This window comes from Bacillus sp. FSL W7-1360 (assembly GCF_038592975.1).
Taxonomy (GTDB): Bacteria; Bacillota; Bacilli; order Bacillales; family Bacillaceae_D; genus Shouchella; species Shouchella lonarensis.
In genome coordinates this window covers 2,760,409-2,818,079 of the sequence record NZ_CP151950.1, presented here as the reverse complement: position 1 = coordinate 2,818,079, position 57,671 = coordinate 2,760,409, and the positions used below count along the sequence as shown (strand labels likewise).

Sequence of the window (57,671 nt, the reverse complement as noted above, 5' to 3'; positions counted from 1 at the left end):
TCGATGTGGACTCTTGGGGGAGATTAGCCTGTTATCCCCAGGGTAGCTTTTATCCGTTGAGCGACGGCCCTTCCATACGGCACCGCCGGATCACTAAGCCCGACTTTCGTCCCTGCTCGACTTGTAGGTCTCGCAGTCAAGCTCCCTTATGCCTTTGCACTCTACGAATGATTTCCAACCATTCTGAGGGAACCTTTGGGCGCCTCCGTTACTGTTTAGGAGGCGACCGCCCCAGTCAAACTGCCCACCTGACAATGTCCCTGACCCGGATCACGGGTCGAGGTTAGAATGTCAGTACCGTCAGGGTAGTATCCCACCGATGCCTCCACCGAAGCTGGCGCTCCGGCTTCCTAGGCTCCTACCTATCCTGTACAAACGATACCAACACTCACTATCAAGCTACAGTAAAGCTCCATGGGGTCTTTCCGTCCTGTCGCGGGTAACCTGCATCTTCACAGGTACTATAATTTCACCGGGTCTCTCGTTGAGACAGTATCCAAGTCGTTACACCATTCGTGCGGGTCGGAACTTACCCGACAAGGAATTTCGCTACCTTAGGACCGTTATAGTTACGGCCGCCGTTTACTGGGGCTTCAATTCAGAGCTTCTCCCGTAAGGGATAACCCCTCCTCTTAACCTTCCAGCACCGGGCAGGTGTCAGCCCCTATACTTCGCCTTGCGGCTTCGCAGAGACCTGTGTTTTTGCTAAACAGTCGCTTGGATCTTTTCACTGCGGCTCTCTCGGGCTATTCACCCTATTAGAGCACCCCTTCTCCCGAAGTTACGGGGTCATTTTGCCGAGTTCCTTAACGAGAGTTATCCCGCGCGTCTTAGAATTCTCTTCTCGCCTACCTGTGTCGGTTTGCGGTACGGGCACCTGTCTTCTCACTAGAGGCTTTTCTTGGCAGCGGAGGATCAGGGATTTCGGACCCTAGGGTCCTTCACGGTCACAGCTCAGCCTTTATGAAACGCGGATTTGCCTACGTTTCAGCCTCACTGCTTCGACGCGCTCAGCCAGCGGCGCGCTCTCCCTACCTTTCTGCGTCCCCCCATCGTTCAAACGAATACGAGGTGGTACAGGAATTTCTACCTGTTGTCCATCGCCTACGCCTTTCGGCCTCGGCTTAGGTCCCGACTTACCCTGAGCGGACGAGCCTTCCTCAGGAAACCTTGGGCTTTCGACGGAGGGGATTCTCACCCCTCTTTTCGCTACTCATACCGGCATTCTCACTTCCAAGCACTCCAATAGTCCTCTCGGTCTACCTTCACTGTCCTTGGAACGCTCCCCTACCCAATCCCTTACGGGATTGCCATAGCTTCGGTGATACGTTTAGCCCCGGTACATTTTCGGCGCAGCGTCACTCGACCAGTGAGCTATTACGCACTCTTTCAATGATGGCTGCTTCTAAGCCAACATCCTGGTTGTCTAAGCAACGCCACATCCTTTTCCACTTAACGTATACTTTGGGACCTTAGCTGATGGTCTGGGCTGTTTCCCTCTTGACTACGGATCTTAGCACTCGCAGTCTGACTCCCGAGCATAAGTATTTGGCATTCGGAGTTTGACTGAATTCGGTAATCCTGTGGGGACCCCTCGTCCAATCAGTGCTCTACCTCCAATACTCTTCACTCGAGGCTAGCCCTAAAGCTATTTCGGGGAGAACCAGCTATTTCCGAGTTCGATTGGCATTTCACCCCTACCCACACCTCATCCCCGCAATTTTCAACTTGCGTGGGTTCGGGCCTCCAGTCGGTGTTACCCGACCTTCACCCTGGACATGGGTAGATCACACGGTTTCGGGTCTACGGCGGCGTACTATAGCGCCCTATTCAGACTCGCTTTCGCTGCGGCTCCGCTTTTTCATGCTTAACCTTGCACGACACCGTAACTCGCCGGTTCATTCTACAAAAGGCACGCCATCACCCATTAACGGGCTCTGACTAGTTGTAGGCACACGGTTTCAGGATCTCTTTCACTCCCCTTCCGGGGTGCTTTTCACCTTTCCCTCACGGTACTGGTTCACTATCGGTCACTAGGGAGTATTTAGCCTTGGGAGATGGTCCTCCCGGATTCCGACGGGGTTTCTCGTGTCCCGCCGTACTCAGGATCCACGCAGGAGGAAACGAAGTTTCAGCTACAGGGCTGTTACCTTGTACCGCGCATCTTTCCAGATGCTTCACTTACGCCGTTTCTTTGTAACTCCATGTTGCGTGTCCTACAACCCCAAGAGGCTAGCCTCTTGGTTTGGGCTCTTTCCGTTTCGCTCGCCGCTACTTAGGAAATCGATTTTTCTTTCTCTTCCTCTGGGTACTTAGATGTTTCAGTTCCCCAGGTCTGCCTCCTCACATCCTATGTGTTCAGATGTGGGTACCATCCCATTACGGATGGTGGGTTTCCCCATTCGGAGATCTCCGGATCATTGCTTACTTACAGCTCCCCGAAGCATTTCGCTGTTCGTCGCGTCCTTCTTCGGCTCCTAGTGCCTAGGCATTCACCGTGCGCCCTTTCTACCTTATCCTCTGACGAAAGACTCAACGGCGGATTTTCATCCACTGTCTACTTTGTCAGTCTTGCTAAAGCAAAAAGTTTGCTTTCTTTCATCCTAGACGTCATTTCTTCGTGCGAAGCACGTGTCCATGACTCATTTGAGTTGTTTCATGATTTAGTTTTCAAAGAACCATTTAACGCGCAATTCCGAAGGATCGCGCAATAACTTGAAGATGGTGGAGCCTAGCGGGATCGAACCGCTGACCTCCTGCGTGCAAAGCAGGCGCTCTCCCAGCTGAGCTAAGGCCCCTCTTGTTTGTGTAGAATGGTGGGCCTGAGTGGACTCGAACCACCGACCTCACGCTTATCAGGCGTGCGCTCTAACCAGCTGAGCTACAGGCCCATTCATACAAATTAAAAATATTACACATATATTTGAATGACGTTGCTCACTCAAAACTAAACAATAGCGCAAGCGTTACGATGTCTTACGACAATCGTATCGACTAGAGTATGACTCCATAGAAAGGAGGTGATCCAGCCGCACCTTCCGATACGGCTACCTTGTTACGACTTCACCCCAATCATCTGTCCCACCTTAGGCGGCTGGGTCCAAAAGGTTCCCTCACCGACTTCGGGTGTTACAAACTCTCGTGGTGTGACGGGCGGTGTGTACAAGACCCGGGAACGTATTCACCGCGGCATGCTGATCCGCGATTACTAGCAATTCCGGCTTCATGTAGGCGAGTTGCAGCCTACAATCCGAACTGAGAATGGCTTTATGGGATTGGCTCCACCTCGCGGTTTCGCTTCCCTTTGTACCATCCATTGTAGCACGTGTGTAGCCCAGGTCATAAGGGGCATGATGATTTGACGTCGTCCCCACCTTCCTCCGGTTTGTCACCGGCAGTCACCTTAGAGTGCCCAACTGAATGCTGGCAACTAAGATCAAGGGTTGCGCTCGTTGCGGGACTTAACCCAACATCTCACGACACGAGCTGACGACAACCATGCACCACCTGTCACTTTGTCCCCGAAGGGAAAGCCCTATCTCTAGGGTGGTCAAAGGATGTCAAGACCTGGTAAGGTTCTTCGCGTTGCTTCGAATTAAACCACATGCTCCACTGCTTGTGCGGGTCCCCGTCAATTCCTTTGAGTTTCAACCTTGCGGTCGTACTCCCCAGGCGGAGTGCTTAATGTGTTTACTTCGGCACTAAGGGCATCGAAACCCCTAACACCTAGCACTCATCGTTTACGGCGTGGACTACCAGGGTATCTAATCCTGTTTGCTCCCCACGCTTTCGCGCCTCAGCGTCAGTTACAGACCAGAGAGTCGCCTTCGCCACTGGTGTTCCTCCACATATCTACGCATTTCACCGCTACACGTGGAATTCCACTCTCCTCTTCTGTACTCAAGCTTCCCAGTTTCCAATGGCCGCTTGCGGTTGAGCCGCAAGATTTCACATCAGACTTAAGAAGCCGCCTGCGCGCGCTTTACGCCCAATAATTCCGGACAACGCTTGCCACCTACGTATTACCGCGGCTGCTGGCACGTAGTTAGCCGTGGCTTTCTGGTGAGGTACCGTCACGGTACCGCCTTATTCAAACGGTACTTGTTCTTCCCTCACAACAGAGCTTTACGACCCGAAGGCCTTCCTCACTCACGCGGCGTTGCTCCGTCAGACTTTCGTCCATTGCGGAAGATTCCCTACTGCTGCCTCCCGTAGGAGTCTGGGCCGTGTCTCAGTCCCAGTGTGGCCGATCACCCTCTCAGGTCGGCTACGCATCGTCGCCTTGGTGAGCTGTTACCTCACCAACTAGCTAATGCGCCGCGGGCCCATCCCTTAGTGATAGCAGAAGCCATCTTTTAATATCGACCTAGGTAGGTCCATATATTATCCGGTATTAGCTTCGGTTTCCCGAAGTTATCCCAGGCTAGGGGGCAGGTTGCCCACGTGTTACTCACCCGTCCGCCGCTCACTTCCGGGAGCAAGCTCCCTTCTGTGCGCTCGACTTGCATGTATTAGGCACGCCGCCAGCGTTCGTCCTGAGCCAGGATCAAACTCTCCATTAAAGTGTTTGATTTGCTCATTTTGCACAAATTTCTTTGTGGCTTACATGTTGAGATCTATTGATCTCTTTTTACGCTTGGCTATTGTTTAGTTTTCAATGAGCTTTTGTCGCTGTTTGTTGGCGACTCTTAGTACTATACAGGACAGCTGAATTTTCGTCAAGTACTTTTTGAAACTTTTTTTGGTGGGCCTGAGTGGACTCGAACCACCGACCTCACGCTTATCAGGCGTGCGCTCTAACCAGCTGAGCTACAGGCCCTTATTTAAGATACAAAAGACATAAAAAAAGAGCAAGCCACCGTACTAAGTACCATTGGAGCGGGTGATGGGAATCGAACCCACGACATCAGCTTGGAAGGCTGAGGTTTTACCACTAAACTACACCCGCATCTCTTTTTAAATCGGGAAGACAGGATTTGAACCTGCGACCCCTTGGTCCCAAACCAAGTGCTCTACCAAGCTGAGCTACTTCCCGTCTTTAAAATGGCGCGCCCGAGAGGAGTCGAACCCCTAACCTTCTGATCCGTAGTCAGACACTCTATCCAATTGAGCTACGGGCGCATACATTTAGACGTTTGTTTTAGTCACTTAGTAAGTGACGACACCTAGTAATATAACATATCTAAATGCATCGAGCAATACTTTTTCATTAAAAATGTTCCTTATGTTGCTCTCACAATACAAACGGCCTTATTTTCTATATAATTATTGGTGACCAAACATACAACATTCCTATTGGAGATGATGTCATGCAAACCTCTTTGTATAAAACAACGATCGAAGAACAAGTAAACCATTATCTAAATCAATTTCCACATGAACACTCACATCTTGAGCCCTTCATTCCCTACGTAGAGATAGGGCATAAAGACATAGTCTCGCGCAAAACTTACCCTGGTCACATTACTGCCAGTGGTATTGTATTTACCAATGAAAGATTGCTCATGGTCTTCCACCCGACACTGCAAAAATGGCTCCAACCCGGTGGGCACGTTGACCGAGGCGAAAGCCCCCTACACGCTGCACAAAGAGAAGTAGAAGAAGAAACAGGTATCCAGACAGCTTTACATTGTTGGCACAGGGAAAATCTTTGCCCTATAGATATTAATATTCACACAATCCCCTCTAATAAGGAGAAAGCAGAACCAACACACCTGCATTACGACTTCCGTTATTTGCTGACCAGTACAAATGAACCGGTCTCACCTATCGAGAGAGGCATAAAAGCTGGCTGGCGAAACCTCCACTCTATCAAGGAAGAAAACTTGAGAAACGTCATTCAAAAGCTGGTCACACTATCATTGCTCAAAAAATAAACGCTATATCAAAGGGCACCTCTCCCTCACATCAGAAAAGGTGCCCTTCACAAAATCAAGTTTTCACACGTTCATCTCCGCAAAACGCTTCAGTCGCTCACCAACCTCATCACGCACACGGCGGAAAACTTGCCACTTTTCTTCATCTGTTCCTTCCGCCGTTGCCGGGTCATCAAATCCCCAATGAACATGTTTGACATGCGGCGGTATCACGGGACAATTATCTGCTGCGTGTCCGCACAACGTCACGACAAGCGTTGCTTTCCCCAACAAGTTTGGATCAATTTGATCTGACGTTTGTTCAGAAATATCCACGCCAACTTCTTTCATTGCTCGTACAGCATTCGGGTTTAACCCATGTGCCTCAAGGCCTGCGCTATACACTTCCCAATCTTCACCTAAATGTTTTTTCGCCCACCCTTCTGCCATCTGGCTCCGACACGAATTCCCAGTACATAGGAAGTAAATCATTTTTTTTGCCATCATACCACTCTCCCTTTTTTCGATTATTAATGAATCACTAACAGCCACATATAAAGCCCAAGCAATGTAAAGAACAACACTGGAATCGTAATGACAATACCTGTCTTAAAGTACGTCCACCAAGAAATCTTCACCCCTTTTTGCGACAGTACATGTAACCATAACAATGTCGCTAAAGAGCCAATTGGTGTGATCTTTGGACCAAGGTCCGAGCCAATGACATTAGCATAAATAAGCGCCTCGCGTGTAAGGCCTGCTGTATCGGTCCCCGCAATTGCGATCGCATCAATCATGACAGTTGGCATGTTATTCATAATAGAAGATAGGAATGCCGCAATAAAACCCATACCCATTGTCGCTGCAAGTACTCCTTGATCAGCAACCACTTGAATGACATCGGACAATACATCTGTCAAACCAACGTTTCGCAATCCATAGACAACGACATACATTCCCACGGAGAAAAAGACAATATTCCATGGCGCCCCAGCAAGAACCGTTTTCGTTTTCACCGCCGGGCTCCATCGCGCCGCAATGACAAAGATAATGGCAATCACGCCCGCTACAATGGAGACAGGTATATGCAAAAACTCACTAACTAAATATCCAACGAGTAACGCCGCTAACACGTACCAAGAAAACCGGAACATCCGCACATCTTTAATCGCTTCCCCCGGTGTTTTTAGTTGTGTACCATCATAACGCTTCGGGATCCGTTTTCTAAAATATAAATAGAGAACAAGAATACTTGATACAAGGGCAAAGAAATTAGGAATAATCATCCGCGAAGCATACTCAACAAAGCCAATTCCAAAAAAGTCCGCAGAAACAATGTTAACTAAGTTACTTACAACAAGCGGTAAAGAAGTGGTATCAGCAATAAATCCACTCGCAATGATAAACGGGAACACCATTTTCTCATCAAACTTAAGCGCCCGCACCATCGCGAGCACAATCGGTGTCAAAATTAACGCCGCCCCGTCGTTCGCAAAAAAAGCAGCGACCAGCGATCCAAGTACACAAACATAAATAAACATTAACACTGTATTGCCTTTCGCAATCCGCGTCATATGGAGCGCCGACCATTCAAAGAAGCCAATCTCATCTAAAATGAGTGAAATGACAATGACCGCGATAAACGTTAATGTCGCATTCCACACAATTCCAGTTACTTCAATGATATCAGTGAAATTGACCACACCGAGCAAGAGCGCAATGAGCGCACCCCCACAAGCAGACCAACCAATATTTAAATTTCGCGGTTGCCAAATAACAAACACAAGTGTGATTAAAAAAATCGCCGCCGCTAATATGACCTCTCCCAACTATCTTCTCCCCCTTCACTTATCTTGCTCCAAACAATCAGCAATCAGCCGATCGTTCATTTTCCAGCACTGCGCATAACGTTACATCATCAATTGCAATTTGTTCTAGCACCGCCATGGCCAACTCGTATTGTGGCGCCTGCTTATTTAATGTATAAAAACGCCACTGCCCCTTACGACTCTCAGTTAACAAGTGCATCTGTTTCAGCTTCGCGATATGTTGGCTCACAGCCGGTTGGCTCATTTCAAACATCTCGACAAGCTGACAAACACAATACGCCTTTTTAGTCATCACTTTTAACATTAGTAAACGGGTGCGATCACTCAACACCTTTAAGCAAGCCGACAACTCATCTATTGTTGCATGTGATGATACAGTCATTACGCTCACCCCTTTCAATACTCATTATATAACCAATTTATTATATAAGTAAATAGTTATATATGAATTAACTTATTTATTTTCTTCAAAGAAGCACACCTCCAGCATCCCCTTGAAAAAAACCCCTATTATTTCGCATTTAATGACACATACTCCTCAACAAATCTTCGGGCCAACAGTTGTGCCGAATCATAATAAGGAAGAACACTCCGCTCCCGACAAAAAAATAAATCCGTACACCCACCAACGATCTCCGTCACTCCTATACACAAAAGCATTTCCTCTATTTCTTCCCATAAACAAACAACATCTTCACAAACCCCTTTTTGCTTCACTTGCCAAATTAAATTGTCCACATGTGTTTGGAGCTCCTCGTCTATAACAACCACTTTTTCTTTTGCCTTTAGCGCCGCTTCGTATAAACCGCTATCGACCGTGCTGCGCGTCGCTAATAACCCCACCGTTCCTGGTTGCTCAGGCATTGCAGCGACGGTTTCGGTAATCATATTTAAAAATGGCTTCGGTGTCATCTCAGTAATTTGCGTATAAAAAAGGTGCGCCGTATTACATGGCATCGCCATCACAGCACAATCCGCCTTTACCAAACAACTTACACCGACTTCCAATGACTGGATCATACCGTGATGATCAAGCGGTTTTTGTGGATGAAATGGTGTAGGTAAAGAATAAATCACAATATGAGGGAACTCCTCGTCCAACACCGCCCCGTATTGGCGCGTACATTCATCTAAGACAAGCTCAAGAAAAGGGGTGGTTGAACGCGGTCCCATCCCTGCCAAAATACCAAGTTTCGTTACTTTCTTATTGTCCATCTATGTTCAACTCCGTTCTTATAATTTACAAAGAGATTACAAACTCGGCTCAAATGCATTTAAATTTAGAGCAACAAATGTGTCACTATGTATAAAGGTGCGTCCGTCTCAATACAAGACCCGTTAAAGGATGTGCAAGATATTTTGAATGGGAAACACTAACAAGAAAAGGCATGCAGCGAGCCAATCGCTGCATGCTTTTTTCTTTCCCCATTAGCCCCGTGCCCGCTTCAAAAACGTCCGGTACCCGACCATACTTACAAGCAATCCAAGCCCAGCAGTCGCAATAAGCACAAGTACCGCAACACCGATCGTACCTAAATCCGGTGATGATACTGTTGTTGTCATCATACTTTGGTGTGTCCAATATTGCGGTGTAAACTTACCAATCACTCGGATCACATTTGGCAACAGTTCATACGGCATCCACAAGCCGCCCGCCAACGCGCCGCCCATCGCCACAATCTGAGTAATTAAAATGCCGGTATTTTCCGTCTTTGAAAACATGGCCACTGCCGCTCCCCAGATGGCAATCACAAGCGCCCACAATAATACCATCAACATATACAACAGCCAATTATGAATGGCCATACCGTATGCGAAGATACCAAGCGCTGCTAATATGACCAATTGCGCAGCGACAATCGCAAAGAACGGCAAACTCTTACCAATCACATAATTTGTAAGCGAGAGCGGCGCACTTGCCAACCGGGCGACAATGCCTTTGTCTCGATCTTTCACAAAGCTAGTCACAATCGAAATGATGATAAACACTGAGAAAAATACACTAAGCGCCATCACCATATGCCCAGCGAGCGCTTCTTTTGGTTCATCCCCCAAAAAGATATTCATAAACAAAACAATCATCACAATCGGTAAAACGAGTGTAAAAAAGAAGAGCGCTTTATCCTGCAACTGTTTTTTCATCTCCACGCGCGCAAGTGCCCACATTACTCGTCACCCCCTTCACTATCTCGTAAATCGGTGCCTGTCAATGAGAAGAAAATGTCTTCCAATCGCGCTTCTACTAGCCCGAGCTGCGCCGGACTAATCTTTTCTTTTTGACAGCGTATTGTGAGCTGCTTCAATTCCTCAAGCGGCTCCTCTGCATGCACGAGCCAACCACCATCTTTTTCTTCCACCCGCTCTGCTAATTCAAACCAATCGCGTACAACACCTTCACCCTTTATAAACACCGCCGACTGCGCGTAACGTCGCAACAACGCATCAATTGAACCTTGTTCGACGATTTTGCCCCGATCAATAAACGCAACATCATCACACAACGACTCAACTTCCTCCATGTGGTGACTTGTATAAATAATCGTTGTTCCCTGCCGTTTGAGTTGCTCGACCAGCAGAAAAATATGCCTGCGCGATTGCGGATCAACACCAACGGTCGGTTCGTCCATAATGACAAACTCCGGTTCGTGTAAAAGCGCGCAACCAATGTTCAAGCGTCGTTTCATGCCCCCGGAAAACGTATTTACTTTGTCAGTGGCGCGCTCCTTTAAACCAATCGCCGCTAGCACCGCTTCAATCCTTCCTGCAAGATGAGCACCCGTAAGCCCATAAATCTTCCCAAAGAAGCGCAAATTATCGAATGCCGTTAACGTTTCCTCTAAGCTAATTTCTTGCGGAACATAACCAAGACTCCCAGGAACGATAAACTTTCCTTCATACTCTCTGATCACACCCGCTAAAATTTTCATTAATGTTGACTTCCCAGAACCATTCGGTCCAATCAGTCCATAACACACACCTGCTGGCACATGCAACTCAACTTTATTTAATGCTTGTTTTGAGCCGTAATGTTTGCTGACATCTTCCACTCGAATCACTCGTCATCCTCTCCTTCATGAAAAATTTCTCCGTATAGCACAGCTTCTAGTGTCGCAATGTATTCCCTATACGCCTCTCTCCCTTCCTCAGTGACAGAAACATACGTTTTCGGTTTTCGTCCTAAAAACGTCTTCTTCGTTATAATGTACTGCGCCTCTTCTAACTTTTGAATATGTGCACCTAGGTTACCGTCGGTCAACTTTAACTTCTTTTTCAACATCGTAAAGTCGCAATGCTCATACGTCATCACCATACTCATAATACCGAGTCGCGCTTTCGCATGGATCAAATCATTAATACTATCAAGACCATCCTTACGCATGACTTTTCCCTTTATGTCTCAGAAATAATCCAACGACAATAAAACTCCCGCCACCGATCACACCGAAAATAAGCGGCATTGCCTCAAAAAGTAATGTTGCAATAACCACCGCAAGTACAAGTAACCACATACCCATAAAGAAGATTTCACGCCCGAGCACAACAGCGAGCAACAAGTACATCATTGCCACAAGCAACACTGCGTATAAGGACAGAAGTGAGAAAGACAGCGTCAACGCGCCAAAAGCTCCTAAGAAAGCAAAAACTGCCACAATCGAAAACCACGCCGTCCACACGAATCGCATCTGTATGACAAGTAAGCGCGGAAACAACGGCCGCCGCTGCCGTTCCCATGGTGCAATAAATGATACAACCCAACCAATAATGCTTAGACCGGTCCATATCATGCCGCTGACCGGTTGGGATATAGGGAATAACGCTGGTAAAGTAAAAGCGATCAGCCAAATAACCCCCCACAGCAAGAAATACGGACTAATGTGATACCCGTACTGCCTTTTTTCAGCCGTTACTGTCCGAATATGCGCTAATTGTTCCAGCGCTTCTGCATGAGACAATACCGATTGTTCTTTGTTCATCTTCATCACTCCTCAAGTAGAGAACTCTATATCACAGAGTATATGACGTACGAATACGAAATGTCAACTTTTTTTGTTTATTTCATAAAAAACTTCGGCATGCAGAGATTGCCAAAGACAAAAGATAGACTTCATATCACCAAGAAAAAGACAACCACAAACATACCTAGCGCAAGCAGGACGACAGTCATTGAAACCACGAGCAATGCAACACTTCTTTTGATCGCACCAACAATTCCAAGTATGGCACCAATTAAAAACAGCAAAACCAACAAAGAAATCACACCCATTGTACCCCTCCTCACTCTTTCTTCATCAAAATGATTTGCTGAATACGACCATCATATACCACAAATTGTAGTACAACTCCGAGATCACGATCAACGTAGCCCACTGTCGGACCAATCTCTTCATTTATATCGAAAATATGCGCCCCGTACTGATTAATTAAATCATTTACACGATCACCGATTTTAATTCCTCTTGCTGTCTTGGCATCCGGGTGTTCAGTGACAATTGTGGTAATCTCATCATCCATCACGCCGATAAACCAGCGATCATAAGAAAATGACTCGTCGTGCTCCGCAGAAAGTAAAACTACAATAGACGGGAAGTCTTCTATCAGTCCGAGAGATTGTTGCAGCAGTCCTTTTTCGACTGATGCAATTTCCTGACCAATCCCCCAACCATTGATTGCCTCTAAAGACAAATCGGTACTCTTGACGTAGTGATACTCACGGATAGACATATACCAGAAAACGATGCTCCCAATTAATAGAGGAAAAACCACAGAAGCGGTGATTCTTATGTACCGATATTTCAACATTAAAATGATGAGCCCTGCCATACCTAAAGCAAAAACCGCTACTAGTAACGCAAGAATGGATAACACCCTCCTCTCCCACAAAAAAAGCACCCATTTTGTCATGAGTACCCTAATCTATCTTACTATAGTGCGGTTGAGAGGACTCGAACCTCCACGGGATTTAACTCCCACTAGGCCCTCAACCTAGCGCGTCTGCCATTCCGCCACAACCGCATATTGCATTTTTAATTGGTGCGGGTGAAGGGACTTGAACCCCCACGTCATAAAGACACTAGATCCTAAGTCTAGCGCGTCTGCCAATTCCGCCACACCCGCTTCGTGTGGATATTCTTTTAAATCATGGCGGTCCGGACGGGACTCGAACCCGCGACCTCCTGCGTGACAGGCAGGCATTCTAACCAACTGAACTACCGGACCATAAAAAAGAGTGGAGGATGACGGGATCGAACCGCCGACCCCCTGCTTGTAAGGCAGGTGCTCTCCCAGCTGAGCTAATCCTCCAATTTATATGTTAGTGGTAAGAAATGTGCTCTTACCAATAAATTTTTTAAAGATGACCCGTACGGGATTCGAACCCGTGTTACCGCCGTGAAAGGGCGGTGTCTTAACCGCTTGACCAACGGGCCATAAAATGGCGGAGAAGGAGGGATTTGAACCCTCGCGCCGCTCACGCGACCTACTCCCTTAGCAGGGGAGCCCCTTCAGCCACTTGGGTACTTCTCCATATGGCTCCACAGGTAGGACTCGAACCTACGACCGATCGGTTAACAGCCGATAGCTCTACCACTGAGCTACTGTGGAATATGTAGAAACGACGAACGTCTCTTTTAGCGACTCTTATAATATAGCATAGCAAAACCGAGAGTGCAACACTTTTTTTGAAGAAAATGTTGCACCTCCACTTAAAAAGTTAGTCCATTCTAACTTACAATAAATACAACTGCCCACGACATTTCCCACACACATACTTCTCCGTGTCGAAACGTCGCTTACGCTGGTATATATGACCGCATCGGCAACATTGGTATCGATGGACTGGCTGTTCAGGCTCAGTAGACAGACAAAACCGCGGGGCACCTACTTCTCGTGATAATAAGCGAAAATCTTTATCGCGGTGTTGATACCCTTTTCCTTGCAAATGCAAATGATAATGACAGAGTTCATGCTTAATAATCCCTTCCAACGTCTCTAAGCCAAACTTCTCATACTGTTTTATGTTAAACTCGATTGCATGACTTTTTAACAAGTAGCGTCCACCTGTTGTACGTAAGCGCCGGTTAAAACGGGCCTCATGTAAAAATGGGCGGCCAAACACTGTTAATGAAATGCGCTCCACCAACCGTTGCAACTCCTGATCCGTCATATTTATTCACCTCTACAAAAACAACCGCACAAAGACAAACTGCCCGACATATACTACTGCAAAACAGCAAAGGAGCGCCTCAGATGCCTAATTGGTTAAAGAAACAACTGCGAAAAGCGTTTGCTGAGAAAAATCGTCATCAATTAATTGTTCTCAATCAGTGCTGGTTTTATTATCACACAACGAATGAAGAACCACACCCCGGCGCCTGCCACTACGACTAAACATATGCCCCATCAGGCGCCTTCATTGTCAAACTCACACGCCCTTTTTGCTTGTCAACACCTTCGACCCAGACAGTCACAATGTCACCAATGGACACGACATCTAATGGATGCTTCACGAACCGATTAGTCAGCTTTGAAATATGAACAAGCCCATCTTGCTTTACACCGATATCAACAAAAGCACCGAAATCTACAACATTTCGCACCGTTCCTTGCAAGGACATCCCTTCCTCTAGATCCTCTAACGAGAGCACGTCTTGCTTCAATTGGGGTGCACTTACTTCATCACGTGGATCTCGTCCTGGACGAATGAGTGAATCAACGATATCTTGCAACGTTAACAAACCGACACCGATTTTCTCGGCTAATTCTTTTAACGACAAACTTTCTAAACGCTCTTTTAACACCGTTGTACCAATGTCCTTGGCTGTTGAACCCGTCAACGCTAACAGTGACTCAGCGTGATTGTAACTTTCGGGATGGATGGCTGTCGCATCGAGCGCATGACGTCCAGATGGAATCCGCAAAAATCCGATACATTGCTCGTATGTCTTTGCACCTAAACGAGGGACTTTTTTTAACGCTGTACGAGAAGAAAAGGAACCTCTCTCTTCACGCATACGCACAATGTTTGTCGCTTGCGTTTTATTTAAACCTGCCACATATTGCAACAACGCCACAGAAGCAGTGTTGACATTCACACCTACACGGTTGACGACTGTCTCAACGACAAATCGGAGCGAGTCATTTAACTGCTTTTGTGACACATCATGCTGATACTGACCCACACCAACCGACTTTGGGTCAATTTTCACTAACTCTGCTAGCGGATCTTGCAGACGTCGCGCGATTGAAATGGCGCTGCGTTGCTCAACTGATAAAGACGGAAATTCATCCTGCGCCAGCGGAGACGCTGAATAAACACTTGCGCCCGCTTCATTCACAATGACATAGTAAATGGCCTCATCGAGTTGTTTTAATGCGTCTGCAACAAACTGCTCCGTCTCTCTCGAAGCCGTTCCATTTCCAATCGCAATCATTTTGACGCCGTACTGCCTCACTAAACGCGTAAGCATCGCCACTGCTTCTGTTGTCTTATGGTGTGGCGCTGTTGGATAAAATACACCTACTTCCAATGACTTCCCCGTCTCATCCACGACCGCCCATTTACAACCGGTTCGAAAAGCAGGATCAATTCCAAGAACGATACGCCCTTTCATCGGCGGCTGCAATAACAATTGCTGCAAGTTTTTCGCAAACACATGGATCGCTTGTTCTTCCGCCTTTTCCGTTAACATTGTCCGAATCTCTCGTTCCAATGATGGTTCTAGTAAACGTACATAACCATCGTCAATCGCCGCTTCGACCAGTGGAATAACTGGAGAAGTACGCGCACCTATGTACATGCGCTTCATTTCTGCTAGTAACCGGTCTTTAGGAAAACGCACCCGAACGTTTAACACACCGTCCTTTTCACCCCGATTCAATGCCAATATTCGGTGCGGCACGATGTTACTTACTGCTTCATGATAATCATAATACATTGCATAAGTACCTTTTTCATCCGGCTCGCCATTTGACTTTTTCACTGCTTCGATCGTTGCTTGTCTCTGCCCGAGATCACGCAACCGGGCACGTACTTGGGGAGATTCTGCGGCTTGCTCAGCAATAATATCACGCACACCAGCCCATACCTTTTCAAGACTGTCCAATCCTTTTTCGATAGCTATGTATTCATTCGCTGCTGCTGAAAGATTATCTACACGCGGAAAGGTTAAAATTTGCGTCGCTAACGGCTCGAGTCCTTGCTCTTTCGCAATGGTCGCTCGCGTACGCCGCTTCTTCTTATAAGGGAGATATAAGTCTTCCACTTGTTGCAGTTTCTCTGCCTTCAAAATGCTTTGCTTTAAATCAGTCGTCAGTTTTCCTTGCTCGTCCACTAAGCGTAGTACTTCTTCTTTACGTTGCTGCAACTGAACCGCATATGCGTAACGGTCTTCAATCTCTTTTATTTGCCGATCGTCGAGTCCTCCTGTTTGTTCCTTACGATAACGGGCGATAAATGGCACCGTATTGCCTTCTTCTAACAGCGCCACAACTTTCCTCACTTGCCGTTCAGAAATACCGATCTCACTCGCTAGTTGATCAAATAATGTTTCCATCACGATTATCAACCTCCTTCATTTATAATTATACGCAGAAAAGACACTGAAAGAAACCAAAAGAAATAGCAGGTTGAAACTGAATACTCATATACTTAAAAAGGCCTAAAACCATCACTGGCTCCAGACCTCTCATCATTTATGTTATGTTATATCTTATAATGCCGTGCGACGAACGCGAGAAATTAACTTCACTGCAAAGCCAAGCAATACAGCCATTGTACCGGCCACAGCATACATACCTGTATCTGTTGCTGTATTAGGTAATTTCTTACCTTCTTTTGCCTTCACTTCTGTTTTTGGCTTTGTATTTTTCTTGACCTCTTTTTTTCCATCTGAAGTCTTCTTGACTTCTTGCTTATTAGCTTCTTGTTTGTTAGCTTCTTTTTTTGAAACCTTCGCCACTGCTGGTGTTGTAGATTTCTCACCAGAAGCGTTATTTATGCTCTTAGTTTTTGTGACAATTTGTTCTTCACCATTTTCCAAATCACACTCACCGAAGTACATGTCATATTCTTCTTCAGAAAGACTGTCAAACCACTCTTCAAAGAGTACGTCAATCATCTCATCTTCAAGGTCAGGACCAGTGAAAACAACTTCACACTCTCCATCCGCATGAACAACATCAAAAATAAAATCTTCACCAAAAATAAGCTCGCTTAATTCTTTAACCTTTTCTGGTTCTGGATTCACTTCTTCTTTAGACTGATCTTCTTTGCTGTCTTCTTTTTGAGACTCATTCTTTACCTCTTCAGAAGTCTTTTCTTCAGTCTTTGTTTCTTCTTCAGCCTTTACTTTTCCTTCAGCCTTTGCTTCATCATCTTTCTTCACATCTTTATCGGCTTCGACGCCTTTGTTGGCCTCGTTGTTTTCTTTAACAACTTCGCCTTCTTTTGTTTCATCTTTCTCGCCTTTTGATGTTACCTTATCCTTCTTTTCCAACACATCTTCTTTTGTCAGCACGTCAACTACTTTCTCAACTGATTTTCCTTCATCAATTGCATCTGTTGTCGCACCAAACGCTGTTCCTGCTGCAGGTACAGAAACAGCCACTGTTGCCGCGAGCGTCAAAGCTGTCATGCGTTTTACAAAATTAGTGCGACGGCGCTTGTTTCGCTGCATCTTTTCTTTGTAATCGAATTGACCCTTCATTCGTCTTCCACCATCCTTGGACATTTTATGGGATCTTCCAATCCCGGTATTGATCATAGCATGTCCTGATAGGAAGCACAACAAAAAAGGCTCCTATTCTCTAAAAATGAGCCTATAGACCTATTTTTTTGCATACTTATCCCTTAATATGTAAAATTATCTTTTTAAGAGAGAAAATGGCGCGTCAACCACTATTATCCAATTAACAAACATGATGAATTAAAAATCGACTAAACCTAAACTGATTGTCAAAGCTTTATCAACAGACGCCATCATCTCATCGTCTAAGTTCGTAATTTTGTCTGTTAATCGTTGTTTATCGATCGTACGGACTTGCTCAAGCAAAATGACCGAATCTCGGTCAAAACCATATTTACGTGCATTAATTTCAACATGTGTCGGTAATTTTGCTTTTTGTATTTTCGCCGTAATCGCAGCGACAATCACTGTTGGACTAAAGCGATTCCCGATATTATTTTGGATAATCAATACAGGTCGAATGCCACCTTGTTCTGAACCGACAACAGGTGACAAGTCGGCAAAATAAACATCTCCTCTTTTAACTATCAAAACTACACCCCACTAACGAGACGTGTCAGCGTGTGGTCCGCTTCCTCCTCAGCCAGAAAGGCTTCTGATGCAATATTCAAGTTGATCTTCGCCATTTCCATATAACCTTGTTGCATCGACTCGCGTATGTCATATTTAGCTTCTAGTCGCGCTTGGCGTCTCGCGTGAGCAGCTAGCTTTTTGGCATCATCCCAGTTTTGTTGTTCCAACACAGCGTCCACCTCATCTTCGTCATCAGTTACAGAGCACACATGTATCCCTAATGAATCAATCGTCTCACATCATTTTACAACATTTCACGTTGTTTTTCACACATGTTACACCGTTTATCATATCATTCTTGCCCCGTTTTGAAAAGCCCTTTTTCATATTTAATTTGAATCTCGACGTCAAATGTACATTCACATAGACTCTTACTTGTTCGTCATTTTTTCCTTAAATAAAAATTTTATGCATGACCTTTAAGAAAGAACGTCTCCGCCTTTTAAATATATGCGTGGAATACGCGCACCCAACAAGCACGGGACTTCATAATTAATTGTCCCTAAACGCTTTGCCACCTCATCCATAGAAATATATGCTTCTTTACTACCACCAATTAACGTCACTTCTGTCCCTACCGACATACGGTAAGGGAGTGAAACCATACATTGGTCCATACAAATACGCCCTAGAAATGGCGCTTCTTTACCATCTACAAGCACATAGCTTCCATCAACGCTGTTGTTTCTAAGCCATCCGTCACCGTAACCGATAGGGACTGTTCCAACAATCGTTTTTTCAGTCGCTCGATAAGTCGCACCGTAACTGACTGCCTCTCCAGCAGTAATTTCTTTGACAAAACTTAGTTTTGCTTTTAGAGAAAGTGCTGGATTTAACTGGAAAGGTAATTCATCCTTCATCTCGGGTGAGGGGACTAAACCGTACATAGCGATCCCAAACCGAACCATTGAAAACATGTCGTCCGGAAACCTCAATGCGGCAGCACTGTTGCCACAATGAACATACGGCACCGATAAACCCGCTTTTTGCATTTGCGCTAAAAACGTTCGAAACCGCTGCATTTGTAACTGAAAATACCTCGTATCTTGTTCATCCGCTGTAGCAAAATGCGTAAACACACCTTCAAGCATCATCCCCTCAGCATGTTGAATGTCTTCCATAATTGCGATCATCTCTTGCAGAGTTCGCACACCTAAACGTCCCATCCCTGTATCAACTTTTACATGCATCCGCAATGGTTCGACTGGATCTTCCCCGTACATATATTGTTCAGCCTCTCTGAGCCATTCCCGTTCACAAACAGTGACAGCGATCCGGTGTTCTCTAGCAATGCACACGTCTTCAGCACGAATCTTACCCATCACGAAAATTGGCGCCTCAATTCCTTGCTCTCGCAATGACAACGCTTCATCAAGCAAGGCCACTGCCACATGCGTTGCTCCTGCCTCAAGTGCTGTTTTAGCCACCGCAAATGCGCCGTGTCCATAACCATTTGCTTTTACAACTGCCATCACCTTCACAGGACGTGATTGTTGTTTATACAGCGATAAAAGCGAACGCACATTGGTTGCGATCGCATCTAAGTCCACTTCAATCCATGTATCTCTATAATACAAGGGTTTCTTTTTCACGATCTTCTCCCCCAACATCCCTCTCCTATCCTTACTATTATAAAAGCAGTAAAAAAAATTGTCGAGGAAATTGTGTTAAATGTTGATGATATCCACTAATTCCCATGTAATAACAAAAGAAAGACCGCCTACGCGGTCAAAAACTTGTTAAATTTATTTCATCGTCCGACCATAGACAGATCGGGCAACTTCAACTAACTCTTCCTGTTCAATCGTATCTGACACAAGAAAGAAATCAGAACCATTGTGAGACCACATGACACGCCCTGATGCCTGAACACCAATTGTAAAACCTAAATCAACCGGGTCTCCTTTAATGACATTAAACGATGCTGATGCTTCCTCAACCGGCGCGCTCTCTTCTTGAATAAGCGTAAATGATCGCGCTTCTCCTTCGTATTGCTGAACATACGTCTTTCTATCGTCCACTTCAACAATCTCAGTGTTTGGTTGGTCACTCACCCCATCCGGAACAAACATCGGATAAAGAACTTCCAATTCCTCTTCTTCACTTTCCTCTGCTGCTGCAATTGTTGGCTCCGACATTTTTGCACCTGTTAAGGTTTTTTCTGTATCAAAATCTTCCTTTGCAAGCGCAGGATTTTTCTCAAACTCTTCAAAGTTCAAATCAACCAACACTTGACCATCGGCATCCATAATTTTCACTGATACCGGCGATAAATCTTTTTTATTTAAGCGTATCTCTTGGTTGCTTAAATTTTTGTTTTGATAATTGGTCATCGTTTTAAACACATATGCTGCTTCATCTTGTGTAAACACGACATCTGCGTCTAAACTAATGTCTTTTAACAACGACTCATACAAGTATGCTTGGCTACTTGTTTTTGGCCAATCACTTTGAAACCGGAACGTCTTATCCAATGCAGGTGTGAGCACAAATACACCTTCATCATTTTTTAAGATAATTTGACTTTGCTTGTTATTCGCATTCGTCAAGATCACCTTATAGTAAGCATTGTCTTTCTGCCATACTTCCACATCATACGTTTGCGGTTCTTGACCTGTCTCAAGTACCATTGTTCCTTTCGACCTATAACTTGTTACATCTTCAAGTGCACCCTCAATATCATTTAATACATCTTCCTTTGACTTCTCACCACACGCTGCGAGCATGACCAACATACAGCACATAACAACGGTCAACCACTTTGTCTTCGCCATAAACTCCCTTCACCCCTTCTAATCTACTTGTAAATGTGAACAAAGTCGTCCACCCTTCGTTGCTGTACACTATATGAGGCGACATTAGACAATATGCAGACAAGTCGTTTTAAAAAGCAGGTTTGAAAGGTCTATAGACAACAAAACGTCTAAATAGGAAAAAGTGTGATACTATAACAGTAAGGAAATTTTTTACTCATACATACATTTAAGCAATAGGGAGTGAAATCAATGATGTTTATCCGAAACGAATCCTTTTCAACATTTGTCCACCGATACCCTGTCGTTACAACCCTTGCTAGCTTGAATATCATCATCCATCTATGGGTGCTGTTTTTACCATATGGATGGGAACTCTACCATCAAGGGGTTGGCGCGAATTTTCTCATTAGTACAGGAGAATATTGGCGTCTGCTAACACCAATCTTTTTACATTCAACGCAATCACTTTTCCACTTGTTATTCAACACATTTTCACTCGTCATCTTCGCTCCTGCACTTGAAATCATGCTTGGGCGATTCAAGTTTCTTGCCGTTTATTTACTAGCTGGCGTTGTTGCCAATATTGCTACGTTTTTACTAGAAACACCCATGTACACACACGTTGGTGCTTCAGGTGCGATCTTCGGGTTGTTTGGTGTTTACTTGTATATGTTTTTAGCGCGGAAAGACTTGCTCGACACCCAAAACAGTCAGCTCGTCCTAACGATTCTTGCCATTTCAGTTGTCATGACATTTGTCTCACCACAAATTAATATTCTAGGTCATTTATTCGGATTAGCAGGTGGACTCATTCTTGCGCCTTTGTTCACGCGCAACGCAAAGCCCTTTTATGCAGTGCGCCATACAAGTCGTAAAACCTACCTCGATGAAGATGACATTTCATTCAAACCAAACCGATGGAAAAATCGCGCACGCAACCAAAAAGTCATACGAATCGTTCTAATTGTTATCGCCGTTCTCATTGCAATCGGCATTTATACACACCTTAATATGTAAGAAGGAAGAGCCTCCACCATAATTGGTCAGAGGCTCTTCTCACTTTGCACCCTGCTCGTCATAGTCGCCCTATCCACTGCATAGGATGAAAAGAGCTTGTCACAGAACATAAGGGTGGTCTCTAGATGAAAATCATTCGATATATTAGCGTGCTGCTTTTAGGATGTGTACTCATTAGTGTCGGCATCAATTTTTTCTTTGTGTCCTACCATTTACTTGATGGTGGTATTTTCGGGGCAGGATTGATCGCTCATTATATTTGGCGTGTCCCTGTCGGCATGACCATTCTTATTATCAGTATCCCAATATACATTGGTGCCTGGTTTTATTATCGCCCTTTCTTCTATCATTCTTTAGCAGGCGTGCTTACTTCTTCATTTCTCATCGATCTTCTTGCAGCGTTTACACCGACGACGCCCATTCTCTCGCCCTTACCAAGCGCTATTGTTGGTGGACTCATGCTCGGCATCGGCGCAGGCATCATGTTCTTACTTGACATTAGCACAGGCGGTTTCGACCTGCTTGCACAAATGATTTCCGCAAGAACGGCCTGGAATGTCGGAATTTTAATTGTTGGATTCGACCTTGCCGTTGTTGTAGCAGGGATCCCCATCGTTAGTTTTGATGAAATTATCTTGTCAACTATTGCAGTCATTGCTACCGGCATTGCAACAACAATGATTACTGCGTGGGGCGGAGGACAGGCACACGGCCACTTATCCTCCTAACCTCGGTAACTGTACTTCGCCACGAAAAAACCAGTAAGCAATGCCATATAAACATGCGATCACCGCAATGATGATAAATAATTTTTTGTTACTCATTTTCATCTTGAACCACCACACTTCCTGAAAAAACAGCCGGCGCAAGATGCACCGGCTGCTCCTTTATTCTTTCTCGTCTTGCTGCTTGGACGTACCATCGCCTTCATCAAGGAAGCGGCGTAAATCGCCGTACAACATTTTATCCGAGTACTTTAAGTCATCGGTCGCCTTTGATGAAATCGATTTGCACGCTTCCTCATTTACCTCTTCACCTGTTTTACGATCATAGCAAGCGTTACCTGTTGAGATCACTTCATCGGTAATAAAGTCACCATTTCGTAACACCGTATACGGCTCATAATCTGGTGAGAACAAATCAGAACCAAATTGAATTTCGCCTTTTGTATCAATACCAAGCAAATGGAGCAACGTTGGACGAATATCAATTTGTCCACTTACGGTATCAATCGTTTTTCCTTCTTGACCAGGAATGTGAATAAACAGCGGCACACGTTGCAATTGCACCGTATCATATGGCGTAATTTCGTCTTTCCCTAAAAACTTCGCCATCGCCTTGTTATGGTTTTGCGAAATACCGTAGTGATCACCGTACAAAATGAAAATACTATCCTCGTAAAGCCCTGCTGCTTTCACATCTTCAAAGAATTGCTCTAGCGCATAATCCATGTAACGCACCGTTGTCACATACTGGTTTAACGTTTTGCTACCTGAATCATACTCATCAATAAATTTATCTTCTTCGTCAAGGTCAAATGGAAAGTGGTTCGTGAGCGTAATAAATTTCGTATAGAACGGCTGCTTTTGTTTTTGCAAATAAGGAATCGATTGCTCAAAGAACTCCTTATCTTTCATTCCCCACTCACCAACTGAATTTTCTTCTGTGACATTGTAGTCTTTCACATCACGAAATTTATCATAACCTAATGATTGATACATGACATCTCGATTCCAGAAACTTCCATTGTTCGCATGCATCACCGATGTCATATAACCTTGTTCCCCTAAAATTTCCGGTGTTGCTCGGTACTGATTGTCCGCATGGGTAAAGAAAACCGCTCCGCCATCACGTCCAAACATTGAGTTTGCAACAATAAACTCTGAATCTGACGTCTTTCCTTGTTCTGTTTGATGATAGAAGTTTTCAAAATAGTAACTTTCATCCTTCAGTTTGTTTAAGAACGGTGTAATTTCCTCTCCGTATACATCGTTATCAATCACAAATGATTGCGTTGATTCCATGGAAATCAGGAAAACATTTTTGCCTTTTGCGATACCAAACATGTCTGGATCAGGGGCTTTATAGTTCGCATCGGTGTAATTTTTCACTTCAACGATATCGGAACTATCGGCTAGGACGCGCTGTGCACCTGTTTGCATTTGCATGTACATATCGTACACGTGGAAATTAAACAAACCGATGTTTTTCACGAGCATTTGCCGGTCAAACGAACGGGTTAATAATTGTGGACGTTCTGCTTGCGCGATCGTCAAGTTCCCCATAAATAACAAAACAGCTAACGCATAAATCATCGCCGTTTCTCGCTTTAAGCGTCCAACAACAGGAACTTTTTTACGCAAAACAAGGAAGAACAACACAGCGACATCAATGAATAATAAGCAATCCCAGATGCTCATTAACTCCAACACACTACTTGACAAGTTTTGGGCGTTTTTTCCCTGTAATAAAATTGGCCACGTCACAAAATCATTGTAAAAACGGAAAAACAATAGATTGAAATACAAAACGAGAGTTCCCACTAAAGAGAGCACAACAACCATCGTATTCCTCATTTGATTCTTAAACAACAAACTAATCCCTAAAAGTAAAATCCCTGAACTCATTGGATTAATAAGCAATAAAAATTCCTGCAACATCTTATCTGTAGGGATCATGAATGCCACTTTATACAGCACATACGTTTTAACTGACAACAACAACACTGCTAACCAAAAGAACTTTAGCCGTCTAAAACCAGCTTTAACATTGGCTACCATCACACTATCCCCTCCCTCTTTTACATTTCTCATACGGATCTTCTAGTATTTATCTACGAAGTTTACAATCATTGAGTCTATAGAATGATCTTTTAGGATTATCACCAAATCCTTCATTCTCCTCATATCGCACTTATGGGCAATACGCACCGTCTTTGCTTTACATGACAGGTTACAAAGATATAGTTTAACAGAAAACCAGACGTTTGAAAAGTATTACAGAGAAATTACTTTTTTTACATCTTCTTTACGTTTTCGAAATATTCCTCTAACGTATAGTCATACGCCACCAAATCAGCCGCAACTTTTTTGCCAACGTAGCGCAAATGCCACGGCTCATACTGATAACCTGTAATCTCTTCTTTTCCTTTTGGATACCGAATAACAAAGCCATATTGGTGCGCATTTTCCGCAACCCATATCCCCTCTGACGTTAAGCCAAATTCTTCTGTTAATGCATCGGTCGCGACATCCATCGCCAAACCGGTTTGATGTTCGCTATGACCCGGCATTGCCACAAGTTCTTGGTCTTTACCTTGATTTTCAACTGCTTGGTTATACAACATTTTTTGACGAGAAAATGGTCTAAACCCAGAGACGGCGTACAATTGATACCCTTCCTCTTCCGCTGCAGCAAATAACTGTTCTAACGCTTTGGCCGCTTCCTCACGTAGCATGTTACGCTCATCTGTGGTCTCATACATAAACGGAACATTGGCTTCAACGAGATCATCCGGACGGTATTCATCAGGCAATCGCGCCTCTTGATTTACTTTTACTGCAATATTATCTGGATTTGTAATAATCCGTTCTCCGTTCACTTCCTCTATTTCATTAAAAAAAGCCGCTGCAAGTGTAAGCTCATCTTCTTTCTCTTTTTCTGCCACTTCAGTTGTCTTCGGTTGTTTTTTTTGCACTTCTTCACTGTTCTGTGGTGCATCCTTCATTCCACAAGACGATAAAAGGATTACACTCGCCATGCTTATCAATATCACTTTTTTCACTTTCACTCACCTGACTTCTGTATTATACTATTGATACACTATATCATAAATCATTTACGCTGCCTATCGTTTTTCTATGTAAAATTATGTATGCGTTCAAGACGCTTCTTTTCCTTGAAGAAAAAGAACTGTCACCGTAAACTAAATGATGACAATTCATCTGTATTGAGAGGGTGTTTTTTATGTACAAGCAAACCTTATGTTTCATTCGACACAATGATCACATTTTAATGCTTAATCGCAACAATGTCCCTTTACAAGGCTTATGGACTGGGGTTGGTGGTAAAATGAATGTCGACGAATCGCCTCTTGATTGCGTCATTCGTGAGATTGAAGAGGAAACAACACTCGTGATCAACAAAGAAGTGATCCAGGAAAAAGGGGTTGTGACATGGGAAGAAACAAACGGTGCGTTTAAAGCAGATGGGATGTTTGTGTTTGTCGCAAAAATTGCGCAGTGTTCAATACAAACACCACTTGCCACCGAGGAAGGGCTCTTAGATTGGAAACCCATTTCATGGTTACTCGATCCGCAAAATGAAGGCATAGACATCATTGGGCGGCGCTTTTTACCGATCGTCTTGTTCGATCAAAAGCCATATCACCACCAAGCAATCTTTACAGATGATACGTTTATAGCCTTTGAGACACACCCATTTCGTCCGTCTATGCCTTCCTCATCGTGACGAACAAACGCCCGCTTCAACGAGCAGTAACTTTTTATTGGTGTCTAGGTGAGCCGTTGCGCCGTAAGGAACAGCATGTACGGGCATACAGTGCCCGATCTGCGCATGCTTGAGCGCCGGCTTCCCACTACCTAGAACATATTCATCTAACACCATTGCCAATGAGCGAGAAGCGTTTGGAGCCTTCGCATCACAATGTCGGAAGCTACCAAGTACAATCGCAACAGCATCATGAAGCTTCCCTGCTAATCTTAATTGATTGAGCATCCGATCAACCCGATAAGGTTCCTCGTCAATCTCTTCAAGAAATAAAATTGCTCCTGTTGTATCTATTTCATAAGGTGTGCCGAGCAAACTTACGAGCAACGTCAAGTTTCCACCGACTAGTTTGCCGCTTACCTCACCACCAATCATTGTCTCAAGCGGTCCACTTTCTTCATCAATGCGCATCACTTGCGGTTGTAATATTTGTTTTAAACCTTTGTACGTCACCTGTGGCAACGGTTCGATGTGTAAGTCGCTCGCAAGCATCGGACCATGAAACGTCACCAATCCCGTCTGTTGATGCAGCGCGACATGTAAACACGTCACATCACTATATCCCCAAAAAACCTTTGGATTACGAGCAATCATCTCATAATCAAGCTTATCAACAATACGAGGCGTCCCGTATCCGCCACGCGCACAAAAAATGCCCCGAATACCAGGCTCATAAAACATTTCCTCTATGTCTCTCAACCGCTCCTCATCACTGCCTGCCAAGTAACCGTCTTGCTTCCCTAAAGACCGGGAAAACACCACTTCCAATCCAAGTCGCTCATAAATTTGTTTTGCACGCACAACCTTAGTCATATCAGGGGGCCCGGCTGGTGCGATCACACCGATTTTATCACCCCACTTCAAGGCGCGTGGTTTTACAATTTTCTTCATAAATATCTTTAACCCCCCTCGTAAACAAAACTGTTTACTTATTTTTATGATCTCGAGAGGAAGTTAGACACGGGTAAAAGCAATAAATACGGAAAAGACGCAGGATATCCTACGTCTCGTTATGCCATCTTTTCTTTACAACGACGCTAGTGCCACTTCTACATCACTGTACTCATAACCTAAATCACGAGCAACCGCTTCATATGTCACTTTTGAACCGGCAATATTTAGCCCTTTTGCTAAAGAAGGATTTTGCTGCAAGGCAGCTTTAACCCCTTTGTCTGCAATTTGCTTCGCATACGGGATCGTCACATTTGTTAGTGCGATTGTTGACGTGCGTGGCACTGCACCAGGCATATTTGCCACCGCATAGTGGATGACATCATGTTTTGTATACGTTGGCGCATCATGTGTCGTTACGGCATCTGCTGTTTCAATAATGCCACCTTGATCAACGGCCACATCCACCACAACGCTTCCAGGGCTCATGCTTTTAATCATCGCTTCAGTCACAAGTTTTGGTGCCCTCGCTCCTGGGATGAGTACCGCACCGATGACCAAGTCTGCTTCCGCCACGGCAGTCGCAATGTTTAATGGGTTTGACATCATCGTTTGCATGTCTGTCCCAAATTGATCGTCTAATTGTCGCAAACGATCGGCGTTCACATCAAGTAACGTAACATCTGCTCCTAGACCAATCGCCATCTTTGCTGCATTGGTTCCAACAACACCGCCCCCAATGACTGTGACCTTCCCACGTTTCACGCCTGGCACACCTGATAGGAGTACACCTTTCCCACCATGCGTCTTCTCCAAGAACTGGGCACCAATTTGTGTTGCCATCCGTCCCGCCACTTCACTCATTGGTGTCAACAATGGCAGTGCGCGGTTAACCTCAACTGTTTCATAAGCAATGGCAGTGACTCCTGATTCCACAAGTGCTTTCGTTAAATTTGCTTCGGCTGCTAGGTGTAAATACGTAAATAAAATTAAGCCCGGGCGAAAATAACCATATTCCGCAGCTAGTGGCTCTTTTACTTTCATGATCATATCGGATGTTGCCCATACATCTGCTACATTGTCTACAATGACGGCTCCTGCTTCTTTATATTCAGCGTTTGAAAAGCCGCTACCAACACCAGCTTCAGTCTCGATCATGACTTGGTGACCGCTTTCAATCAGTGAGACGACGCCTGCAGGTGTCATCGCGACCCGATTTTCATAGCTTTTTATTTCTTTTGGAATTCCAATAATCATGCCATTTCCTCCTGATGAAATCACTTTTCTACAGTATATAGTCCGATCATCGTTTTTTCTTTAGGTGGACACGCCAAACTATGAGGCATCATTTGTGTGTTTTCCACAAATGCAACCACGATTGTTGATGTAAGTCTAGCAATAAACCCGTTCTCTCTAATGAAGACTTTAATTGCACATCCGTCAATTCGCTAATACGCTTTAAACGGTATTGTAGTGAATTTGGATGAATATGCAACTTTTCTGCTGTTCTCATCATGTGCCCGCCTTCTTGCACATAGATCGCAAGTGTCTGAAGTAAACTTGTATGATGGACATGGTCATACGCTAACAAAATAGACAATGCCGGGTGACAGTCGCTCGCACGTGACTCTTCTTCATATGCCGGAATATAACGTAATGGCCCTGACTCATAGTAAAATATTGCCGTCTCCAACTGCTTTGTAAACCGTTCTTTTAACAAAAGGAGCCGCAACGCTTGTTCATACGAGCGCGACAACCCCGCCCCCATATCAGTCGGGTTTCCGCAAGCATAAACGCATGACACTGAAACAGCTTTTACTAAAATAGTGACTTCCTCTATTACATCCTGTCCTAGAACAAGGATGATCATACGCGCGCCATCAACAATAGAAAGAAACCTTTTTTCCGTTAATAAACGTTGAAAATGAGCGGATTTCTTTTCTTCTATCGCATCTAAAATAAGCACACAGCCACGAATACCTTCTCTGTGCAATTCAGGAGGAATATCACTTTCAGAGAAGGTACCGGTTAATAATCGCCATAACCTTTCCATATCACTACTGTTCTGTCCGGCACGCCCCTCTTTTTGTAATAAAGTAGACGCTTTCGTCGCGACTCTTTTCAACCACTGCTTTTCATCAAGCGTGAGTGAACGCCTAGTCTCAGAAACCCAAATGTAGCCAATAACCGAACCCTTTTGATTGCGAATCGACAATGCTACACGTGGACCTAAGCCTACATCTTGCATATTTTGAATGGCAACCGGCTCCGAAGAAGCATGAAGTGCCTCCATAATTCCTTCTTTCCAAAAACGTTGAATTAAATGGTCCGGCACTTTCCGTGAGATAATGGTTGAAATTCTCGCAGCATCTGCCCCCTCTCCATGTTGCGAATATGCCACTAGTTCATGATTTAAATTTTCAATCGTTACCGGACAGGAAAGTACGTCTGCTAGCTGACTTGCAAACTCATCCAGTGATAAAAATGCCTGATGTAAAAAGTGCTTATATGCACTTGGCATACGCTCACCAACTTCTTCTAAAAATGTATGTGTCTTGTTCAAACATCAGCAATCGTTAGTTCTTCTAAGTATAACAAGGGAAGATGGGAATCAAAACCCTTACATGTGCGGATTAATCTCCTGTTTCAATTGGATACCCAACGTGTGTGATCCAATCACTCCAACTACCCGCATACAACTTCACGTGTTGAAATCCCGCTCGCTTCAATGCCATGACGTTCGGACAAGCAGAGATCCCAGACGCACAATAAACAACAATGTCATGATCTCTTGGGAGCGCGGAGAAATGTTGTTTTAATTCTTCCTCATTTTTCCATAAACCATCCTCACGCAGCACGCCTTTCCAAAAATAATTTTTTGCACCTGGAATGTGTCCCGATTTTGCGTCACGTGTTTCATGCTCACCACGAAAACGCTCGGGTGCACGTGCATCAATTAACGTTGTTTTTGGATCATTCACACGTGCGTATACTTCCGAAGCAGAAAGCAACATATCCGCACGTACGCGCGGTACAAATATTGTTTTCTTCGCTCGCGAAACCTCAGACGTCGTTTCATACCCAAGCGTACACCAACGTGAAAAACCACCCTCTAATACCATCACTTGCTTATGTCCCAAATAATAGAGCATCCACCACGCTCGCGCCGCCATCATCCCACCACTTTGGTCATACACAACGACAGGCATGTCATGTGAGACACCTTTTTCTTGAAACAACTGAGTCATCTTTTTAACAGAGGGCAGCGGATAGCGCCCTCCCTCTTTTTTCGTCTTATCGGCCAGCTCAGTCGCCATATTCACAAACTGCGCATGCGGAATATGGGCGTCTTCATACAATTTCTGTCCCTCATCTACGTCCTCTAGTGTATGTCGCACATCTAAAATTAAAAACGATCCTTCGTTACGCACGAGCTCCTTTGCGGAAATGAACATATTGGTTTCTCTCCTTTTTTCATTTCTTTCATACATTATTCTCCTTCACTGTTGCACTTCCTGCCATAACAATTTACAATAAGGTGGACATTTTTTTAGGGGGTGGTTCCTTTGGAGAAGGAACAACAGTTACGGCGTACGCTTACGCTGGTACCGTTACTCGTCATCGGTCTCGCTTATATGGACCCATTAGTTGTGTTTGACTCATATGGTATTGTTGCGCAATTAACAAAAGGACATGTTGCCGCTGCATATTTATTTACCATTGTCGCTTTGCTTCTCACAGCTTATAGTTACGGGAAAATGGTCCAAGCTTATCCGAAAGCGGGCTCAGCGTATACGTATGCTTACCATAGTCTCCATCCACACGTCGGATTTGTTGCCGGATGGACTTTACTACTCGATTATTTGTTTTTACCGATGGTCAACTTTGCCATCGGAATGGCTTATTTATCAGCTGCTTTTCCAGATGTTTCTCCATTCGTCTGGGTACTCATTTTAGCGATCAGCATTACAACCATCAACGCCTTCGGTATTCAATTAACCGCAAATATTACATCTTTGTTGGTCACTTTTCAAATCATTGTCGCTTGCGTTTTCGCCTATTTCATGGTCGTCGGTCTACAAAACGGGCTCGGTACAGGTGAACTACTTTCTCCATTACCATTTTTTAGCCCTTCCTTTGAATTCACCACTGTCTTTACTGGCGCATCAATCCTTTGCTTTTCTTTTCTTGGCTTTGATGCCGTATCTACTTTATCTGAGGAGACGAAAAATCCAGAGAAAACCGTCCCCCGTGCCATTATGCTCGTTGTCCTCGTTGGCGGTGTTCTTTTTGTCAGTATTTCTTATCTCATGCAACAAGTGTATCCGCATTTCCAGCAGTTCCAATCGGCCGACTCGGCTTCATTAGAGATTGCGCTGTATGCTGGCGGTGCATTCTTACACGCATTCTTTCTTGCTGGGACAATGGTAGCAGTTGTTTCCTCCTCTCTGTCATCACACGCAAGTGCTGCGCGCATTTTGTTTGCAATGGGAAGAGACAATGCATTACCGAAGCGATTTTTCGGCTATGTGCATCCACGTTTAAAAACACCGTTATTCAATGTATTGTTAATCGGGGTTATTTCTTTAACAGCCGTTTTTGGAGAACTAGAAATCATTTACTCCTTTATTAGCTTTGGGGCACTCATTGGATTCACTAGTGTAAATGCGTCCGTCATTGGTCATTACTTCATTCGCAAGCGAAAGCGTTCACTACTTGACATGATCCGTTTCTTATTCATTCCGTCTCTAGGCGCATCCTTTTGCTTATGGTTGTTAGCGAGCATAGATCAACACGCCCTCTTCATCGGCTCTACTTGGCTCACGCTCGGACTCATCTATTATATTTTCCGACGTCGGCACAATCCAGACTTTTCTTTCCATATTAGAGATAAAGAGTGATGAATGAGCACCTTTCCTTGTCATGCGCGGAAAAGGTGTTCAACTTCCTCATTTATCCAAATGTGAACATGGCATCGACATAACCACCTTTACACATTAAAATAGGAGGAATATGAAAGGGAGACATACAGCATGCATCGAATAATAAAACGTTTACTTATTGCGTTTGCGCTCGGCTCTATCGCATTTTTTGTCTGGAAAGAACGGGCACAACTATATGCGATGACACACACTTTATTTTCACTGCAAACAACAGCCGATGATCCACAGTTAAAAGAAATTGCCGTACTTGATGAACTTCATGCAACCGTTGCAGAAAAAACCGAACAGCTCATCACAGCTGCCAAAGAGATTCATATAGACATTGTCATTACAGATGGTTACCGCACACACGAAAAGCAAGATGAACTGTATCATCAAGGACGTCAAACAGGGGGCAACATCGTGACCCATGCAAAAGGGGGGCAATCGTACCATAATTATGGCCTTGCTGTTGACTTTGCCTTACTTGATCAAAACGAGACGATCATTTGGGACACTACTTATGACGGAAACAACAACGGGGAACCTGATTGGTTTGAAGTGGCTGCACTCGCAAAAGAACTGGGCTTCGAGTGGGGCGGCGATTGGCATGGCTTCAAAGATTATCCTCATCTACAAATGACCTTTGGTTATACAATCAATGAACTCATACATGCGAGCAACGCCTCGGAGTAATGCACGCTTTTTTTCATACTTTTTGCAGGAAATATTGCCTTCGATGTCGAATAGGTTGAATTAACGTATTTTACAAAGTAGGCTGGTGGACCATGAATCTAGGAAAAACAATTAAATATTATCGGCTGAAGCAAGACATGACACAAGCAGAACTAGCACTTGGAATTTGTTCTATTCCTCATTTGAGCAAAATTGAAAACGGTGTTTACGACGTCAACCACAATACCGCAAAACAACTATTAAAAAAGCTCAATGTAGATATGAAGGAAGAACAAGCGCAGTATACGCAGCTAAAAGAGGCTCTTCGCTCATTTATAGAGGCTATTCAGTTTATTGACATGCAAGAAGCAAAAGAGCTTGCACAATTCCTTCACAAAAGAGAAGAAATGATTACCCGCACAAGCTTTCTTTATACGTACCATTTGTACATGCTGCGGTACCACTTGCAAAATGATGACATTATCAATGCAAAAAAACAGCAACAAATTTTATCAAAAAACCAATCGAGCCTCACCTATGATGAAACATTGCTTTGCGCGTTTTTTAACAGTTTATTGCTTATGACTGAACACCGATTTTCAGAGGCGAAGCAACAACTCCTGGATATACGCAGAAAAGATCACTGCACTACCCATACTCCCATGCAAGAGATTGATTTTGCATTAAGTCAATGTTACACGAGACTGCACGAGCACGAGAAAGCAGTCATACATGCGCGAGACGCTTTGCGTATATTCAAACAAACAGATAACTATATCCATACGTTTCAAGCGCAACTGTTACTGGCAACTAATTATGCAAGCATGAATATGATTGAAGATGCAATGAGACTATTTAAAACCTTATTGCGTCATGCGCGCCTGTTCAATCAGCAAGCATTGTACTACAAAACCCACTACCATTATGGCATTGTCCTAAAAAAGATGAAGTGCGATCAAAAAAGTTATCAGTACTTAAGCGAATGCCTGAAATACTTTGAAAAATCAAGCGAAGTTTATTGCCATTGCTTACTAGCTACTGCACAAGTGTGCGCACGCTTATCCATGAACCACGACCAAATTACCAACATGCTCCACGAAGTCATGGCGTTAAGCGAGAAGCATGGTTTTCCTCATTTAAATCTGCAGGCGCGATACTCACTGCTCCATCTGAAGGGCAGCAATCGTATCGATCACTTTATTGAAAATGTCATGTTGCCTTATTTTAATGAAGCTGATCACGGACCAAACCTCGTCCCATATGCAATCGAGCTTGCTGAATCGTACCAAAACAAAGGGCATCACGAACATGCGAATGCCATTTTGACGCAATATGTTACAAAAGCAAAAAATAAGCCCGTTGTCCATAAACGTTCATTCCCTTCTCCAACTTAATAGAAAAGGGGATGAACATACATACATTTTTATAGCGCCTGTGCTCCCTCTCGTTGTGCCATCACAACCGCAAAAGATTCTAACATCGTGTCATCATACTCGTCTGCCATCCAAAGGTGTCTTCTCAATATATCAGCAAGTAAGCGTGATCGCTTATCCACACTACGTGCATAACCGTGTACAACGAGCCATAAGTCGGTCATTTGGTCTGCTAGCCTCTTCGCATGATACATTTGCTCCTCTCGGCTCGCCTTTTTCAGCTTTGCAAGGAAAACTGTCAGTGATGCATGCTTCTTTTCTACTTGTGCCAACACGACTGGTGCCATCGCTTGTTTCGCACGAGATAGCGCTTCTTGAAGTGCCCGTGAAAACAATTGGTCTACTTGATACGTATGAAGCAAGCGTAGCACTTCCAACGCCAAGATATTTTCCGTACCTTCCCATACCGTAAGTACTTGCGCATCTCGTAACAAACGTGGTAACACGAAATCTTCAATGTATCCGTTGCCCCCGTGCAATTCAATGGCTTCGTGCGAAAATGTGATCGCTTCTTTGGCTGTTCTTGCTTTTAATAAAGCAATGAACAAACGATTAAGCGCAATATCATCTGAACGTGCTTTTTCTGGTTCCGACGCGACTTGTTCATATAGAGCAATGGATTCAAACAACGCTGATAACTGAATCTCTTGCCGGGCATATAACGTTGCGATCGTTTCTTGTATCATTGTGTGCTCCGTTAATTTTTTCCCAAATGCTTCTCTTTTCTCTGCATAAGTCACAGCTTCATTTAGTGCACGTTTCATGATTCCTACGGATGCGATGCTATTGCATATGCGTGACAAATTAAGCGCTTCCATCATATACGCCAGTCCACGTGTTTCATCGCCAACTAAATAAGCTTTCGCCCCATCAAACACCACTTCTCCAGAAGGAACTGCCCTTACACCAAGCTTATCTTTCAAGCGTCGCACATATAACTGATTTACCTTACCATCATCCTCTTTCCATGGAACTAAAAATAGGCTTAATCCTTTTGTCCCTGATTCAGCCCCTTCAATCCGTGCCAATACAGCGGCGACACCACATTGACCAACGTTTGATGCAAAATATTTCTCACCATAAAGACGGTAATGATTCTCATCAGGCACTGCACATACGACATTCGCACCCACATCTGAGCCCCCTTGTCTCTCCGTTAAAAATGTCGCGCCTTCATATAATTCAACGTCTCCTGTGGCAAGCAAATGCGGTAAAAACCGTTCTTTTAGCGCATCACTAGCAAAATGGTCAACGACATAAGCCACAGCCATCGTCAAGGTGACTGGACAATAAAACCCTGGTTCCACTTGAGATAAAATATATCCTTGCGCAAACGAATACGTATAATTTCCTTTTTCCCCAAGTTCCGGAATATCTTTATGGATATAACCAACAATCCCCGTCTTATATGTAGCGTCTACCGTCTGTTTATATCCTTCATTAACCCAAACATGAGAAACTTCTTCACCAAAACGATCATACCGAATAAGCCTTGGTTGTCCTTCTCGATCTGTATGGACCGCCCGCTCATCAAATGTCTTATAACAATTCGTGTAAAAATCGGTCAATTCTCGTTCGGCGTAACGATATAATGACGGCGAACATTGCTCTTTTAACTTGGACAATAATACTTGTTCTTTCGCTTGGAACGTCATGCTCACAACATCCTCCTCCCATCAAACAAACGTTTATTTAATATTTTTCTCGCGCTATTCTTATAGTTTAGTTGACAATGCGATACGCGTCAACTGAAAGTACCACCAACATATTGACCATTGTACCTGTGCCACTTATACTTATTGGACACCATCTAAATGAAGGGGACATTTGATATGAAAGCGCTTCTTGTTATTGATGTGCAACAAACATTTGTAAAACAAGGTGATTTTTCGGAAGAATTGGCACGGATGAATGACCTTATTTCTATATTTAAAACACAAGATTGGTTGGTGATATTTGTAAAACATATTTCTAATGATCAAGATGACCCATTTTATTACAAAGCTGAAGGTGCCACACTCTCACCAATGCTACACTATTTCCCGAACGACCACATTATTGAAAAAAGCGGCCCAAGTGCTTTCTATCATACTGACTTGCAAGAAACGCTAGTCAAACATAAAGTCAGTCAATTATATATTACTGGTTTTAATAGTGAATTTTGTTGTCTCTTTACTGCCATTGCCGCATATGACCGTGGCTATGATGTAACGTTCATTGAAGACGCCACTGCCACAGTCAATCACGGTGGTACATACGACACAAGCGAATTAGATGTCCGAGACTTTATCGCCACCGTTCTGGATTGGTCACAGACTATGTGCGTATGCGACACAGCAGACGTCAAGCAAAAGTTATCTTTTTAACCTAAAATATGCCTGCCTCTTTTAAACGAACACTGAGGCAGGCATATTCTCTCTACAATATTTGATCAGCTATTTCCACATCAAGCAACGCGCGAACATTTTCAATCTGATTCGCAATCGTCACTGCGGAAGAACCAGCAAATAACAAACCGACAGCCACATTATCATCGGTCATGACCAACGACCCGGAGTCGCCCCCTGCTGAAATATTTGTGGTGATGATTTGTTCTCGGAAACGCCCTACCCGTCCAGAACCAAAGTTTACATCGACCGTTGCATTGACCGTTGTAATGATGCCATAAGTCGTATTTGTTGTTCGTCCCGTCTTTTTCACTCGTGTCCCAACGGTCACATTTTGTTTTAAGCGCCAGCCACGTACGTGCCCTAACCAATAGATCGATCGGTCAATTTGATGGAAAGGTGCTTGGGCAATTGCCGCATCAACCAAATTATTTTGATTCGACAATGGCACTTGCGGTGTTAACATAATGGGGATATAGTGCGATAATGTCCCAATGCGATCAGTTGGATCCGTTCCTCCATCAATTGGACCGGGTTGCAAAATGGGGTCACCTATGTTTGCACTATTCGTATTGGCAAGCACATGATTGTTGCTTAACAAGTAATACCTTGTTGGCACACCGTACCCGTGCGTAGGCGGGTTCGTTGATCCATTTGGCAAAATATCATATACACACGTCGCGATTGTTCCTGCAGTTACATGGCGATGTGCAACGCTATACCCTCCTTTTGCTGGACGTACACGATTCGCAAGTGTTGTGATGCCAGTCTCCATAGCCATCTGCTGACCTGTCATTAAATGACCTACTTGGATGACATCGGTTTTCATCCCGTTCACTTCTGGTGGTACAATTTGACTGCTCTCTAATGTTTCCATATCCGCTTTTTGTTCGACCATGACCGTAAGCGCTGGCGTACTCGTGACCTTACCGTCCACTTGTTTGAGACCTACACCAACACCATTGACATTCTTTAACTTTAACAATGCTTCTTCTGTCTCTACTTGAACTTTTTGCAAATCCTGTTGCATTTGCGTCGTCAATGTGTACCCTTTCTCTTTCACACCCTCACCCACCTTCTCTATTTTACACGTGCGGTGTAATCTCGCCTGCCTCTATCACATCCACCAAAAATCCTTCAAGGTGATGTGGCACTGCCTCCTTTAATTCACCCACCTTTTTCACGACAAACACTTGAATGACATCTTGTCCATTTTTTTTCCCAACACCAATCGCAATCACATCAGGAATGCTTAATAAATGGTGCTCATGCTTCTGTAACACTTCCTCGATTGTCAATCAATCAACCCCTCTCTCTTTCGTGTCGGGAACATCGTAATCAAATGATGTATACTCATTACTATGTTTTTAACACGTAGGATATTCTCTTGAAAAATAATACTAAAAACTATTTCTAAGTAGACACAGAAACCACGCGCATCCCTACGTTAGACTTGCTTTCAAATGATTCTCCCTATAATATAGAAGTAACGAATCAATACGATATACGAAAAAAGAGAGGCGGTACTACATAATGATGGAAAGTAGATTATTTCGTTTTGCTTGTTGGATCATTGTGATCTTCCTTATTATCTATCTTGGCTCGCTAGTCAATTTCATCTTTAAGCCGCTCGCGGTGCTCGTACAAACATTGTTTGCACCAATTGTCATTGCTTTAGTCATCTACTATTTACTTAGACCCTTTGTTAATTTACTGAACAAGAAAATTCCCCGTGGTCTTTCCATCTTGATTGTCTTTTTGGCATTAATTGGTGTGATCACTTCCGCTATTTTATATATCGTGCCAATCATCCAAGCACAAATTCTAGACTTCATTGATAATGCCCCGCGTTATGGAAAAGTTGTGCAACAGTTTGCTATGGATTTACAACAACAACCTGCCGTACAAAACCTGCTACATAGCAGTGATTTATCCATTGACAACATTTCAGAAACATTCAGTGACAACCTCCAAGGGTATATTGAGTCGTTTCTAGCAAGCATCGGTGCATTTATCGGAGCGATCGCCAATATTATTATTGTCGCTGTCATCATTCCTTTTGTATTGTTTTACATGCTCAAAGAGGGGAAGAAAGCGCCCCTTATGATTCTTAACTTGTTCCCACGTCGAGAACAAGAAGAAGGAAAAAAGGTACTTGCAGACTTGGACAAGGCGTTAAGCTCTTACATCCAAGGGCAAATTTTGGTGAGCGCATGCGTAGGAACGCTCTGTTTAATTTGGTACTTAATTATTGGACTAGATTATGCACTTGTATTGGCTGTTGTAGCGCTATTTACAAATGTCATCCCGTTCCTCGGACCATGGATTGGTACAGCCCCTGCTGTCATTGTAGCGTTGTTTCATGAGCCATTTACCGCTGTGCTTGTCATTATTGGCGTCGTTGTCATCCAACAAGTCGAAAGCAACATTTTCTCCCCACAAATCATGGGGCGTCAATTATCGGTTCACCCAATCACCATTATCTTTGTCCTCCTCGTTGCAAGTCAGCTAGCAGGCTTTGTTGGCATCTTACTTGCCGTACCAACCTATGCGGTAGGGAAAGTCATTGTTCAACATACTTATCGTCTCATTCGTATTCGTATGAGAACGTCACATACGCCCCCGGTTAAATCATAGTGAGACAAAATGTTTTTTAAGCATTCCTTAAAGAAGCGTGCACATGCAACGCTTCTTTTTTTAGTGCCTAGATCAATCTAAGCTTACAAACATATAATAAATAAGTGTTAGACTTTTCCATACATTGCCGAATAGAAGAAAGGAGTGACAACAATGTTTGATCGCCTGTTCCCACAACCGAAAAAGACACGTGCACATTGCCAGCACATGCCTCAATCTGGCTATGTAGAAGAATATGTTATCCGAGAAATCCAACCAGTATTAACGACCTATGTAACCGACCATGTCTATCGGCACGTTCACACCTTTCCACAAACAACATCTCATCAGCAATGCCCTCCAATTTATTGTCATCAACATTTGACAGCACCATCCAAAAATAAATGGCCTCGCTTCTAGCCTCTCTCTAAAGAGGCTTCTTCTCTGCCATCATTCTACGCTTCCAGACATTAGTGCCCTCATCCATTTCATGCAAACGTCAAAACATCTACTCCTTTTCCTTCACTCCCTACTATTCCCCATATTTCATTTCCCGGGCAATCTCCAATGTCCATTCATTGACAAAATTTATTGTCATTCTTTATCACACACGAACACAAACACAAAACGCACCTTATACTCCCCTCTTGTGGTACACTAATTTATAGACATAGACTAAAAAATAAGGGGATGCTTATGATGCCAACGATTCATGCCGAAGGGTACCGCACCTTTCAAGTAAAAGAAGGAACAAAACTTGTTCTCGCGTTAGAAGATCATGGTGTTGACATTCTACACCGATGCGGAGGACAGGCCCGCTGCACAACATGTTTATGTGAGATCCAATCAGGCGATCCTGGCCCAATTAACGAAGCCGAAACGGCCATTCGAGAAAAAAAGGGCATTACAGACGAGTCTCTCCGATTGTCATGCCAGATTCGTGTCTCTTCTGATTTAACAGTAAAACCATTGCGTACAGCAACCAATGAACAAATGGATCCAGGAAAACGACCAGAAGAATAAAAAAGATGAACCCGGTCATGATCGGGTTCATCTTTTTTACACTATTGACTTTATGCTTCATGTTAATTCTACATATGCAAGTTCCTCCAATATATCAAATACCACATCAAAATATGGCAACTTTGACAGACGCTCACGATCGCCTATGATCACGATCGTTTCTTTTGCACGTGTCACTGCAACGTTAATCAAGTTCGGTTTTGCGACAATCCAATTCGCTGCACTTGTCTGGCACTCATCTGTCCCCACTACGAAGACAACAGTGTCTGCTTCTTTTCCTTGAAATGTGTGCACAGTCCCGATATTGTGTTGAATCCAATGATTTATTTCTTCAACGGGATGCCCTGATAGATGTGCGAGTGCTTCGTTCTTGTGACGTAACTTCTTTTTTATTTCCTCTTTCACAATTGGAAACGGCGTAATCACATATAAACTAGGTATCACTCCCTGCTCAAATGCCCCAAATACAAGCTTTTCCACCATTTGTCCTTGCTCCTCAATATACTGACCGCGCACCGCGCTACCAGTCACATTGACCCAACGGCTGTGAGGGGAATGTTTATCTGAAAAAAGGATCATCTTGTTTTCATAAGCAATTGTATTTGCAATTGTAAACATCGGGTCAGCACAACGCCGATGTACCCATAATGGCAGACCAATCCACTGCTCACCAATAAACGTTCCCATTGGATTCCCTAGATTGGCAACTAATTGTACAGAAGATGACGATGATATATACGCTTCTTCTACCTTATAAAGTGTGCGAATATCATGCAACAACGTCTCAGGCATTGTGACCACTGGCTCAATTTGCTTAGGGTCACCGACGATTACAGCATGTTTAGACCGATAAATCATCCCCGCAGCCGCTTGCGGAACTGCTTGACCCGCTTCATCAATAAACAAATCGCCAATCTCTTCTGCGCCTAACTCGCAAAACAAACGACCTGCCGAAGCAAACGTTGTCGATACGACTGGGATCATCAAAAACAACGTTTGCCAAGATGCCGATACAGCCTGACGCGCTACTTCCGTATTTAAATCAAATTGCTTGCGATTAAAATAAACCCGCATGTTGCGCTTTACACGATCTCTTGCCAAAAAGAGGAACACTTTGTGTACCTTTAGCGCCAGTAAAAAGGCTTGCGAGCGTAAATGATTGAGCTCTTCTGATAACCACGGCGCTGTTTTTTGGCGCTGCGCGTAACTACCTTCCCAATAATCATCATCAGGAATGATCACACCTTCTTTACGCAACCTTTTCAGCAACGCAGCCACATCATCCATCATTTCATTCCATTCATCGCGTTCCCGTTTCATTGCCTCTATTTCTTTCTCTAATTCAACCAACAATATATGTACTTCTCCCAATTCTCGTTCCAACACCGTTAGTTGTTGTTTCAACTCCGTCAACTTTGTTTTCCGCCCTATCCACTTCCCTTTTATCCGCGGCCAAAGTCCCTCCATCGACATCAACTTTATTGATGCTTTCGTCTCTGCTAATTCATGTGCAACTTGGATCATTCGCTGCTTTCGCACTGATAAATTGTGACCCATCTTTAAAAGTAACTCATTCACTTCTTTTTTCCGTTCCTGCAGCGCTTCATACCGACGCAACACATACGCACATTGTGCAAGCCGTGATTTCCGCTTCTCGATTTCTTCTGAAAGCAACAAAAACGCTTCCTTTGCTCTTTCCCAGTCTGTCAAATCATAAACTCCCTCATCAGCCAAATATGCGGCCATTGTTTTATGATCAGCGGCTTTATCATACCAAAAGGCTTGTGAAAAATTGTCGTTATTTTTTTTGTTCCCTAACGCAACAGAAAACAATCCCCACGATGAACCTGTCTCTACGCCACCAACCCCATCCGCCACGGAAGAAAAATAGTCGACCTCTGCCGCAAGATGCGCAATTTCTTGTTCACGCGCTTGCGATGCGGCATGTAATTTCTCATCCTTCTCTCGCACCACCGCTTTTCTGTTCGACAGCTCTGTAAAAATATTTTCGACCGCAGCATTGTTTGAAGAAGCGACAACCATGCTATAACCGGTAATGCTTGGATCAAGTTGAAAGGGATGGTGTGAAAAATTGGTTGTTTTTAGTACAGTGTCCATTGGTGTAAACGCATCCGCGGGATGTTGAAACGCCACCATGGCTTTTGCCCGCTCAAATACACGTGCGGCAAACACTTCTTTTAATAACATCGTTTTCCCTGTCCCCGGTGGTCCATTGACTGTATCTAGTGGCGATTCACCACTCAAAATGACGTTGACTGCTACCTGTTGCATTAGCGACAAGTGATGATGTGCCGGTGCCGGCCAGCGCGCTGGTGGCATTTTACCAGGGTCAATCCAATCTTCAAGCACTTCGCGGACTTCATTTACATCGGTACGCTGCTGACAGCCATTTAAGTACGCCAATAAAGCAGGAGGAAGCGCTTTCTTTTTTGATAACATTTGTAATTCCTCAGCAAAGAAGCTTTTCATCAGCAGTGCCGATGACCGTTTCGTTAGCTTCTCGATCCGACAATCAAATAAGTATCCTTGTTCTGCTTGGACAAATAAGTGTTCAGGGAATTGTAACGCATTGACGAGCACTGCTTTCATTTCCTTCACATGCGCTTCACCAAGATGTTTCCCATAAAACAATTGATTACAGAGAGCTTGCAGCTCCTTTTCTATTGTGTTGAAATAATCAATAAAATCATCGTAGCCTTTTTCTCCAACAAATGTCCTAAGTTTCCCTAAGAGCACGCTCATGTATGGCAATTGCAAACCATCACCCTGATATTGCCCATCAGGTGCAACATGAACCACCGCCATAAATTTTTTCTCGTCTGGCATCTGATAAAAAGTTTCGGTTGAAGCAAATGTGTCTCGAATAAATGTCATGACGCCTTTTAGTGGCATAATTCCAATGTAAATGCGATAACCCACAATGTTCTGATGATTTTCCGTTTTATTTTGTGTCCATGGCATTTCCTTTCCTTGTCGCAGTTTCAGCCTCTCTATAGAAGAACTTTTTTCATCTATAGACGGCATTTGAAGCAGCTCCGTTACCCACCATGCTTTAAGCACCCGCTGTTCATGGTTCATGCCATGCACCTCCCCTTTATGCTAGCTTATCAAAAAGCAAAGTGTAAAACAATATCATATATATATTATTTCTCCATAAACATACAAAAAAAGACGGGATCTCCCTCCCGCCTTCTATCATATCTTTACAGTTCTTCACCGTTTGTCGCAATAACTTGTTTGTACCAGTAAAAGCTATCTTTTTTCAATCTCTTTTTACTGCCGCGCCCGTAGTCATCCTGATCGACATAAATGAAACCATATCGCTTTGTCATCTCCGAAGTAGAAAAGCTAACTAAGTCAATCGGTCCCCACGTCGTGTAACCCCAAAGGTCTACGCCATCGACAATTGCTTCTTTCATTTGTTCAATATGGCTTTGTAAATAATTGATGCGATATGAGTCATGGACACGCCCGTCTTCGGTCACATGATCAACTGCCCCTAATCCATTTTCTACAATAAATAAAGGCATCTCGTAGCGCTCATAAAAGACATTTAACAATGTGCGTAAGCCAACCGGGTCAATTTGCCAACCCCATTCAGACTCCTCCAAGTGCGGGTTTTTCAACCCGGTTAACAGATTTCCTGCGGCGTGCTCGCCTTCTACCTCTTGGCGCGCAGCGACACCCGACATATAATAACTAAGCGAGATGAAATCAACCGTCCCGGCTTGCAAAATTTCCTCGTCTTCTGGCGATTTCTCTATTGTAATCTTATTTTCTCGGAAGAAACGTTTCATATACGTTGGATACTTCCCACGCACATGTACGTCCGTGAAGAAGAACGTATTACGCATCGATTCGTGTGTCGCAAAAACATCAGCAGGATGGGTACTTTGCGGATAATTGATCATGCCAATCACCATACAGCCAACCTTTGCACCGTCAACAATTTCATGACACGCTTTCGTCGCTTTCGCACTTGCAACAAGTTGATTGTGTGCTGCTTGATATTGAGCTTGAAGCAGTTTTCCATCTTCTACTTGATCACGCGTAAAACCGCCGCCAATATACGGCGCCATTAATAATGAATTGATCTCATTAAACGTCAACCAATATTTCACTTGGTCTTTGTAACGAGCAAACACTGTTTTGGCATAATGCGTAAACAAGTCAATGAGCTTACGGTTGAGCCAGCCACCATATGCTAATGTCAAATGGAGCGGCATTTCATAATGAGATAAGGTCACAAGTGGCTCCATCCCATTTGCACGTATCTCCGCAAACAATCGATCATAAAATTTTAACCCGGATTCGTTTGGTTCAGACTCTACACCAGTTGGAAAGATGCGCGCCCATGCAATTGAAACACGGAATGTTTTAAAACCCATTTCTTTCATTAAAGCCAAATCTGATTCGTACGTGTGGTAAAAATCAATGCCAAATCGCTTCGGAAACGTCCGTCCAGATTCCGTTTCTAGTGCATGTTTTATTTCATCAGAAGACGGGAACGGGATTTCCATGTTCGTCCGGTCTTCCGGTTTCACATACTCTACGACATCCGCTGTCGATAGCCCTTTTCCATCTACATCATAGTTTCCTTCAATTTGATTTGCTGACGTCGCGCCACCCCATAAAAAATTTGCCGGAAATGTCATTTCTACTCTCTCCTTTTTAGATCATAATTTCAACTAGACGATCATTGCCAGTGACTGTACCTGAATCTGCCGGAACAACATCCAAATACGCTTTACTATTGGTGACAACCACCACCGTTGTTGCGTCATACCCTGCTTTTTCAATCGCTTCGATGTCAAATGTTGCAAGTAACGTGCCTTGTTTCACGTGGGCCCCTTGTTTTACATGCGCTTGAAAGTGAGTGCCATCAAGTTGCACCGTGTCAATACCAATGTGCATTAACACTTCAACCCCATCGTCACTTTGTAAGCCATACGCATGATGTGTCGGAAACACCGTTTGCACGACCCCATCTGCCGGTGCAAATAATTTCCCTTCATGCGGTTTAATCCCGACACCTTCCCCTAAAGCACCACTTGAAAATGCTGCATCACTCACCTGTGATAATGGAACAACTTCCCCGTTTAAAGGGCTCGTTAACGTGTACGTTTTGTTTAATGACTCGGAAGGAGTTGCTTCTTTCTTTTGATCATTCTCTCCGGACACCATCCGGTCATTATAACCGAAAAGATAAGTCAAGAGAATCGCCAACACGAAAGCTACTGTAATTGCAACAATTAGGCCAGCAAAACCATCTGTGAAAAAGATCGGCAATGATGCCAAACCTGGTAACCCGGAAGCAATGGCCGCCGAACCAGACAGACCGACAATCCCACCACCAATGGCTCCGGCAATCGAACCCATTACGAAAGGTTTTTTATAGCGCAGGGTTACGCCATACACAGCTGGTTCCGTCACACCAAACAAACCAGAAAGAGATGCCGAGCCCGAGATTGCTTTTACTGATGTCACACGTGTCTTGAAAAATACGGCCAGCGCTGCACCCGCTTGTCCAAAAACAGCCGGCGCAATTAAGGCGGTAAGTGTGTCAGATCCAAATGCCGATAAGTTATTCATCATAATTGGCACTAATCCCCAGTGTAAACCAAAAATGACAAGCACTTGCCATACCGCACCAATAAAGACTCCGGCAACAATTGGACTTAATGCATATAAGAAACTATACCCGTCAGCGAGCCAACCACTCACCATTGAACCAAATGGTCCAAAAAGCAACAAAGTCAATGGAACGGTGACACTAATAAGAATCAGTGGTACGAAGAACAACCGCACACTCGACGGAATACGTGGCGTAATAAACTTTTGCAGATGACTTAACACATACACTGCTAAAATGATCGGAATCACCGACGTCGCATAACTTGCCAGGACAACCGGTATGCCAAGAAATGTCCAATTGACACCGGACTCGAAAGCATCAACAATTGTCGGATACAATAGTGCCCCAGCAACAACAACTGCTACGTATGGATCTGCCCCGAATTTCCGGGCCGAAGTGATTGCTAACAGGATTGGTAAAAAGTAAAACAAACTATCTGCACCAGCAAATAAAATATGATACGTCCCATCTGCCTCACTTAACCAACCAACCGCTTCAAAGATTAACAACAATCCTTTTAAAATCCCCGCCCCAGCTAAAACACCAAGAATCGGTGTGAAAATCGCTGAAATAATATCAATCGCCTTGCTTAATACATTCCCTTTTTCTTGCGGGAGCTCGTCTGTGTTTTCCGTTGGTGACATCATTTGTGTCAATTCCCGGTATACATCAGACACTTCATTACCGATCACAACTTGGAATTGTCCACCACTCTCGACAACTTGAATGACGCCTGTCAGTTGTTCAATCGTTTGTTTCACTGCTTTGTTCTTATCTTTCAATTTAAACCTTAACCGCGTCGCACAATGAACAACCGAAATGACATTCTCTTCTCCACCAACATGTGTGAGAATTGCTTGCGCCAATGTTTTTGGATCTTTCATCTTTTTCTCCTCCCTTTTCTTTTTCTACTTATGTCACCCTATTTTCACGAGACGCCACCCGGTGTAAATGAACGGTTAAATATACACGCTCATCTTTTGACACCGCGCGCCCAAACCGGTGCATAATGTAAGCACTCATTTTCGTACTTGTTTCGTATTCCACGGGGTATTTCCGCTTTACTTGCTCAAATAAGAAGTCATCCTCTTCTTCTGAAAGCATTTCGCCATGCACAATACGGTAAGCGAAGAAACGTAAATGCGTTAAGAAGCGATCGTAATTAATTGACGTCTCATCAAACGCCATCTTTAAATCGTACTTTGCAATTGTCAACAGTGTATCGACAATTTCGATTGCTTCAACCGTATCTGTCATGCGCGCATGTTCTTTTTGCGCATTGACGATGTGTAAGCTAATCGATGCTGCTTCACCAGTGTCTAGCCGCACCCCCGTCATCTCAGCAATAAAATCAAGGGCCTTTAAACCAATTTCAAATTCCTTGCGATAATATTTTTTCAGTTCCCACAGCAGTGTGTTTTTTAGCACCACTTGTTCCTGATGGCGTGTCACCGCAAAATAAAGATGGTCGGTTAATGCCACATATACATAATCATTAAGCGTCTCTCCGAGGGTCTCTTCTGCATAAGAAACAATCCGTTCTGCAATATGCAAATACACTTCAGGTACTTCTGCTAAAAGTCGCTCGAACTTGCGTGAGACCTCCACACTCGTTAACGAAAACGTCTTGTCGATCTTTTCAGCTTCTATTTCATCACCGTTCTTCTTACCGAAGGCAATTCCTTTGCCCATAACAACAAGTTCATGGTGAAGCTCGTCTTCTGTCAACACGACATTATTGTTAAGCACCTTTTTAATGATCACACGCTTTAACCTCCCTTCACGCTCCCTACCATAAAAGACACAAAAAAACCTAAGCTAAAATAGTACACACGTATCGTGCGACCATCCCAACTTAGGTTTTGCCTTTTTTCAAAGTTACAACCCTAATGATTGCGATTACATCGAGATTTATAAAGTACTGTGCATCCAGATCGAGTAAAACCCTTTCTCGATTGAACGCTTTCATTGTACATGCAAACGCTTTTTTTGTCAAATAGGTTTTTATTTCCATGTAGACGCAAAAAGAAAAAAGCGCTCCGATTGGAGCACTCTCCCCTACTTATGACATCGATCCATCTAACGCTTGACGCAAGTCTGCAATCAAGTCATCTGTATCCTCAATCCCGACAGAAATCCGGACAAGTCCATCCGTGATCCCTAATTCCAACCGCCGTTCGCGCGGAATAGACGCATGTGTCATTTGCGCTGGGATACTAATTAAGCTCTCGACTGCACCAAGGCTCTCTGCGAGCGTAAAGTAGCGCGTTTGCTTCACGACATGCTCCGCACGCGCTTTACTGCCGACATCAAACGAGATCATCCCGCCAAACCCAGTGGCTTGCTTTTGGTGTAACTTATGCCCCGGATGTGTTTGTAAGCCCGGGTAATACACGGACACCACATCGCTACGCTCATTTAAAAATGACGCTAACGCTTTGGTGCTCTTCTCTGTCTGATCCATCCGTAACCCTAATGTCTTAATCCCCCGGATAAGCAACCACGAATCTTGTGGTCCGAGTACCGCACCGACTGAGTTTTGAATGAAGTGAATATCTTTTTTTAGTTGTTCTGAGTTCACAACAAGCAACCCAGCGACGACATCACTATGCCCACCTATATACTTTGTCGCGCTATGCAGCACAATATCAGCACCGAGCGCAATTGGATTTTGGAAATACGGTGTACTAAACGTATTATCTACGACAAACAATAAGTCGTGACTTGCGGCAATCTCTTTCATTTCCTGCAAATTGGTGACTTTTAATAACGGATTTGTTGGTGTTTCAATATAAATTGCCTTCGTATTTTCACGAATAGCCGCGCGCACAAGTGCCGCATTACTCGTATCTACAAACGTCACGTCAATGTTCATACGTTGCAAAATGGACGTCAATAAACGGTACGTCCCGCCGTACACGTCATCGGTAATCACAAGATGATCCCCGCTTTTAAATAACTGTGTAACAGCAGAAATGGCTGCCATCCCTGAAGCGAAAGCAAAGCCAGCATGACCACCTTCTAAATCAGCAATTAACGCTTCCAAAGCTGTTCGCGTCGGATTCCCCGTGCGCGAATATTCATATGTGAAATTGCCGACGCCGTCTTGTTTATAGGTACTCACTTGATAAATTGGCGTTGAAACCGCCCCTGTCGTCTCATCACCAAAAATACCGCCATGAATGAGCTGTGTCTTTTTTTGCAATATATCTCACCTCTCTAAAAATGATTGCTGCTAATGTATCGTTCACTACTATCAGGAAAAATGGTCACAATTTTTTGCCCTGGTGGGCCGTTCTCTGCTTCTTTCAGTGCCGCTGCAAACGCGGCACCTGAAGAACCTGCCACAAGTAACCCTTCCTTCTCCGCTAATAACTGAGCATACTTAAATGCCTCTTCATCTAAAATTGTATGAATACCATCAAAAAGTTTTGTATCTACATAATCAGGAATAAACTCCATGCCGATCCCTTCTGTACGGTGTGGCCCGACCTCGCCCCCGTTCAAGATCGACCCCTCTGGCTCAACGATAACCGTACGTACATTTGGCGCATGCTCGCGAAAATATGTGGCGCAACCCGTAAACGTCCCCGCTGATCCTGCACCAGCAACAAACGTATCAAACGTCGGCAAATCTCGCAAAATCTCTGGTGCCATCGTTTCATAATACGTTTTCGGATTCGCCGCATTGGCAAATTGTGCTGGGGAATAAGCGTCAGGTGTCTCTTGTACAAGCCGCTCTGCTTCTGCGATTGCACCTTTCATCCCCTGCTCTGTCGGTGTGTTTACGACTGTCGCCCCAAGCAAGCGCATTAATGTTTGCTTTTCTTGACTAAACTTCTTTGGCACAACACAAATGACAGATACCGATGTTCCTTTTGTCGCAAGCGCCAAGCCAATCCCTGTATTCCCAGCTGTCGGCTCAATGAGTGTGCCTGTCTCCGTAATTTTCCCGCGTGCAAGCGCGTCATTTAGCAATGATACACCAAGACGGTCTTTCACACTCCCACCTGGATGCAGAAACTCTAACTTCGCATAAATCGTCGCTTCATTTGGCACGTTGATCCGACTGATCTCAAAAAGCGGCGTCTCGCCAATTAAAGATTGAATTCGTTTATAAATCAATGCTTGATCCCACCTTTTCGCTCAACATCATGGTGCTCTCTTTATTTTACCACTCCCATGATATTATTCCGAGCACAAACCCTTTCCACCTTACGCCTGCTTTTGTGCCGTCATCACCCATACAAACGTGTTCATTTGTGTAAAGGAAGTTTCAAATCCTGCCTCTGAAAAGATACGTGTCATTGTCTCTACAGTTGGGTAATATTCTGTTTGTAAATCTTCAGCTAATCGTTCATAACCACGTGCACGCGCATCTTTAATTTGTTCTTCATGGTGTTGTTTACTCGCAAACATCGTGTCGGCAAACACAACCTTGCCACCTGGATGTAATAATGCTGCATATGAACGCGCTGCTTGCGATTTCTCTTTATCTGTTAAATGATGAAAAGCGTAGCTGGACACAACCGCATCGACAGTTTCTTCTGGAGAGGAAAAGTGGAGAAAATCACCCGTCTGCACGAAAACAGGTGCTAACTTTTCTTGCGCGATCTTTCGCATATTCTTTGATGGCTCAATCGCCGTCAAACGCACACCTTTTTCAAGTAATTTCAATGACAAGTTCCCAGTTCCTACACCAAACTCAACTACATGCCCGTCTACTGCATCCACAACAGCTTGCAAAATTTCATCATATCGCTCAAACACATGTTTATACTCTGGATGAACACCTGCAACGGTTTCGTCGTATGTGTCTGCCCACTCATCAAACAATTGATCAAATTCCCTTCCCATGAAAAACACCTCTCTCAACCACAAAGTTAATTAAACCTACGTGTTTACTATGCTTTTATTATAGTATCACATCCCGAAGAATGCGACAACAATTTAGTACCAACAAAAAAAAGGACGACCTCCCTTGAAAAGAGTGGTCATCCTTGAACTTTCTATGGTTGATCTAGCGTAACAATTGGTCGCAACTCACCCGTCGTATACGTAAACGACGTTGGATAAACATTGGCTGTTGAAGTGTTTAATTTCTCTGCCAAATTAGCCATGGCGCGTGTCAATTTTTCTCCTGGAACAACCGTATATACTTCTTCTTTTTGATAAATGGCTACGCGGTAATCATCATATGGGTAAGAAGCAGGTTTTGCTGGGAACGTATCTGTTACGGTATTGGTCGTTTGATTTGTAATCGTGGTCGTCGTACTAAATTTTTGCGAAATATTCCCAGAGATTTTACCGGTCACGCCGTCAAGCGTTGCGCCCACCTCTGCGCCAACAGAATAAGCAAACTCTTTTGTGTTCGCTGTACTCACACCATGTGTTTCTGTCAATGTCCATTGGTGCTGCGTTGATCTCGGCTGGAGTCGATTATAAATTCGTTTCCAGCGAATCTCCTGTTTAAACTCGGTGCCGTCTAACACATCGTCTGTAAACCCAAGTTCTTTATACGCCTGTGCTTGGGGATTCCCCATCGGCGCAAGCCCTGATCCATCAATATCAATGTATAATACACCATTTTTTAATTTTAAAGCATTCGTTCCATTCGTATTCAATTCAATCATATCCGTAGCAGTCATCGGTGCCGTTTTCGTTTGAACAGTCACATACTGCGCTGGCTCTTTATAAGGATCTTTGTCTGGCTGAGGATAATAAGTACTGTCGTTCAATTGCGCCGATAAATCCACTTCTACCCCGTCTCGAAATAATGTCCCGGGTGCATCTGTCGCCGCAAAAGAAGTCGTAGGTGCAAAGAGTAAAGCTGTACTTAACAAACAAGCAGATGCCACTTTCGTAAAACGAACTGTTCTCTTTTTGTTCATTGAATAGCCCTCCTAGATGAATAAGATCATGACACAACTGAGAAACTTTTCTAAAATTCTTTCTTGTCTACTATTCAGTTTTCAAAGAGCGACTGATTGATAGTGCTCGTGGAACTTACAGTTAATGTACTGCAGATGCGAGAGCTTGTCAAACATTTTTTGGTATAAAAGTTGATAGATGGATTTATATGTGTCTATTTAATGATGAAAAGATTAGTTCTTGACAAACTGTATATCATCGCGATATTATAAGCTCACATACTAAACATTTAGTATTAAACGGTTAGTATGTGAGCCTAAAGGAGGGAAAACATATGACACGTACAATGGTACTTGGAATATTAAAATCCAGCGGCCCTATGTCAGGGTATGAAATCCAACAAATGATGGAGTCATCACAAACAGATGAGTGGGCTTATATAAAACCAGCCTCTATCTATCACGCCTTAAAGAAGCTCCAAGAAGAAGGAAAAGTTGTGTTAGAAAAAGTTGAGAAAACAGGACTACGCACAAAATCTATTTTTAACATTACTGAAGACGGCGAGTTAGAGCTAAGGCAACTGCTCATTCAATCATTTTCGCGTTCCTCGGTTGTTTTCCCAGCCCATCTGTATACAGCGTTGACTTTTATGCGTGATCTTGAACAAGATGAAATCATAGCATCTTTACACAAACAAAAGGAAGCCATTACGGAGATCTATCACAACATGAAGAATGGCTACGAACAAAAAAAACAGGTGCTAAATTCAATTCCACCTGAAGTAGGGCTCATTTTCGAAAATATGTATGATCAATGTGAACTTCAATTGCAATTTATAGATACACTATCCAAATTCCTCGAGGAGGAGGTCTAAAAATGAAACGCTTTAACTCCAAGAAAGCCGTGCTATTGGTCGTTCTGTTAGCAATTTTCACTGACATGCTCATGTACGGTTTGGTCGTTCCGTTCTTACCTATTTATGCCGCAAATCTAGGTGCTTCTGAGGCAGCTGTTGGGTTATTGCTTGCTAGTTATGGCGCTAGTTTATTTATTGGGACACCTATTGCTGGATTCCTAGCCGACCGGTTCGGGAGTAAACAGATGCTCATCTGGGGGTTACTTGGTCTTGCTATCGCAACGCTTGTCTTTATCTTTGCGACGAGTTTTTGGTTAATTGTGGTCGCTCGCCTACTTCAAGGCTTCGCAGCCGCCATTCCGTGGACAGCAGGACTAGCACTGTTAGCAAAAACTTTCCCACAGGCAGAACAAGGCAAAGCAATGGGACTCGCCATATCTGGTCAATCTGCTGGTATGCTCTTAGGCCCCACTGTTGGTGGATGGCTCTTTGATATCGGTGGATTTCAGCTTCCTTTTATGATTTTGTCAGCTATTATTTTCATCGTTGCCCTTTTGAGTATGTTTCTTTTACGACATGTTAAAGAAAAGACAGCATCGAGCTTTACATCGCCGTTTGTTGTGTTACGTAACAAAAACGTCCTCATCATTGTCGGAGCTGCAGCAATAGGAGCCAGTGTCATCGCAAGTCTTGAAACAAGGATGCCCTTCCACTATGATACGGTCTTTGCCACATCGGCTGCCGGTATCGGACTCCTCTTCCTCGTCATTACATTAACACTTGGCGCTTTTTCTCCTATCATCGGCGCGTTGTCTACAAAATTAGGAGAACTGAAAACAATGATGGCTGGCCTTATCCTTACATCCATCACACTGCCCTTAACTGTACTGCCAAAATCTATGTTTCTGCAAGTGATTACACTCATTTTATTAGGAATCAGCATCGTTACCCTCACCGTACCAGCACTCCCAAAGTTAACAGCCATTACGCTGAAAATAGATGCAGTTTCGCAGGGCACAACAATGTCTGCCTATAACACTGCCTATTCCACGGGATTGATACTCGGTCCGCTTGTCTCTAGCTTACTTGTTGGACCCTTTGGGTTAATGATGACTTTTTGTATAATGAGTATTTCTCTTCTCGTATACTTGTGGCCTTTGACTATTGTACAGAGAAAGGGAACTAGCTGACCATGCTAATATACTGTTGCTACATAAAAACATTGTATATTTCAAACGTATCATTTAACAAAGGTCACCGTAAATATCCTGTTTCAAGAAAATGATCTCACCATCACATGTGCATTTTTCCATGATCTATGTTCGTTCTGCTTTCCCGAAGGTGATCGCGGTCATAAATCCAGCAAACAGGGAGAGAATACAAATGATTCCGTACAGGAGTGAATGAGGCATACCCACCGGAAAAATCACAACGACTGAGCCGGCAACAAGACCGAGCATGACTGCATACGTCGCTTGTGTGTATGTGTTAAAAAAGAAGCGACAGACACGACTCGTAATGAGAACACCCGCACAAACCCCAAGACCAATCGTGACAATGACAGGGATGTGGACATGCTTCAGTGCAGTAGTGGCTGTACTGTATTGGCCGAGTACTAACATAATTAAAGCGCCACTCACACCCGGCAGCACGAGCGCTGTGCTTGCAAGCCAGCCTGCAACGAATAAAAATAAGTATGAAGAAAAGCTAAGATTAACGAGCACATTTGTAGTTTGTTCGATGCTCGCAGTATGTGTCATATCTGCAATTGGATCATGAAAGAAACGTAGCATCGCCACAAGTGCAAAAGAAAGCAAGATCAGTAGAAAATGAGAAAGACGGAATGATGTATTTGTTTGGGCGCGCCCTGAACGCCATAAAAAAGGTAAGATCCCGATAATCAATCCAACAAAGAGATACAGTAGTGGCACTGGATGATGCTCTTTTAAGTAGTCGATAAGATGGCTAAACAATAGCAAAGCACAAACCATACCGATACTAAGAGGAATGAGAAATCCCAAGGCGCGTTTCCAGTTCCTCGTTGTTAATTCGCTCAGTGATTGTAATAAACGTTCGTATATTCCCATAAACATGGCAATCGTGCTGCCACTTACACCGGGGACAAGTTCGGTAATCCCCATAGCAATACCGCGGAAAATATTTAACCAAGTAAAAATGATAAGAACCTCCAATATCATAACGTATAAAAAGTATCCTATTAATCAAATCATAGTCCATGGTAACATGCAAGTTAAATCTGCTTTCAGGATGTGACTTCATGTTTGGTGTCAACTGGACAGGGACATACTCATACTCATCCCCACCTTACAGACCCCCACCTTACCATCGTCAGACAGCCATATTCCTCTTTCATCCTAAAACACCCGAAAGTGTTGATAAATCAATGCTTTTGGGTGTTGTTTTTTGAACGAATTTCCTTGGTTATCCTCTTTTAATTTGCTTTTCGGCACCAGAAATGGCACTAGGTAATCTTATCAACACCGCTACCGTTAAACGACTCCTTCGTGCAATAATGTCTTTGCCACATACAAATCACAATAAAAACATAATTTTCAGTTATATAATCCCTAAAAAAAGATGACACCGGTTCGCACCCCCTACCGGAATCACATTATAGCTACCAAGAACTTATTAAACTGGTTACTTTATAGAATACTGCCCATGCTAAACTAACTTCTACTCTTTTAACAGGCATACATGGTAATCCTGTTGAATCTCGTTTAAAAGTGATAAAATTATAAAAAACACCCCCAAAATTTTCATTGGAGAAGATGCACATGCGCTCAAAAACTAGACTAATCGATCTTACTGGAAAACAGTTTGAACAATGGTCAGTGATAGAAGAAGCGCCTCGTCGCAAGAATATACGTTATTGGCTATGTAAGTGTTCATGTGGCACAACAAAAGCAGTCGCCCAAAGAACACTTATAAATGGAACGAGCAAATCTTGTGGCTGTCACGCAAAAAAATCCGGACAGAAGTTAGGCAGAAAATGTTTGGATCTCACCGGTCATACTTTTGGCTCTTTGACTGTTTTAAAGAAAGTAGATATGCAAAGTTGGAGCAGGTATTGGCTATGCAAATGTATTTGTGGCAAGGAAGTAACTGTTTCACACTACAAACTTGTCAACAACTCTAGCAAGTCTTGCAACTGCGACCAACCAAAAGGATGGAAAAGGATAAACATTACTGGGCACACTTACGATCAATTAACTGTGTTAAAAGAAGCTGAATCGCGTTACGAGGAACGTTTTTGGTTATGTCAATGCAGTTGCGGCACAACGAAAGTGATTGCACAGCGACATCTTAGATCAGGGAAAGTCCAATCATGTGGGTGTAAAAAGAAACGAAAGTCTCTCTTAAAAGAACCTTCTAGTCATATCGACAGACCTTCAACACTTTCGGGGCAAGTATATGGAGAACTAACTGTCCTCAAGAAAGCCCCAAAACGCCATGGTAAGCGTTACTGGTTGTGCAAATGCTCATGTGGAGCAGAAAAAGAAATTAGACAATATTCCCTTAAAAAAGGACTTACTGAGTCGTGTGGGTGCCTAGCTAAAGGGAAACGGAAGAAGAATTATGTACTCCTTCCCGGACAGCAGTTTAATTATTGGACCGTTCTTGAAGAGTCACCACGGAAAAACAAGTATCGTTACTGGAGATGCAAGTGCGCATGCGGGACAGAAAAGAATGTCGCACAAAGATCACTTACTAGTGGAGCTAGTAAGTCATGTGGCTGTCAGTCAAAACTAACCAAGAACCGTGGCAAAGACCTTACTGGGCAACACATCCACGATTGGACAGTGATAGAAGAAGCGCCTAGACGGTATAAACTACGCTACTGGAGGTGCCGATGCTTATGTGGAACAGAAAAAGACGTCGCACAACATTCGCTGGTTACCGGTCAGAGTAAGTCGTGTGGTTGTCGATCAAAAAGAGACAGTTAAAAGCGGTGAGGCGGCCGCTTTTAACTGTCTTAAAGGCAGATGCGCGAGTAATATCACTTCTCATAACCTGCGATCTCCTAGGTGTCATCTTTTTCCTCTAGTTTCTTTAAAAAAATCTCTTTTCTCTTCGGATATACCTTCCGCATAAGAAAAAGTATCCATAGTTCAAATAGGAAAAGAGCACCTAATGCAAACGCCGTAACAAAAAGCATCCATGGCAGCGGCACATTGCTCACCCCAGCGAGCCATACAAACCACCCAAGAAATATTATTATAGATACCAGGACAACAGGAAGCATCATAATAATTACAAAAAGCATATTTTGCCACAGTAGACCAAAATAAATTGATCGCTTTCCCCACTTTTTCTCGGCTTTGATCTTCTTATAAAAAAAGAGTATTTCTGTCTTTCTATCTTTTAGCGTCTCTATAAATATACGAACCATCTTCATAATTGCATCTGACTTTGAGCTACTCGTTGAAAAAAAAGGTGAGCAAAACCGCTGTTATGGTTCTACTCACAGCGCCCATTTCATTCAAGCCAAAATTACCTCCTTATCCGCTTTTTAAATCAAACGTATCTAGTGCAACGTATTTAGGAAGAAAATAAACACAAACAGAAGAATAAACAAAGGTGTCATTACAATAGCTAATGCCAACAAAGCCTTCCATACAGAAAATTTATGGGCCTCAGCTATCGTCTGAAGATGAATTACAACAATCCACGGAAATATCAATAGATAATATGCCCAGATCAATAACATAGAAACCAGTTCGTTGTTTCCAACCATTAACATAAGAGGCGTCAGCACCACACCAGTAACAACAGCGGGTTTACAATAGCCGTTTATAAATGTGAGACCTATATCCCGCTCACTTCCTTTCCCCCCTAACCAATAACCAACCCACTTCACACCTTTTGCATAGAAGTACAAGGTAACTGGCCCTGAAGCGATACCTCCCCAAAAAGCCCTCACTATCTCCGCCTCAAAGGTCAAGGGGTCTACTCTAGGAACAATATAATTCATCATCATTCCTAGCATAGCTAACGAAACAACCGCGACTGCACGATCCTGGGAATCTTTTTTTGC

At 43.7% G+C, this 57,671-nt stretch carries 49 protein-coding genes, 13 tRNA genes, 2 rRNA genes and 1 pseudogene (2 of these 65 only partly in view); 14 read left to right on the top strand and 51 right to left on the bottom strand.

All coding sequences use genetic code 11. The features are described 5' to 3' along the window. The 8 genes from NSQ26_RS14555 to NSQ26_RS14520 form a co-directional block, all read right to left on the bottom strand. Positions 1–2,519 (bottom strand): 23S ribosomal RNA (locus NSQ26_RS14555) (it extends 417 nt beyond the left edge of the window). Between the two features lie 203 nt (positions 2,520–2,722). Further along, positions 2,723–2,798 (bottom strand) — tRNA-Ala (locus tag NSQ26_RS14550). A gap of 16 nt (positions 2,799–2,814) precedes the next feature. Further along, positions 2,815–2,891 (bottom strand) — tRNA-Ile (locus NSQ26_RS14545). A gap of 122 nt (positions 2,892–3,013) precedes the next feature. Next, positions 3,014–4,562 (bottom strand): 16S ribosomal RNA (locus NSQ26_RS14540). The 16S and 23S rRNA genes sit together here with 6 tRNA genes alongside, the layout of an rRNA operon. A gap of 180 nt (positions 4,563–4,742) precedes the next feature. Further along, positions 4,743–4,819 (bottom strand) — tRNA-Ile (locus NSQ26_RS14535). Between the two features lie 55 nt (positions 4,820–4,874). Then, positions 4,875–4,948, bottom strand: a tRNA-Gly gene (locus NSQ26_RS14530). Positions 4,949–4,961: 13 nt separating this feature from the next. Beyond that, a tRNA-Pro gene (locus NSQ26_RS14525) sits at positions 4,962–5,035 on the bottom strand. A gap of 9 nt (positions 5,036–5,044) precedes the next feature. Beyond that, a tRNA-Arg gene (locus NSQ26_RS14520) sits at positions 5,045–5,121 on the bottom strand. Positions 5,122–5,309: 188 nt separating this feature from the next. On the opposite strand from NSQ26_RS14520, the gene NSQ26_RS14515 reads away from it, so the two are divergent. Continuing rightward, on the top strand, positions 5,310–5,876 hold the full coding sequence (locus NSQ26_RS14515) for an NUDIX hydrolase (protein WP_499718690.1): 567 nt from the start codon (positions 5,310–5,312) through the stop codon (positions 5,874–5,876). Between the two features lie 63 nt (positions 5,877–5,939). On the opposite strand, the gene arsC is transcribed toward NSQ26_RS14515, so the two are convergent. From arsC to NSQ26_RS14425, 18 genes are all read right to left on the bottom strand, one after another. Continuing rightward, positions 5,940–6,359, bottom strand: coding sequence for an arsenate reductase (thioredoxin) (gene arsC / locus NSQ26_RS14510; RefSeq protein WP_499718689.1), 420 nt, complete (start codon positions 6,357–6,359; stop codon positions 5,940–5,942). A gap of 26 nt (positions 6,360–6,385) precedes the next feature. Continuing rightward, complete coding sequence (locus NSQ26_RS14505; protein ID WP_499718688.1) at positions 6,386–7,684, bottom strand: arsenic transporter; 1,299 nt, start codon at positions 7,682–7,684, stop codon at positions 6,386–6,388. Positions 7,685–7,721: 37 nt separating this feature from the next. Beyond that, positions 7,722–8,066, bottom strand: a complete 345-nt coding sequence (locus tag NSQ26_RS14500) for an ArsR/SmtB family transcription factor (RefSeq protein ID WP_499718687.1) — start codon at positions 8,064–8,066, stop codon at positions 7,722–7,724. Positions 8,067–8,194: 128 nt separating this feature from the next. Beyond that, positions 8,195–8,899: an aspartate/glutamate racemase family protein gene (locus NSQ26_RS14495; protein WP_499718686.1), complete on the bottom strand. Its 705-nt coding sequence runs from the start codon at positions 8,897–8,899 to the stop codon at positions 8,195–8,197. 213 nt (positions 8,900–9,112) lie between these two features. Beyond that, on the bottom strand, positions 9,113–9,850 hold the full coding sequence (locus NSQ26_RS14490; protein ID WP_499718685.1) for an ABC transporter permease: 738 nt from the start codon (positions 9,848–9,850) through the stop codon (positions 9,113–9,115). Then, the gene (locus NSQ26_RS14485) at positions 9,850–10,740 is read right to left on the bottom strand and encodes an ABC transporter ATP-binding protein (protein ID WP_499718684.1); all 891 of its coding nucleotides are present in this window, start codon (positions 10,738–10,740) and stop codon (positions 9,850–9,852) included. The genes NSQ26_RS14490 and NSQ26_RS14485 overlap by 1 nt, the downstream gene beginning before the upstream one ends. Further along, positions 10,737–11,063: a winged helix-turn-helix domain-containing protein gene (locus tag NSQ26_RS14480; RefSeq protein ID WP_499718683.1), complete on the bottom strand. Its 327-nt coding sequence runs from the start codon at positions 11,061–11,063 to the stop codon at positions 10,737–10,739. Before NSQ26_RS14480 ends, NSQ26_RS14485 begins: the two co-directional genes overlap by 4 nt. Then, positions 11,056–11,658, bottom strand: a complete 603-nt coding sequence (locus NSQ26_RS14475; protein WP_499718682.1) for a hypothetical protein — start codon at positions 11,656–11,658, stop codon at positions 11,056–11,058. The genes NSQ26_RS14480 and NSQ26_RS14475 overlap by 8 nt, the downstream gene beginning before the upstream one ends. A 131-nt stretch (positions 11,659–11,789) precedes the next feature. After that, complete coding sequence (locus NSQ26_RS14470) at positions 11,790–11,948, bottom strand: hypothetical protein (RefSeq protein WP_499718681.1); 159 nt, start codon at positions 11,946–11,948, stop codon at positions 11,790–11,792. Positions 11,949–11,959: 11 nt separating this feature from the next. Then, entirely contained in the window at positions 11,960–12,550 is a 591-nt protein-coding gene (locus NSQ26_RS14465) for a hypothetical protein (protein ID WP_499718680.1), read from the bottom strand. 62 nt (positions 12,551–12,612) lie between these two features. Continuing rightward, positions 12,613–12,697: transfer RNA gene (locus tag NSQ26_RS14460), tRNA-Leu, on the bottom strand. Between the two features lie 16 nt (positions 12,698–12,713). After that, positions 12,714–12,799: transfer RNA gene (locus NSQ26_RS14455), tRNA-Leu, on the bottom strand. Positions 12,800–12,824: 25 nt separating this feature from the next. After that, a tRNA-Asp gene (locus tag NSQ26_RS14450) sits at positions 12,825–12,901 on the bottom strand. Between the two features lie 11 nt (positions 12,902–12,912). Next, positions 12,913–12,985, bottom strand: a tRNA-Val gene (locus NSQ26_RS14445). Between the two features lie 53 nt (positions 12,986–13,038). Beyond that, positions 13,039–13,110, bottom strand: a tRNA-Glu gene (locus NSQ26_RS14440). A 6-nt stretch (positions 13,111–13,116) separates the two neighbouring features. Continuing rightward, positions 13,117–13,207, bottom strand: a tRNA-Ser gene (locus tag NSQ26_RS14435). Between the two features lie 3 nt (positions 13,208–13,210). After that, positions 13,211–13,285, bottom strand: a tRNA-Asn gene (locus NSQ26_RS14430). Between the two features lie 124 nt (positions 13,286–13,409). Continuing rightward, positions 13,410–13,847 carry a SprT family protein gene (locus NSQ26_RS14425; protein ID WP_090776432.1) on the bottom strand — a complete coding sequence of 146 codons (438 nt, stop codon included), beginning with the start codon at positions 13,845–13,847 and terminating at the stop codon, positions 13,410–13,412. A gap of 83 nt (positions 13,848–13,930) precedes the next feature. On the opposite strand from NSQ26_RS14425, the gene cmpA reads away from it, so the two are divergent. Next, positions 13,931–14,071, top strand: a complete 141-nt coding sequence (gene cmpA, locus NSQ26_RS14420) for a cortex morphogenetic protein CmpA (protein WP_090776433.1) — start codon at positions 13,931–13,933, stop codon at positions 14,069–14,071. Here the strand turns inward: cmpA and NSQ26_RS14415 are convergent. The 6 genes and pseudogenes from NSQ26_RS14415 to NSQ26_RS14390 form a co-directional block, all read right to left on the bottom strand. After that, positions 14,068–16,236 carry a Tex family protein gene (locus NSQ26_RS14415; protein ID WP_499720087.1) on the bottom strand — a complete coding sequence of 723 codons (2,169 nt, stop codon included), beginning with the start codon at positions 16,234–16,236 and terminating at the stop codon, positions 14,068–14,070. The two genes, cmpA and NSQ26_RS14415, sit on opposite strands and share 4 nt — an antisense overlap. Positions 16,237–16,392: 156 nt before the next feature. Continuing rightward, positions 16,393–17,445 (bottom strand): hypothetical protein, encoded by a 1,053-nt coding sequence (locus NSQ26_RS14410; RefSeq protein ID WP_499718679.1) that lies wholly within the window; start codon positions 17,443–17,445, stop codon positions 16,393–16,395. Positions 17,446–17,607: 162 nt separating this feature from the next. Next, entirely contained in the window at positions 17,608–17,958 is a 351-nt protein-coding gene (locus NSQ26_RS14405; RefSeq protein WP_090776435.1) for a type II toxin-antitoxin system PemK/MazF family toxin, read from the bottom strand. A 2-nt stretch (positions 17,959–17,960) separates the two neighbouring features. Continuing rightward, positions 17,961–18,095 (bottom strand): annotated as a pseudogene (locus NSQ26_RS14400) (antitoxin); the annotation flags it as partial. A 324-nt stretch (positions 18,096–18,419) separates the two neighbouring features. Continuing rightward, positions 18,420–19,592 (bottom strand): alanine racemase, encoded by a 1,173-nt coding sequence (alr, locus tag NSQ26_RS14395; RefSeq protein ID WP_499718678.1) that lies wholly within the window; start codon positions 19,590–19,592, stop codon positions 18,420–18,422. 153 nt (positions 19,593–19,745) lie between these two features. Then, a complete protein-coding gene (locus NSQ26_RS14390; protein WP_499718677.1) occupies positions 19,746–20,774 on the bottom strand; it encodes a LolA family protein in 1,029 nt (342 codons plus the stop codon). Between the two features lie 231 nt (positions 20,775–21,005). Here NSQ26_RS14390 and NSQ26_RS14385 point away from each other — a divergent pair, with 231 nt between their 5' ends. Both NSQ26_RS14385 and NSQ26_RS14380 read left to right on the top strand, forming a co-directional pair. Then, entirely contained in the window at positions 21,006–21,773 is a 768-nt protein-coding gene (locus NSQ26_RS14385) for a rhomboid family intramembrane serine protease (protein ID WP_499718676.1), read from the top strand. 125 nt (positions 21,774–21,898) lie between these two features. Continuing rightward, entirely contained in the window at positions 21,899–22,501 is a 603-nt protein-coding gene (locus NSQ26_RS14380; protein WP_499718675.1) for a YitT family protein, read from the top strand. Between the two features lie 159 nt (positions 22,502–22,660). On the opposite strand, the gene NSQ26_RS14375 is transcribed toward NSQ26_RS14380, so the two are convergent. Then, positions 22,661–24,553, bottom strand: coding sequence for an LTA synthase family protein (locus tag NSQ26_RS14375; RefSeq protein ID WP_499720086.1), 1,893 nt, complete (start codon positions 24,551–24,553; stop codon positions 22,661–22,663). A 236-nt stretch (positions 24,554–24,789) separates the two neighbouring features. Further along, positions 24,790–25,557 carry a M15 family metallopeptidase gene (locus tag NSQ26_RS14370; protein ID WP_499718674.1) on the bottom strand — a complete coding sequence of 256 codons (768 nt, stop codon included), beginning with the start codon at positions 25,555–25,557 and terminating at the stop codon, positions 24,790–24,792. Positions 25,558–25,739: 182 nt separating this feature from the next. Between NSQ26_RS14370 and NSQ26_RS14365 the strand changes: the two genes are divergently transcribed. After that, positions 25,740–26,243 carry an NUDIX hydrolase gene (locus tag NSQ26_RS14365; RefSeq protein ID WP_499718673.1) on the top strand — a complete coding sequence of 168 codons (504 nt, stop codon included), beginning with the start codon at positions 25,740–25,742 and terminating at the stop codon, positions 26,241–26,243. On the opposite strand, the gene NSQ26_RS14360 is transcribed toward NSQ26_RS14365, so the two are convergent. From NSQ26_RS14360 to NSQ26_RS14345, 4 genes are all read right to left on the bottom strand, one after another. After that, on the bottom strand, positions 26,235–27,173 hold the full coding sequence (locus tag NSQ26_RS14360; RefSeq protein ID WP_499718672.1) for a S66 peptidase family protein: 939 nt from the start codon (positions 27,171–27,173) through the stop codon (positions 26,235–26,237). The genes NSQ26_RS14365 and NSQ26_RS14360 overlap by 9 nt on opposite strands. Positions 27,174–27,308: 135 nt before the next feature. Beyond that, the gene (gene ald, locus NSQ26_RS14355; protein ID WP_090776442.1) at positions 27,309–28,430 is read right to left on the bottom strand and encodes an alanine dehydrogenase; all 1,122 of its coding nucleotides are present in this window, start codon (positions 28,428–28,430) and stop codon (positions 27,309–27,311) included. A gap of 88 nt (positions 28,431–28,518) precedes the next feature. Further along, a complete protein-coding gene (locus tag NSQ26_RS14350; protein WP_499718671.1) occupies positions 28,519–29,736 on the bottom strand; it encodes a PucR family transcriptional regulator in 1,218 nt (405 codons plus the stop codon). A 70-nt stretch (positions 29,737–29,806) separates the two neighbouring features. Then, a complete protein-coding gene (locus NSQ26_RS14345; RefSeq protein WP_499718670.1) occupies positions 29,807–30,628 on the bottom strand; it encodes a sulfurtransferase in 822 nt (273 codons plus the stop codon). 111 nt (positions 30,629–30,739) lie between these two features. On the opposite strand from NSQ26_RS14345, the gene NSQ26_RS14340 reads away from it, so the two are divergent. The 3 genes from NSQ26_RS14340 to NSQ26_RS14330 all read left to right on the top strand — a co-directional run bounded on the left by NSQ26_RS14340 (position 30,740) and on the right by NSQ26_RS14330 (position 34,164). Further along, positions 30,740–32,074 (top strand): APC family permease, encoded by a 1,335-nt coding sequence (locus tag NSQ26_RS14340; RefSeq protein WP_499718669.1) that lies wholly within the window; start codon positions 30,740–30,742, stop codon positions 32,072–32,074. Positions 32,075–32,206: 132 nt separating this feature from the next. Continuing rightward, complete coding sequence (locus NSQ26_RS14335) at positions 32,207–32,791, top strand: M15 family metallopeptidase (RefSeq protein ID WP_499718668.1); 585 nt, start codon at positions 32,207–32,209, stop codon at positions 32,789–32,791. A gap of 92 nt (positions 32,792–32,883) precedes the next feature. Further along, positions 32,884–34,164, top strand: a complete 1,281-nt coding sequence (locus tag NSQ26_RS14330) for a helix-turn-helix domain-containing protein (protein ID WP_499718667.1) — start codon at positions 32,884–32,886, stop codon at positions 34,162–34,164. A gap of 29 nt (positions 34,165–34,193) precedes the next feature. Here the strand turns inward: NSQ26_RS14330 and NSQ26_RS14325 are convergent, their stop codons facing one another. Continuing rightward, the gene (locus NSQ26_RS14325) at positions 34,194–35,858 is read right to left on the bottom strand and encodes an acyl-CoA dehydrogenase family protein (RefSeq protein ID WP_499720084.1); all 1,665 of its coding nucleotides are present in this window, start codon (positions 35,856–35,858) and stop codon (positions 34,194–34,196) included. Positions 35,859–36,035: 177 nt separating this feature from the next. Between NSQ26_RS14325 and NSQ26_RS14320 the strand changes: the two genes are divergently transcribed. Continuing rightward, entirely contained in the window at positions 36,036–36,569 is a 534-nt protein-coding gene (locus NSQ26_RS14320) for a cysteine hydrolase family protein (RefSeq protein WP_090776448.1), read from the top strand. Positions 36,570–36,621: 52 nt separating this feature from the next. Here the strand turns inward: NSQ26_RS14320 and NSQ26_RS14315 are convergent, their stop codons facing one another. Further along, positions 36,622–37,653 carry a chymotrypsin family serine protease gene (locus NSQ26_RS14315; RefSeq protein WP_499718666.1) on the bottom strand — a complete coding sequence of 344 codons (1,032 nt, stop codon included), beginning with the start codon at positions 37,651–37,653 and terminating at the stop codon, positions 36,622–36,624. Between the two features lie 22 nt (positions 37,654–37,675). Next, positions 37,676–37,888, bottom strand: coding sequence for a hypothetical protein (locus tag NSQ26_RS14310; protein ID WP_090776449.1), 213 nt, complete (start codon positions 37,886–37,888; stop codon positions 37,676–37,678). 235 nt (positions 37,889–38,123) lie between these two features. Here NSQ26_RS14310 and NSQ26_RS14305 point away from each other — a divergent pair, with 235 nt between their 5' ends. The 3 genes from NSQ26_RS14305 (at position 38,124) to NSQ26_RS14295 (ending at position 40,229) form a co-directional block, all read left to right on the top strand. After that, a complete protein-coding gene (locus tag NSQ26_RS14305; RefSeq protein WP_090776450.1) occupies positions 38,124–39,227 on the top strand; it encodes an AI-2E family transporter in 1,104 nt (367 codons plus the stop codon). A gap of 153 nt (positions 39,228–39,380) precedes the next feature. Beyond that, positions 39,381–39,626, top strand: a complete 246-nt coding sequence (locus NSQ26_RS14300; RefSeq protein WP_499718665.1) for a CotD family spore coat protein — start codon at positions 39,381–39,383, stop codon at positions 39,624–39,626. A gap of 279 nt (positions 39,627–39,905) precedes the next feature. Continuing rightward, complete coding sequence (locus NSQ26_RS14295) at positions 39,906–40,229, top strand: 2Fe-2S iron-sulfur cluster-binding protein (protein WP_499718664.1); 324 nt, start codon at positions 39,906–39,908, stop codon at positions 40,227–40,229. A 57-nt stretch (positions 40,230–40,286) separates the two neighbouring features. Here NSQ26_RS14295 and NSQ26_RS14290 read toward each other — a convergent pair whose 3' ends face one another. The 8 genes from NSQ26_RS14290 to NSQ26_RS14255 all read right to left on the bottom strand — a co-directional run bounded on the left by NSQ26_RS14290 (position 40,287) and on the right by NSQ26_RS14255 (position 51,776). Beyond that, on the bottom strand, positions 40,287–43,328 hold the full coding sequence (locus NSQ26_RS14290; RefSeq protein ID WP_499718663.1) for a DEAD/DEAH box helicase: 3,042 nt from the start codon (positions 43,326–43,328) through the stop codon (positions 40,287–40,289). A gap of 125 nt (positions 43,329–43,453) precedes the next feature. Beyond that, positions 43,454–44,905 carry a glycoside hydrolase family 1 protein gene (locus tag NSQ26_RS14285; RefSeq protein ID WP_499718662.1) on the bottom strand — a complete coding sequence of 484 codons (1,452 nt, stop codon included), beginning with the start codon at positions 44,903–44,905 and terminating at the stop codon, positions 43,454–43,456. Between the two features lie 16 nt (positions 44,906–44,921). Then, a complete protein-coding gene (locus tag NSQ26_RS14280) occupies positions 44,922–46,769 on the bottom strand; it encodes a beta-glucoside-specific PTS transporter subunit IIABC (protein ID WP_499718661.1) in 1,848 nt (615 codons plus the stop codon). 28 nt (positions 46,770–46,797) lie between these two features. After that, on the bottom strand, positions 46,798–47,649 hold the full coding sequence (licT, locus tag NSQ26_RS14275) for a BglG family transcription antiterminator LicT (RefSeq protein WP_499718660.1): 852 nt from the start codon (positions 47,647–47,649) through the stop codon (positions 46,798–46,800). Positions 47,650–47,947: 298 nt separating this feature from the next. Next, entirely contained in the window at positions 47,948–49,090 is a 1,143-nt protein-coding gene (locus tag NSQ26_RS14270; RefSeq protein ID WP_499718659.1) for a bifunctional cystathionine gamma-lyase/homocysteine desulfhydrase, read from the bottom strand. Positions 49,091–49,104: 14 nt separating this feature from the next. Further along, a complete protein-coding gene (locus tag NSQ26_RS14265; RefSeq protein ID WP_499718658.1) occupies positions 49,105–50,010 on the bottom strand; it encodes a PLP-dependent cysteine synthase family protein in 906 nt (301 codons plus the stop codon). Positions 50,011–50,100: 90 nt separating this feature from the next. Then, positions 50,101–50,742, bottom strand: coding sequence for a class I SAM-dependent DNA methyltransferase (locus NSQ26_RS14260; protein ID WP_499718657.1), 642 nt, complete (start codon positions 50,740–50,742; stop codon positions 50,101–50,103). Between the two features lie 152 nt (positions 50,743–50,894). After that, positions 50,895–51,776 carry a hypothetical protein gene (locus tag NSQ26_RS14255; protein WP_499718656.1) on the bottom strand — a complete coding sequence of 294 codons (882 nt, stop codon included), beginning with the start codon at positions 51,774–51,776 and terminating at the stop codon, positions 50,895–50,897. Positions 51,777–52,090: 314 nt separating this feature from the next. Between NSQ26_RS14255 and NSQ26_RS14250 the strand changes: the two genes are divergently transcribed. Together NSQ26_RS14250 and NSQ26_RS14245 are read left to right on the top strand one after the other, a co-directional pair. After that, the gene (locus NSQ26_RS14250; protein WP_499718655.1) at positions 52,091–52,630 is read left to right on the top strand and encodes a PadR family transcriptional regulator; all 540 of its coding nucleotides are present in this window, start codon (positions 52,091–52,093) and stop codon (positions 52,628–52,630) included. 2 nt (positions 52,631–52,632) lie between these two features. Further along, positions 52,633–53,802, top strand: a complete 1,170-nt coding sequence (locus tag NSQ26_RS14245; protein WP_499718654.1) for an MFS transporter — start codon at positions 52,633–52,635, stop codon at positions 53,800–53,802. Between the two features lie 126 nt (positions 53,803–53,928). Here the strand turns inward: NSQ26_RS14245 and NSQ26_RS14240 are convergent, their stop codons facing one another. Both NSQ26_RS14240 and NSQ26_RS14235 read right to left on the bottom strand, forming a co-directional pair. Continuing rightward, positions 53,929–54,810, bottom strand: coding sequence for a DUF368 domain-containing protein (locus tag NSQ26_RS14240; RefSeq protein ID WP_499718653.1), 882 nt, complete (start codon positions 54,808–54,810; stop codon positions 53,929–53,931). A 2,351-nt stretch (positions 54,811–57,161) separates the two neighbouring features. After that, positions 57,162–57,671: the 3' portion of a YIP1 family protein gene (locus NSQ26_RS14235; RefSeq protein ID WP_499718652.1), read on the bottom strand. The gene runs 69 nt beyond the window's last position; 510 of the gene's 579 nt are visible here — the last part of the coding sequence; the start codon falls outside the window, past its right edge; it ends in the stop codon at positions 57,162–57,164.

Bases quoted from the DNA above. Each gene is read 5' to 3' on its own strand.
- NSQ26_RS14515 (WP_499718690.1), top strand. From the start codon at position 5,310: ATGCAAACCTCTTTGTATAAAACAACGATCGAAGAACAAGTAAACCAT.
- arsC (WP_499718689.1), bottom strand. From the start codon at position 6,359: ATGGCAAAAAAAATGATTTACTTCCTATGTACTGGGAATTCGTGTCGG.
- NSQ26_RS14500 (WP_499718687.1), bottom strand. From the start codon at position 8,066: ATGACTGTATCATCACATGCAACAATAGATGAGTTGTCGGCTTGCTTA.
- NSQ26_RS14495 (WP_499718686.1), bottom strand. From the start codon at position 8,899: ATGGACAATAAGAAAGTAACGAAACTTGGTATTTTGGCAGGGATGGGA.
- NSQ26_RS14490 (WP_499718685.1), bottom strand. From the start codon at position 9,850: ATGTGGGCACTTGCGCGCGTGGAGATGAAAAAACAGTTGCAGGATAAA.
- NSQ26_RS14480 (WP_499718683.1), bottom strand. From the start codon at position 11,063: ATGCGTAAGGATGGTCTTGATAGTATTAATGATTTGATCCATGCGAAA.
- NSQ26_RS14475 (WP_499718682.1), bottom strand. From the start codon at position 11,658: ATGAACAAAGAACAATCGGTATTGTCTCATGCAGAAGCGCTGGAACAA.
- NSQ26_RS14470 (WP_499718681.1), bottom strand. From the start codon at position 11,948: ATGGGTGTGATTTCTTTGTTGGTTTTGCTGTTTTTAATTGGTGCCATA.
- NSQ26_RS14425 (WP_090776432.1), bottom strand. From the start codon at position 13,847: ATGACGGATCAGGAGTTGCAACGGTTGGTGGAGCGCATTTCATTAACA.
- cmpA (WP_090776433.1), top strand. From the start codon at position 13,931: ATGCCTAATTGGTTAAAGAAACAACTGCGAAAAGCGTTTGCTGAGAAA.
- NSQ26_RS14415 (WP_499720087.1), bottom strand. From the start codon at position 16,236: ATGGAAACATTATTTGATCAACTAGCGAGTGAGATCGGTATTTCTGAA.
- NSQ26_RS14410 (WP_499718679.1), bottom strand. From the start codon at position 17,445: ATGATCAATACCGGGATTGGAAGATCCCATAAAATGTCCAAGGATGGT.
- NSQ26_RS14390 (WP_499718677.1), bottom strand. From the start codon at position 20,774: ATGGCGAAGACAAAGTGGTTGACCGTTGTTATGTGCTGTATGTTGGTC.
- NSQ26_RS14385 (WP_499718676.1), top strand. From the start codon at position 21,006: ATGATGTTTATCCGAAACGAATCCTTTTCAACATTTGTCCACCGATAC.
- NSQ26_RS14380 (WP_499718675.1), top strand. From the start codon at position 21,899: ATGAAAATCATTCGATATATTAGCGTGCTGCTTTTAGGATGTGTACTC.
- NSQ26_RS14375 (WP_499720086.1), bottom strand. From the start codon at position 24,553: ATGGTAGCCAATGTTAAAGCTGGTTTTAGACGGCTAAAGTTCTTTTGG.
- NSQ26_RS14365 (WP_499718673.1), top strand. From the start codon at position 25,740: ATGTACAAGCAAACCTTATGTTTCATTCGACACAATGATCACATTTTA.
- NSQ26_RS14360 (WP_499718672.1), bottom strand. From the start codon at position 27,173: ATGAAGAAAATTGTAAAACCACGCGCCTTGAAGTGGGGTGATAAAATC.
- ald (WP_090776442.1), bottom strand. From the start codon at position 28,430: ATGATTATTGGAATTCCAAAAGAAATAAAAAGCTATGAAAATCGGGTC.
- NSQ26_RS14345 (WP_499718670.1), bottom strand. From the start codon at position 30,628: ATGTTCATTTCCGCAAAGGAGCTCGTGCGTAACGAAGGATCGTTTTTA.
- NSQ26_RS14335 (WP_499718668.1), top strand. From the start codon at position 32,207: ATGCATCGAATAATAAAACGTTTACTTATTGCGTTTGCGCTCGGCTCT.
- NSQ26_RS14330 (WP_499718667.1), top strand. From the start codon at position 32,884: ATGAATCTAGGAAAAACAATTAAATATTATCGGCTGAAGCAAGACATG.
- NSQ26_RS14325 (WP_499720084.1), bottom strand. From the start codon at position 35,858: ATGACGTTCCAAGCGAAAGAACAAGTATTATTGTCCAAGTTAAAAGAG.
- NSQ26_RS14320 (WP_090776448.1), top strand. From the start codon at position 36,036: ATGAAAGCGCTTCTTGTTATTGATGTGCAACAAACATTTGTAAAACAA.
- NSQ26_RS14305 (WP_090776450.1), top strand. From the start codon at position 38,124: ATGATGGAAAGTAGATTATTTCGTTTTGCTTGTTGGATCATTGTGATC.
- NSQ26_RS14300 (WP_499718665.1), top strand. From the start codon at position 39,381: ATGTTTGATCGCCTGTTCCCACAACCGAAAAAGACACGTGCACATTGC.
- NSQ26_RS14295 (WP_499718664.1), top strand. From the start codon at position 39,906: ATGCCAACGATTCATGCCGAAGGGTACCGCACCTTTCAAGTAAAAGAA.
- NSQ26_RS14290 (WP_499718663.1), bottom strand. From the start codon at position 43,328: ATGAACCATGAACAGCGGGTGCTTAAAGCATGGTGGGTAACGGAGCTG.
- NSQ26_RS14285 (WP_499718662.1), bottom strand. From the start codon at position 44,905: ATGACATTTCCGGCAAATTTTTTATGGGGTGGCGCGACGTCAGCAAAT.
- NSQ26_RS14280 (WP_499718661.1), bottom strand. From the start codon at position 46,769: ATGAAAGATCCAAAAACATTGGCGCAAGCAATTCTCACACATGTTGGT.
- NSQ26_RS14260 (WP_499718657.1), bottom strand. From the start codon at position 50,742: ATGGGAAGGGAATTTGATCAATTGTTTGATGAGTGGGCAGACACATAC.
- NSQ26_RS14255 (WP_499718656.1), bottom strand. From the start codon at position 51,776: ATGAACAAAAAGAGAACAGTTCGTTTTACGAAAGTGGCATCTGCTTGT.
- NSQ26_RS14250 (WP_499718655.1), top strand. From the start codon at position 52,091: ATGACACGTACAATGGTACTTGGAATATTAAAATCCAGCGGCCCTATG.
- NSQ26_RS14245 (WP_499718654.1), top strand. From the start codon at position 52,633: ATGAAACGCTTTAACTCCAAGAAAGCCGTGCTATTGGTCGTTCTGTTA.
- NSQ26_RS14240 (WP_499718653.1), bottom strand. From the start codon at position 54,810: ATGATATTGGAGGTTCTTATCATTTTTACTTGGTTAAATATTTTCCGC.